Source organism: Paraburkholderia eburnea (assembly GCF_002917095.1).
Lineage (GTDB): Bacteria > Pseudomonadota > Gammaproteobacteria > Burkholderiales > Burkholderiaceae > Paraburkholderia > Paraburkholderia eburnea.
On sequence record NZ_PQGA01000009.1, the window covers coordinates 57,672 to 113,830 of the forward strand.

A 56,159-nucleotide genomic window follows, 5' to 3' on the forward strand; every position below is an offset into this window, starting at 1 on the left:
TCGGCGTCGCGCAGCGCTTTTTCGGCGGCGTACAGGCGCAGCAGCGCGCGCACGTTCGCCACCAGTTCGGCGGGATCGACCGGCTCGGTCAGATAGCTGTCCGCGCCGCCGTCGAGCGCGCGAATCTTGTCGCGCGCCTGCACGGCGGCGGCCGAGGTCTGCAGCACCAGCGTGGAGCTGGTCTGCGGATTCTGCTTGATGAGGCGGCACACCTCGATGCCGCTGATGTCGGGCAGCTTCACGTCGAGCAGCACGAGCGCCGGCGACTGCTCGCTCACGGCGTCGAGCGCGCCCTGGCCCGTGGCGGCTTCGATGACCGCGAAGCCCGCGTGGCGCAACACGCGCGACTTCACGTAGCGCGCGCCTTCGTTGTCGTCGACATTGAGAATGACGGTGGCGTAGGTCACGATGCGGCGCCTCGCGAACGGGCTTGTTCGCTTGCCTCATCGTCGGCGCGATCGGTGACATCGGCGTCCTCGTCGCTGGCAAGGCGCACGGGCAGATCGACGTAAAAGGTCGAGCCCACGCCCAGTTCGCTTTCGACGCCGACTTCCCCGCCCAGCAGCGCGGCCAGCTTGCGGCACAGCGGCAGGCCGAGGCCGGTGCCTTTCACGCGCTGCTGCAAACGGTTCTGCACCTGACCGAATTCCTCGAAAATAATGGGGTGATGTTCAGGAGCAATTCCGATGCCCGTATCCGCGACAAAAAACACCACGCGCTCGCCGGACGCTTCGAGCCGCGCGCCCACGCGAATCTGCCCGCGTTCCGTGTACTTGAGCGCGTTCGAGACGAAATTGCGCAGGATCTGCGTGAGTTTCGGCTCGTCGGTATAAAGGCGCGGCAGGCCCGCCGTCGCGGCAAATTCGAGCGAGACGCGCGGCGTGGCGAGCAGCGGCGTGAGCATCGTGCGCAGCGCGGCGAACAGATCGGCGGGATCGAACCACGCGGGCGACACCTCGGTCTTGCCGGCCTCGATCTTGGCGAGATCGAGCAGATCGTCCACGGTTTCACCGAGCGTTTGCGCCGACGCGAGAATCAGCTTCACCTGATGCTCCTGTTCCGTCGTCAGGTCGCCGTCCAGGCGATTGAGCAGCAGATTGGCGAGCGCGCTGATCGACGAAAGCGGCGTGCGCAATTCGTGGCTCATGTTGGAGAGGAAGCGCGTCTTCATCAGATCGGCGCGGCGCAGTTCTTCGGCGCGCTCGTCGAGTTCGGCATATAGCGCGACCACGCCGCGATTGGTCGCCTCCAGTTCCTGGGTCAGGCGCGCGAGTTCTTCCTGGCGCGCGCGCAGTTCGTCGAGCGTCGCCATCAGTTCGCGGTTCTGCTGCTGCACTTCGGCGAGCGAATCGGCCTGCGGCGCGAGCGCGGTCACGCTGTTGACGACGCGTTCCAGCGCGCGGCCGCGCGGCGCGGCGCGCTCGTTGGGCAGATGGCGCGCCATCGCGACGGTGGTGCCTTGTGGTGTCGATTCGATGTCGAAGCGGTCCATCAGGCGGCGGCTGCCCATGATCCCCAGGCCCATGCCGCCCGGCGAGCGGTACGTGCCGTCGAGCACCGCTTCGAGCTCGCGCAGACCCTGGCCGCGGTCGCGCACGATGATTTCGAAGGCTTGCGGCGTGCGCGTGGCGTCGAAGGCGAAGCTCACCTCGCCGCCGCCCGCGTATTCGAAGGCATTGCGCGCGATTTCCGACACGGCGCTGGCGATGCGCGTCTGGTCGAGCGCGGAAAAGCCCAGGCCCGCCGCGAGATCGCGCGAGCGGCGGCGCGCCACGACGACGTCCTGGGCGGTCTCAATGCGGATGCGCAGCAGCGGCGTTTTCATGGGTCAACTGTACTCCCGGCTGCGCCTTGACGACGACCACGGTGGCGTCGTCGTTGCGGCGCGCGAAGTCGCGGTAGAGGACGGCGGCGATCATCACGGCGCTCTGGCGGGCAAGCCCCGGCCACGCGTCCAGGTCCCAGCGCGTGCCCACGCCATCGGAATGCAGGATCAGGACGCTGTTCGCGCGCCAGGCGAACTCGTACTCCTGGGCGCCGCGCATCGTATGGCCGACGATGCCGTTGCGCGAGACGAGCTGGTAGCTCGCGCGCGCGTCGTCGGGCGCATCGGCCGGGGCGCTGGCGCCGGTCCTGGCGCGCTGGCCCGCGCCGCCAGGTCGCGGATCGCCGGGGCCCGGTTTGCCAGTCGCATAGGCAACCGCCGAGATGTTGCCGGTGCCGCAGAAACTCACGCTCGAGCGCGCGAGGTCGAAGCGCGCCAGCGCGAGCGCCGCGCCGCGCGTCGGCTGCAGCGCCGCGTGCGAAAGCTCCATCAACGCGCCGGGCATCAGGCCCGCGCGCCGGCGCAGCACTTCGAGCGCGGCGGTCGCGGCGATGTGCGCCTGGGCGCCGTGGCCGAGACCGTCGGCGACGGCCAGCGTGAAGCCGCTCTGATCGGCCTGGGCCTGCCAGCCGTCGCCGCTGACTTCCTCGCCGCGATACGGCACGCAAACGCCGCCGATTTCGGGAGCCGCCTGCGCCGGGCCCGGCGTGCCGGGCTGCTGAACCAGCACGCGCAGCGCCGTGCCGTGCCCCGGCTGGGACCACAGCGCAAGCTGATCGGAGAGCCGCCGGATCGCGCCGAGTCCCGTGCCGGGCGTGCCTGCCGTCGAGTGGCCGTCGGACAGCGCGGCGCGCACATCGGCCATGCCGGGGCCGCGGTCGAGCGCGATCAGTTCCACGCCGCGCCCGCACGCGCGCACCAGCAGTTCGCCATGGCCCGCGTGCTTGAGGATATTGGTGGCGGCTTCGGTGATCACGATCGCCAGCCGGCCGGCGTCGGTCTCATTGAGACCGGCCAGAAGGGCGGCCTGCGCGGCGCCGCGCCGCGCGAACGCCACGCTGCTCGCATCGCCGATCTCGAAGGCGCGATGGGTGCCGCCGGCCAGGCCGGAAGCGCCGTCTAGCGAACTTTCCATTTGATGATGGTGACCGTAGTGCCGTTGCCGGGCGTGGAGTCGATCGAAAAGGCGTCGCACAGGCGCCGCGAGCCGCCCAGCCCAAGCCCCAGGCCGTTGCCGCTGGTAAAGCCGTCCTGCAACGCGCGTTCGATGTCGGGAATGCCCGGTCCCTGATCGACGAAGGTGATCTTCAGCCCCACGCGCACGCCGTTGCTGAGCGCTTCGAGCCGCGCATCGCCGCCGCCGCCGTGCTGCAGCGTGTTGCGCGCGAGTTCGCTGGCCGCCGTGACGAACTTGGTCTGCTCGATCAGCGAAAAGCCCCGGGCAATCGTCTGGTCGCGCACGATCTGCCGCAGCCGGACGATTTCCTCGTCCGAGCGCAGGCTCACTTGCGCGATCAGCCGGTCGGGCGCGTCGTTGCTGTTCATCATGGCGAAAGCAATCGGCATGCTAGGCGTGCCGCTGTTTTAGCAGCGCCATACCTTTTTCGATGTCGAGCGCGGTGCGCACGCCGGTGAGCGTCAGGCCCAGCTCGACCAGCGTGATCGCCACCGAAGGCCGCATCCCGACCACGACGGTCTGCGCATCGAGCACCATTGCCATCGCCGCCGTGTTCGAGATCATGCGGCCGATGAACGAATCGACCACGTCGAGCGCCGAAATGTCGATCAGCACGCCCTTGGCCGACTCCTTGACGATGCGCGCCGTGAGGTCGTCCTGCAGCGCCATCGCGAGGCGGTCGTGCATGTCCACCTGGATCGAGACGATCAGGTAGTCGCCCAGACGCAAAATCGGTATGCGTTCCATCGCTCGGCTCCGGTGCTCAGGCCGTGGCCGTCGGCTTGATGATCTGCGAGCCGGTGCGCTGCAGGGCGATCACGAAGGCGTCGGCGAGCGTGGACTTGGTGGTGACATTGGTGAGATCGACGCCCAGATGCACGATGGTCTGGGCAATCTGCGGACGGATGCCGCTGATGATGCAGTCCGCGCCCATCAGGCGCGCGGCGGCCACGGTCTTGAGCAGATGCTGGGCGACGAGGGTGTCGACGGTCGGCACGCCGGTAATGTCGATGATCGCGAGGCCCGCGCCCGTATCGACGATCTTCTGCAGCAGGCTCTCCATCACGACCTGGGTGCGCGCCGAATCGAGCGTGCCGATCAGCGGCAGTGCGAGCACGCCTTCCCACAATTGCACGACGGGCGTGGACAGCTCCAGCAGTTCCTCCTGCTGGCGCGCGATGATCGCCTCGCGGCTGTTCTGGAAGACCTCGGTGGTGTAGAGGCCCAGCTCGTCGATCAGCAGATTGATCGCCCAGCTCACGTCCGCGAGTTCGGCGGGATTCGTGAAGCTTTCGCGCAGGCGCGTGTAGAGCGGCTGTTTGAGCGAGAACACGAAGGTGGCCGTTTCCGCCGGCGTGTAGCCCTGGCGTGCGCGGTGAGCCGACATATCGGCGAGAAAGGCGCGTAACGGTTCCCATTCGGGGCGGCTTGCGTCGAGCGTTTCCGACTTCGCGAGCGTGTCGAGGAACACCGTGAGGAACGTCGAGAACTGCTCGCGGACTTCGGCTTCCATGGCGAGGCCGCGGCGCAGCGCGATCGGCAGATGCAGGCGGATCCAGTCGGTGAGCAGCGCGTCGCGATGCGGGTTCAGGACATCCGCGAGACGGGTCCGTTCGGGTGAGTTCATGCGATCTCCTCTGCGGGCTGGCGTTCTGCTTTTGCGGTCTCGATTTTCGAGACGGAACCGCTGCACCTTACACCATTGTCGTGATTGAAGGTATTACGCGTGTACAAAAAGATCAGGAACGCACGAGACTTTTCGGGAAGCTCCGGCGACGCGTGGCGATCCGGGGAATCCCCTTGTCATGCGGGGATTCACGCTTTTGCAGGGTGGTCTTGTAATTTTTACAGTGTGAGTGCCTGGGGCGGCTGTGGCGGGGTTATCGGAATGGGTGCGCCAGCGCACGCTGACGGCGGAAATCGCTCGCGCGAAGGGATTTCTTGTGATCGGTATGACTGGTACGGAGTTTGCTCAATATAGCCCTGCCACACACAAAAACGAGGAAAGGGGTGCCACATGAAGTTCGATCCGGTTTCACGGGAATCGACGCCGGCAAGTTTCGCCACGGGAACGGCAGGGGTCACGTTCGCTACACCGCAAACGCTGGAGGACGAGGTCGCTGAAGACGAGAAAGGCCTGCGATTGCTGTCGAGGTTGTCGTACTGCGTGGCCTGGCTGTTCGGGCTGGAGGCGTTCTTTATGGAGCCTCAGGCTGCGGCCGGTGCGCAGGCGGTTCAAGGTTTTGAAGGGAGGAGGCGCGATTGATGCGCCGGGACGGCCGGCTGGCTGTTTGCTGTCGCCGGCTGGCCGTCACCTGAACGTTCTTTCCCTGCGTCGGTCCCCGTTTTGCCCGGTGTTATGTCGGGTGCCTGTAACAAACTCCCAGCATGTGTAACGTAACGTAACGGCCTTCCCGGGCCGTCGCGAGGCGTAACGCTTTTCGCTGTTCCCGTACTTGAGCGGATCGGAAAGATCGGCAAAGCGCTGAAATGCGCGCCGCGCCTGAATGCTTTATAAAAGGGGCAAACGTCTGTCGTCAGCCATGGAAACCGACCGAGCCTCCGCATGAAAAACATTCTGATTGTCGCCACGCTTTTTACGGCCCTGACGGGCTTTGTGTCCCCGAGCGCCAGTGCCGCGCCCCAGCCCGTCGACCAGACCGACCCGCAGGCCTTGATCAAGACCGCCACCCAGCAAGTGCTGGACGAGGTCCGCACCCAGTCGATCGCCCCTGATGACATCCCGCGCATTCGCGGCATCGTCGATCGCGACATCCTTCCTTACGTCGATTTCCGCCGTACGACGCAACTGTCGATGGGGCCGCACTGGCGCACGGCCACGCCTGCACAGCAGCAACAGGTCATGGAGCAGTTCCAGCTGCTGCTGATCCACCTCTACGCAGGCGCGCTCGCCCAGTTGCGGCCCGATCAGCAGATCGAATACGCGCCCATGCGCAACGCCCCGAGCGACACGGACGTGGTCGTGCGCACCCAGGCGCAGACGAGCGGCAAGCCTGTCGAGATCGACTATCGCCTCTACAAGACGCCGCAGGGCTGGCGGCTCTATGACCTGAACGTGCTCGGCGCGTGGCTGATCCAGACCTACCGCGCACAGTTCAACGAGAAAATCCAGGAAGGCGGCGTGGACGGCCTGATCCAGTTTCTGACGGCGCGCAATCAGGAACTGGAAACGGCCAAGCCCTGACATGCCCTGACGCGCGGGCAGCGCGCTTTCCCCGGCGGCGCGTCTGCCGTCTGCGTTATGCTGCGCCCCGGCATGCCGCTTGCCCTCCACGCTGGCGCCTCGCTTCACGAGACAGGCGGCAGCCGTCGAGCAAGGCCAGATGTCAGTACATCAATGGTCAGTACCCCAATGATTTCGCTCGCTGCCGCCCATCGCGCGCAGCGCGCACTACTCTGAATGCAGGTGCGCCCCGATGCGCGAGCCCTATCCTCCCCACGAATCCGATGACCGCCCGGGTCACGCTGGCCGCGACCGCTTCGCCATGAATGTCCCGCTTCCACCCGACCGGCCTCACACAGGTCATGCGCACGGCGCCGCAGGCAGCCGCCGCAACCGCGTGTTCCCGCCGAGCACGCCCACGGTCCATACGCTCGCCTCGGTCATCACGGGCGTGGTGGTCGTGTGCGGCCTCTACTTCGGGAGCGCGGTGCTGATTCCGATCACGCTCTCGGTGCTGCTGAGTTTTTTGCTCGCGCCGCTCGTCAACGCGCTGCGCCGTCTGCGCCTGCCGCAATTCCTGTCGATCCTGATCGCGGTGCTCGCCACGGTGCTCGCATTGGCCGGCGTGAGCGCGCTGATCTTCGCGCAGGTCGTGCAACTCGCCGCCGATCTGCCGCAGTACCAGGAGGAGATCGAGCAAAAGATCGAGACGGTGCAGCAAAAAACCGTGGGCCGCGCCGATTCCCTGATGACGCGCGCCGCCGCCGCCTTGCAGCGCGTGACGCCCACGCCGCCGCCGGCGCCACCGGCGCCGCGCGGACGCGCCGCGCGCAACCAGCCGCAGCAGCCGATGCCCGTCGAGGTCCACACGCCCTCACCCACGCCGATGCAACTCGCGCAGCGGGCTTTCTCGCCGGTGATCGCGCCGCTGGAGACCGGCTTCATCGTGCTCGTGGTGACGATCTTTATCCTGCTGCAGCGCGAGGACTTGCGCGACCGTCTGATCAGCGTGTTCGGCTCCGACGATCTGCACCGCACGACCACCGCCATCAACGATGCCTCCGAGCGTCTGTCCCGTTACTTCGTCGCGCAGCTTGGGGTGAACGTGTCGGTGGGGGCGGTGCTCGCGGTGGGGCTGGCGGGGATCGGCGTGCCGGGCGCGCTGCTGTTCGGCGCCGTGGCGGCGCTGCTGCGCTTCGTGCCGTACATCGGTATCTGGATCGCAGCCGTGATGGCGACGCTGCTGGCCGCCGCGATTCAGCCGCAATGGACCATGGCGGTGTGGACGCTGATCTTCTTCATCGTCGTCGATGTGGTGGCGGGCCAGTTCGCCGAGCCGATGCTCTATGGCCGCCGCTCGGGGCTGTCTCCGCTCGCGGTGGTGGTCGCGGCGATCTTCTGGAGCTGGCTCTGGGGGCCGATCGGCCTCGTGCTATCGACGCCGCTCACGCTTTGTATCGTCACGCTCGGCCGTTACGTGGATCGGTTGAATTTTTTGACCATCCTGCTCGGCGACCAGCCCGCGCTCACGCCCGCGCAAACCTGCTATCAACGCCTGCTCGCCGACGATCCGCATGAAGCGCTCTTGCAGGCCGACCGCCTGCTCGTCGAGATGCCGCTCATCGACTATTACGAGCAGGTGGTGTTCGAGGGCCTGCGCTTCGCGCGCAACGACGTGCTGCGCGGCGTGCTGCCCGCCGAGCAACTGGCGCGCATCAATCAGGCGCTGCTCGACATCGTCGAGGATCTCGAATCCGTGGACGATTCGCGCCACGCCGCGCTGGAGGACGCCAACGCGCGCCGCAACGGCGAAGCGGTCGAAGCGCCGCTGGAGGTGCCGCACGACGGCCGCCTCGTGCTGTGCGTACCGGGGCGCGGCGCGTTCGACGAGGTGGTGGTGGCGATCGTCTGCCAGTTGCTCCTGCGCGCGCGCATTCCCTGCACGGCGACCACTTACGCCGACGTGCGCAACACCAAGGCGGGCATGGCGGATGCGCTCGACATCCACGCGATTTGCGTGGTGTCGCTCGACGCCCCGGAGTCGCCGCCGTACCTTCGCAACCTGGTGCGGCGCGTGCGCGAGCGGGCGGCCGACATGCCGATCGTCGTCGGGGTGCGGGCTACGCGTCGCGACGAAGGCATGGGGATCGCCGCCAACGACACCGGCACGCACCTCGCCGCCACGCTGCGCGACCTCGTGGAGGAGTGCGGCACGGCGCTGGCGCGTCAGCCGGAGGCCGTCGCGCGACAGCAAATCTGATACGCCGAATGTGACATTGATTGTGACAGTCACGCCGACGTCACATTCAGGCCTGATGATATGCGCCCCTGTGCCCCTGGTTGCGGCATTGCTAGGAGACATGAATTGCTGAGTCCGCACGAGTTTGCCACCCTGATGTTGATCCGCCACGCGCCGGAGCAGATCGACATGAATCGCCACGAACTCGATACCCTGCTTGAACGCCAGCTCGTCGCGCTCGAAACGCGCACCGAAGGCCACCGCCTGCCGTCGCTCACGACGGCGGGTCATTCGCTGCTCCAGGCGCTCGGGCGCGTCGATCCCGTGCGCGTCGTGCACGATGATATGAGCTTCGATACGCATTGAGGGCGGTTCGTCCGTCCTGCGCCGCCCCGGCTGTCACTTCCCCCCGCCATGGGCGACAGCATTCTGTCGAGGGTCGTGCCTGAAAAACCGATGCGCGCGCACCCATTTCGCGCGCGCAAAAAAATCGCCGGCGGATGGCCGCCGGCGTTCAAGACTTCGACTCTGCATGGTCCCTGAATGAACGGGGACAGGGTATGGTGCGCGGTGCGCGAACCGGCAAGTCAGTCGGTCCGCTGCCGCGCTCCATAGCCCGATTAACGGTCATCGCGCCGAAAGGTTGAATGCGGAAAAACCCGCTTGCTCGTCAACCCTGGCCGGAGTCGAATCGGTAAAAAGACCTTCCAGCAAGGCGCGAAATGCCTCCGCGCCTCGTGCCGCCATCGCCACCATGTTTTAGCGCCGATCCACCCAGACCGTCTGGATGTTGCAGAACTCGTGCAGCCCGAAGCTGGACAGTTCGCGACCAAAGCCGCTCTTCTTCACGCCGCCCACGGTCACGCGCGGGTCGGTCGCCACGTCGCCGTTGATGAAGACCGCGCCGGTGTCGATCTGCGCGGCCAGTACGTTGGCGCGTTCGACATCGCGCGACCAGATCGTGCCGCCCAGACCGAATTCGCTATCGTTCGCGAGATCCACGGCGTGCTGCGCATCGCGCGCCACCACGATCGCCGCGACCGGCCCGAACAGTTCTTCCTTGAACGCGGTCATGCCCGGACGCACATCGGCGAGCACCGTCGGCGCGTAGTAATTGCCCGCGCCTTCGATCTTGCTGCCGCCCAGCACGAGGCGCGCGCCTTCGGCGATCGAGCGCTCGACCTGGTTGTGCAGTTCGTCGCGCAAATCGTAGCGCGCCATCGGGCCGATGAAGGTGCTGTCCTCGCGCGGCGCGCCGATGCGCAGCGCCTTCACGGCTTCGACGAAGCGTGCTTCGAAGTCGGCGGCGATGCTTTGCTCGACGATCAGGCGCTTGGCGGCAAGGCAGACCTGGCCGGTATTGCCATAGCGGCCCAGCACGGCGGAGCGCACGGCCTGGTCGAGATCGGCGTCGGCGAGCACGATGAACGCGTCCGAGCCGCCCAGTTCCAGCACGCACTTCTTGAGCGCCGCGCCCGCCTGCTGCGCGATGGCCGCGCCCGCCCGCACGCTGCCCGTGACCGCGATGGCGGCGATGCGCGCATCGGCGATCACCGGCGCGACGCGCTCGGGCGGCAGGTTGAGCACTTCGAAGGCGCCTGCGGGCAGATCGGTGGCCGCGAGCGCATCGCGCAGCAGGTACGCGCTGCCCATCACGTTGGGCGCGTGCTTGAGCACGTAGGTATTGCCCGCGAGCAGCATGCTCACCGCGCCGCGCAGCACCTGCCAGATCGGGAAGTTCCACGGCATGACCGCGAGAATCGGGCCGAGCGGGCGGAATTCCTGGCGCGCGGTGCCGTTCGGCACCGGCACATTCAGCGGCGCGAGCATGGCCGGGCCGTTTTCGGCATACCACTCGGCGAGCGCGGCGCACTTTTCGACTTCGCCGCGTGCCTGCGCGATCGGCTTGCCCATTTCGTCGGCGATCATCGTCGCGAACGCCTGCTTGCGCTCGCGCAGGACGTGCGCGAGTTGCACCAGCACGGCGGCGCGCTGGGCGACGGGCGTGTCGCGCCAGATGCGTGCGGCGCTGGCGGTGCGAACGAGCGCAGCTTCCACGGCGGTTTCGCCGTCGAACGCGTAGGTCGCGAGGATTTCGCCGTTGACGGGGTTGCGCGAGACGGCGCCGGCGGTGTCGGGTGTAGCGGTCATGTTGTGCTCCTCTCTGTCGGAACTGCAATGATTACGGCATCGAATGAGCGACAGCATACGATCTGGCAATACTCAGCAAAAGTGAATAATATTGAATAAATTGTTCTCTAGGAGTGAGGGTGTGGAGCTGGCTCAACTGCTGATCTTTCGCGAAATCGCCGATGCGGGCAGCGTGCAGGCCGCCGCGCAGCGGCTGCACCGCGTCCCGTCCAATCTCACGACGCGCCTGCGGCAACTGGAGGAGGAACTGGGCGCGGAGCTGTTTATTCGCGAAAAGATGCGTCTGCGCCTGTCCGCGACGGGCGCGGCGTTCCTCGACTACACGCGCCGCATTCTCGATCTCGTTGAGGAAGCGAAACTCTCCGTGGCCGGCGACGAGCCGCGCGGCGCGCTGCCGCTGGGTTCGCTGGAAAGCACGGCGGCCGTGCGCATTCCAGCGGTGCTGGCGGCGTTTCATCGGCGCTATCCGGACGTGGCGCTCGATCTTTCGACGGGGCCGTCGGGAGAACTGATCGATCGCGTGCTGGAAGGTGAGCTGGCTGCGGCGTTTGTCGATGGACCGGTCTCGCATCCCGCGCTCACGGGCGTGCCCGTGTTCGGCGAGGAACTGGTGCTGATCTCGGCGGCCAACCGCAAGCCGATCAAGCGCGCGAAGGACGTGAACGGCGCGAACATCTATGCGTTCCGCTCGAACTGCTCGTATCGGCGTACTTTCGAGCGCTGGTTCGAGGAGGATTGCGCGGCGCCGGGACGCGTGTTCGAGCTGGAGTCGTATCACGGCATGCTGGCGTGTGTGTCGGCGGGTGCGGGTCTCGCGCTGCTGCCGGCGAGCTTGCTGGAGAGCATGCCCAGTCGTGGCGAGGTGATGGCGCATAAGCTGCCGGCTTCGGTGCGCGCCGTGACGATTTTTCTCGTCTGGCGGCGCGATCTGCGCGCGCCGGCGGCGCTGCGGCGGCTGATTGAAATGCTGGAGGCAAAAACGGGCGCAGAGGACGGAGAAGATCGCTCAAGGACGCCCGGATGAAAAGCGCTCCGGCGTGCTATCTGCAATCCAGCGCGCCGGAGCGAACCCCAGTCCAGACCGGCTCAGCGAGCGAATCGGCGAGCGGCCCAGGCAGTCTCGGAGAAGACTGGCCGCATCGTAGCAAGCGTGTTGGCGCGCGTGAACGAAGCCTTTGGCATAACGTAATGAGGGCGCGGGTTCGATGGTGTTCACGCGCGCTCAATCATGCGCATGCAAGCGCCGGTGCAGCGGCCCGAGCGCCATCGACAACAGCACGCATACGCCCAGAATCGCCACCAGCGAGAACATCGATACCTTGAAGCCCGCCGCGTAATCGAGCGCGCCAGGATGCGCACCCAGACGCGCGAAGAACATCCCGCCGAGCGTCGCCGCGCCCACGGCAGCACCGATCTGCAGCATCGCCGTGACCATGCCTGACGCCACGCCCGCGCGTGCCGGCTCGACTTCGGCGAGCACGATGCGCACCACGGACGGCAGCACGAGACCCTGGCCGATGCCCATCGCCGCGAGTCCGACGTAGAAGCCCGCGCCCGGCGCCGTAGCCCCCGCGAGCGCCGCCGCCGTGGCGAGACCCAGCGCGATCAGCACATAACCGAGCGTGAGCACGCGATAGCCGCCGAAGCGCGCGACCAGACGCTGCATCAAGAGCGGACTCGTCAGAAAGCCGACGCCGAATGGCAGGATCGCGAAGCCCGAGGCCAGCGGCGACCAGTGCAGCCCGCCCTGCAGATAAATGCCGTAGCTCAGAAAGAACGCGCTCATCAGATAGAACAGGAACGCGAGCGTCAGGCCCAGCGCGACGACGGGATTGCGCAGCAGCCGCACGTCGAGCAGCGGATCCTTGCCCGCCGCGAGCGTGCGCGACTCCACGCGCAGCAGCAGGCCGAGCACGGGCACCGACGCCGCGAGGCAGAACAGCATCCACGCGGGCCAGCCTTCCTCGCGTCCGCGCGTGAGCGGATAGACCAGCATCAGCAGGAAGAGCGACAGCAGCAGCGTGCCGGGCACGTCGATGCGCGCGCCGCGCGGCGGACGGCTTTCCGGAATGAAGCGCCAGCTGCCGAGCAGCGCGAAGACGCCGATCGGCAGATTGACGAGAAAGATCGCGCGCCAGCCAAGGCCGAACGGATGCAGGCTGATGAGCGCGCCGCCGCCCAGCTGGCCGATCACCGCCGCGACGCCGAACACGAAACCATAGAGGCCCATCACGCGCACCTGCTCGTGCGGCGCGTAGACGCTGCGGATCGTCGCCAGCACCTGCGGCGCGAGCACAGCGGCGAAGAGGCCCTGCAGGATGCGTCCCAACACGAGCACCGTACCGTCCGAGGCCAGGCCGCAAAGCGTCGAGGCGAGCACGAAGCCCGCCATGCCGATCATGAACATGCGCTTGCGGCCGTACAGATCGCCCAGTCGCCCGCCCGTGATCTGCGCGACCGCATTGGCGCAGGCGTAGGCCGACACCACCAGTTGCAACTGCGAGGCGCTGGCCGCGAGTCCGTCATGGATCGCGGGCATCGCGAGATTGACGATGAAGTAATCGACCGGCGGCAGGATCGCGCCGATCAGCAGGACGAAGAGCGCCCAGCCGGAATGACCGCGTGCGGCGGCGGGCGGGGAAGACGCCGCGGCCACGGTCGGCGCGGCGGTGAGGGTGTCGTCAGTCATGGCGGAACTGTCCAAAAAGAGGGGCGCAGCCAGGTGCAGGGAGGGATTGCGCATTGCACCATTCGGTACGACATTGTGCTACAACACGCATCCAGCGGAAAAGCGGGAATAGGTGCTACTATCCATCGACTTACTCGATGGATGGCGAAAGCCGGGGAGCACCATGCGCGGTTTCGAATTCGACCAGTTACGCACCTTTACGGTAGTGGCGGACGCGGGCAGTCTTACGGCCGCCGCGCCTTCGCTGCATCTGTCGCAGTCCACGGTCAGCGAGCAGATGCGCAAGCTCGAGGCGCGCGCCGGCGTGCCGCTGTTCGTGCGCAGCAAGCGCGGCGTCGAGACCACGCCTGCCGGTGCCCGACTGCTCACCCACGCGCGGCGTATCGTGGCGCTCAACGAAGCCGCCTTCGACGACGTGCGCGGCCAGGCGATCAAGGGCGAACTGCGCGTCGCCATCACCGATTACTACCGCACTCACGAAGTGGCCGGTATGCTCGCGCGGCTGCGCGAGTGCTATCCGCAACTGAGCCTGCACGTGAGCACGATGAAAAGCGCGGAGATCGAGCAGGCGCACGCGCGCGGCCAGATCGATCTGGGCGTGGTGATGAACATGTCGGCGGGTGCGGTTCGGCCCGCGCAGGGCGACGCGCGCTGGGTGCTGCGCCGCGAGCCGCTGCATTGGGTGGCCTCGCCCGCGCTGGCGGAAGCGCTGCCCGATCCGCTGCCGCTTGTGCTGCTGCCGCACGATTGCATGCTGCATCAGATCGCGGTCCATTCGCTCGAGGAGCAGGGCCGCGCGTTTGTGATGGGGCATAGCGCATCGGGCGTCGCGGGTTTGCAGTCGATGCTGGCTGCCGGGCTGGGAGTGGGTTGCCTGTGTGCGTCGGCGGTGCCGGACGGCCTCGTGCGGTTAGGCCTGCGACATCGTCTGCCCGCGCTGCCCGAGGCGGTCTTCTCGCTCACGCCGCCGCTGCCCGGCGAGCGCGAAACGGTGACACAGGCGCGCGAGGTGTTGGCGCGGCAGTTGCTGGTTTGAGCCTGCGTCTGGGCGGATAACGCTCGCTTACCAGCCGATCCGATGTTTCTCGTCGGTTTCCCGATGGCGCACGTCGTCGTCGCTATGCAGATAAAGGCTCGTCGTGCTGAGCGACGCATGCCCGAGGTTATCGCGCACAAGTCGCAGATCGACGTCGCCATCGGCCATATGCGAGCCCGCGCTGTGGCGTAGCCAGTGCGCCGACGCCGCCTCTAGCCGCGCTGCGCGCGCCTCGGCTTGCGCGGAACCGGCGGCTCCGTCCATCTCGTGCAGCCTTTGCGCCGCCCCCGCGAAAATCGCCTTGACGATCGTATGCAGCGCCGTGCGCGTGAGCGGTTTGGTCGATTTGCCGATGGGCAGCACGAGCGGCGTCGTCTCGTGCGGCGAGGGCAGCGCGGCAAGACCGCGCGCGTTGCGATAGCGCGCCAGCTCCGCCATCATCTCGGCGGTCGCGGGCACGAGGCGGCGGCGCTCGCCTTTACCGAGCACATCGAGCCACCAGCGCTCCACGCCCGCTCCATCGCGCCGCGTGAAGAAGTCGCCCATCGTGTTGGCGCCGACCTCGGAAATGCGCAGTCCGCCCAGATAAAGCAGCGTGAGCAGCCAGCGCGTTCGGCTGTGATGCTCGCGCTCGCGTGCGGTTTCGCGCGGCAGGCCGTCGACATAGGCCTTCACCTCGTCCCACAGTTCGCGTTCGAGATAGCGCGTGATGCGCGGCGCTGCCCGGCGTGCGCGCTGACGCGACAGCGAAAGCGGATTGCCCGCCAGATAACCCGCGCTCACGAGCCATGCAAAGAGCGTGTTGAGAATCACCATCGCCTGACGCTGACTGGCGGCGGATAGCGACCCATAGAACGGACGCCAGCGCGCATCGTCGCGCGCATGTTTGCGCCCGCCGCCCGCGACCCAGCGCGCGGCGGGCTGCGGATCGGCGAGAAAGTGCTGATACGCGAGCAGATCCTCGTGGGTGAGCGACGACAGCGGCTTGCCCAGTTGCACGATCGCCCACAGCAGCAGACGCTCGCTTTCCTTGCGATAGGTCTCGAAGGTGGCCTTCGAATCGGCGACGCGCGCGAGCCACGCGCGAATCGCTTCGAGGTCGTTGGCCGCCGCGATCTGCATGCGGCCGTGCGCGCGATTCACGCCGTCGCGGCCGTCGAGATCGGCAGGCAGTTCGAGGGCGTCGAGCGGACGGGGAGCGAGCAGGGCGGTGTGCATGGGCAAAGCGAGGGCGCCGCAATCAAGCGGCAAGTCGAAACGTGGGTGAGACCACGCGGACTATAACGCGGATCGCCCGATGCCCGAAGCAGATGCCCGTTGAATGTGACGTCGAATGTGGCGTCGAACGTGAAGCCGGCCGCGCAGACGCTGGTGGCCTGCGCGGCTCGGCGCGGTGGTGGCTTAGCTCGCCGCGCCCGTGTCCTGCAGACGCGGGCCGTAATGCGCGCCCAGCGCCGGATCGACACCGTTCACGCCGTTCGCCACACCCGGCGCGCCAACCGCTCCCGCTGCATTTGCCACTGCCGCCGCGCTCGCCGCGCCCGGCACCATCGACGACAAGGACGTGCCGTTCAGGCCGATTTCCTTGAGCAGCGAATCGACGAGCGGCGCATGCGCGCGGTAGGCCAGCGCCGCCGACATCGCCTGCTCGGCCAGATTGCCGCCGTTGATGCCGGCCGCGCCCGCGCCGTCGGCCGCCGCGCCGCCCTGGCGGTTCAGGCCATCGACCTGGATGATCTTGATGCCGTCGATCGACTTCATCGGCTCGACGGTTTGCTGGATGATCGAAGGCAGCGCCTGCAGCAGGGCCAGCTTGAATTTCAGGCTGGTCTGGTCCGACGACAGGGTATTGATGGCGTCGTTCAAGGCGCGCTGCGCCTCGGCTTCGGCGATGCCCTTCTTGCGTGCGGCCTCGGCCAGTTCGACGATCGCCGTGGCCTGCATCTGCGCGGCTTCGCGCTCCGCGCGCGCCTTGGTCGTGACGTGCACCGCGCTGGTTTCGGCTTCCTGTGCGGCTTCGATCAGCGCGACCTGCTTGGCGCGATCGGCTTCGGCGGTGCGGCGCGTGGTTTCCACGAGCTGCTCGGCCTTCACCGCTTCGGCGAGCGACTCGTTCGCGCGTGCCTGCGCCTGCGATTGCGCCTCGGACTTCTGCGCGATGATGATCGCCCGTTCCTGCTCGGCGATCTGCGTGACCTTGGCCTGCTCGATTTCCTTCACGCGGATTTCGCGGTCGGCTTCCACCTTGCGCGAGCGCACGGCCTGTTCGCGCTCGATTTCCGATTCCTGCACCTGACGCTCCGCGCCGATGCGGCTCTGCTCGGCCTCCTGATGACGCTGCGCCTCGAACGCGGTGATGCGCGCGTTCTGCTCCGCCGTGCGCGTCTTCACCTGTTGCTCCTGTTCGAGCTTCATGAACGATTCCTGCTGATCGATTTCCAGCCGCTTCGAGAGCGCGTCACGGTTCTTTTCGCGCACGGCGACTTCGGTATCCTGCTCGACTTCGTTGCGCTCCTTGCGGCGGCGCTCCGTTTCCTGCGTGAGCTTCGTGAGACCTTCGGCGTCGAATGCGTTGTTCGGATCGAAGTATTCCTTCGAGGTCTGGTTGAAGTTGGTCAGCGACACGCTTTCCAGCTCCAGACCGTTCTTGGTCAGATCTTCCGCGACCGTGTTCTGCACGCCTTGCACGAATTTTTCGCGCGCGTCCTGCAGGTCCTGCATCGTCATTTGCGCCGCCGTCGAGCGCAGCGCGTCGACGAACTTGTCGTCCACGAGCGCGCGCAGATTCTCGGGCGCGAGCGTGCGTTGGCCGAGGGTTTGCGCGGCGGTCGATACGCCTTCCGCCGTGGGCGCGACGCGCACGAAGAAGGCCACCACGACATCCACGCGCATGCGATCCTTCGTGATCAGGCTGTCGCGCGATGCGCGGCTGACTTCCAGCTTCAGCGTGTTCATGTTGATCGGGATGACTTCATGGAACACCGGCAGCACGACCGCGCCGCCGCTCATGATGACGCGCTGGCCGCCGAGCCCTGTGCGCACGAACGCACGTTCCGCCGAAGCCCGCACATAAAGCCGCGCGAAGATCAGGCCGATCAGGCCCAAGCCCACGATGACCGCGAGAGCGACGGCTCCCCAGAATATGATCGTATCCATTGCGATGATTGACTCTCGATGTAGTTAGAAACAAATTCCCATCCCCTCTCCCCAACCCTCTCCCTCAGGGAGAGGGCCAAACAAACTCCCCTCTCCCGCGGGAGAGGGGCCGGGGGAGAGGGGGAGAGGAGGAGGGGGCTAAGGCTCGTGGCGCGGACTCTTGATCGCCCGATACAGCGAAGCCGAAACGCGCGCTGTGATCAACACCGTCTGCCCGCGCAAGAACACCACTCCGGCATCCTCCGGCTCGATGCGGACGTAATGCGCCTGGCCGAATTCGTCGACGAAACGGGCTTCGGCGGGATTGCCCTGGGTGGCCTCGCCAGTGACGATGCGCACGGCGCGGCCGATAAAATCGGTTTCCGATAGCGCGCTCGATTCTTCCTGCGGCACGAGGCGGCCAATCGGCTTACCCGTTTTGCGAACGAACAGCAGCGTAAGCGGCAGCGCGATGCACGCGGCCAGCGCGGGCGGCAACATGAAATGAAACAACGCATGCAGCACCCATTGCAGCAACAGCCCTGAAATGGCGAAACCGGTGAGAAACAGCGCGAGTAAAACAAGAAATGGCACGCGGCCCACATGCAGCCAGCCGAGCAATTGACCGATAAAACCGGTTTCCGCGCCGCTTGCCGCGTGATCGATATCGAATTGATGGGCAATCAGATTGCCCGCATGCGTGGTGACGCTAAAACCGAACAATAGCGTCACGCTTTCCAGTACGGCAATCACGATCATGATGCCGATCGCCACGATGAATGGCGCGTATCCCGGCTGCAGCAAGGAGGTCATTGAGTTTTTCTTTTCTCCGTTATCCCGCCGTAAGTCTATATCGGATTGAGGCAACGTACTCAATGCATCATGGATAAAGGCACGAATAAATCAATGCGGGTTGCATTAATCTAGTCCTTCGTGCATAAAAATACCGTAAAAATCATTCTCCCCATGACGGGAGAATGACTGTGGCGGAAGTTTAAATAAAATTGCGATTAAACCGTCGCAATCAAAAACGATTCGCCTTTTGCGGGTTTCAACGCGTCGCTGCGCCCGCTGAAATAGCGCGCGACGATATCGCCGGTGCCGATGTGTTCCGCTTGAGAGAAACCCACTTCGCGAGCGAGATCGAGCATCTCGTCGGGGCGGAAGAAGCTCACGAACGGTGTGCCCGCCGCCCGCGCGTGCTCGTAGACGGCTGCGTGCCGCGAGCGTTCCGGCTCGTCGATCATGTCGAGCGGCAACGTGAAGGTCATCGCGAGCGTGGAGCCGGGCGCGAGTTGCGCGACCTCGCGCAGCGTGGCGAGATTGGCTTCGCGCGTGAGATACATCGAGACGCCCGTGGACGCCACCACGGCGCGCTGCGTGGCATCGAAGCCCGATTTCGCGAGCCGCGCGCGCCACGATTCGCCCGCCTCGAAATCGACGGCCACGAAGCGCAGCCCGTCCTGCCCGCGAAAGCCCAGATCCGCGAGGCGCTGGCGCTTCCACGTCTGCGTGTCAGGGTGATCGATTTCATAGACATGGATGCGCGAGGCAATCTCGGGGCGCCGCTGCGCGAACGTGTCCAGGCCCGCGCCCAGCAACACGTATTGCGCAACGCCCTGCGCCACCTGCGCGGCGACCAGGTCTTCGATCAGACGCGCACGGCCCACGATGGACGCGCGATAGCCGCGCGTGCCTTCGGGGTCCATGTCGGGGCGCTCGCGCCAGTGCGCGTCGGGCGCGGCGAGCTGCATGCCCAGCTCGTCTTCGAGCACATGCGGCTCGGCATCGACCTGCACATGCAGCGCGCGCCAGAGCGCGGTGCGGATGGCGGTGGAATCGGGGATGGCGGCGGGCATCTGGGTCTCCTCTGGACGCGGATCTTGCCGATATCGAACGCGTCAGCCTGAAGAATACGTCGGCGTATCGTGCGGCGTCGTCCCATAGACCTCGGCGCTGACCGCGCGCAGCGCCTCGATCATCACTTCCGCGGCGGGCGACAGCAGCCGGTCGGCGCGCGTGATGATGCCGAAGTCGTCCATCTGGCAGTCCATCGGCAGCGGCAGGATCGCGACCATGCCGTGCGCCGCGTAGTAGCGCGCCACGTCGCCGGTGAGCACGGCGATCATGTCGCTTTGCTCCAGCACGCGGGTGATGAAGAGCAGCGCGGACGTTTCCACTATGTTCGAAGGGGACGCGAGGCTCGCGCGCTGGAACATCAGCTCGAAACGATGGCGCAGCACGCTCGCCACGGGCGGCACGATCCAGGTGGCGCGCGCCACGTCGGCGAGCCTGAGGGGTGTGTCGGGCGCGTCCGCGAGCAGCGGATGCCCAGGCCGCACCACGGCGCACACCGGCTCGCCCGTGAGCGGCTCGTAACGCAGCGCGAGCTTGTCGTGTTCGTCGGACAGCCGACCGAGCACGACATCCAGCTTGTCCTGCGCAAGATGTTCGAGCAGCACATTGCTCGCGTCGATCTCCACCGACACGCGCATGTTCGCGTGCGTGCGCTTGACCGCCGCCACGGCGGACGGCAGCACGCGCACGCCCGGCGACGTGATGGCGCCCACCGCGACGTGGCCCAGGCGGCCGGCCTTGAGCGCGATCAGCTCCTCCTGCGCCTGATCGAGACTGCCAAGCACGGTGCGCGCGTGGCGGATCAGCGCGTCGCCGTAGAGCGTGGGCTTCATGCCGCGCGGCATGCGCTCGAACAACAGCGCGTCGAGCATCTCCTCCAGCTCGCGCAGAAGCTTGGACGCGGCGGGCTGCGTCATGTGGAGCGCCGCCGCCGCGCGGTGAATATTGCCTTCTTCCGCGAGCGCAACCACGAGCAGCAACTGCCGCGTCTTGAGCCGCGTGCGCACGTACCAGGGGCTTGTCTCCAGCATCACGGTCTGATTTCCTGGATAGTTCTAAGCGTTTATACGAATGCTGATTTCGATATCGGAACCGTCTTTTATTTCATTAGAAGGTTATCAGAGTTCTCCTTAGACTTAGCGGAACCTTCAGCCCCACTCATTCAGGCGATGTCGGCGATGAAACCCAAACTGCGCTCCCAACAGTGGTTCGGCACCACGGACAAGAACGGCTTCATGTACCGAAGCTGGATGAAGAATCAAGGCATCCCCGATCACGAGTTCGATGGCCGCCCGGTCATCGGCATCTGCAATACGTGGTCGGAACTCACGCCCTGCAACGCCCATTTCCGCAAGCTCGCGGAGCACGTGAAGCGCGGCGTCTACGAGGCGGGCGGCTTTCCGGTCGAGTTTCCGGTGTTCTCGAACGGCGAATCGAATCTGCGCCCTTCGGCGATGCTCACGCGCAATCTCGCGTCGATGGACGTGGAAGAGGCGATTCGCGGCAATCCCATCGACGCCGTCGTGCTGCTGTGCGGATGCGACAAGACTACGCCCGCGCTGCTGATGGGCGCGGCGAGCGTCGACGTGCCCGCCATCGTCGTGACGGGCGGCCCGATGCTCAACGGCAAGCTCGAAGGCAAGGATATTGGCTCGGGCACGGCGGTGTGGCGTCTGCACGAATCGCTCAAGGCCGGCGAGATCGACCTCCATCATTTCCTCGCGGCCGAAGCGGGTATGTCGCGCTCGGCGGGCACCTGCAACACCATGGGCACGGCATCGACGATGGCCTGCATGGCCGAATCGCTCGGCGTCTCGCTGCCGCACAACGCGGCGATTCCCGCCGTGGACGCGCGCCGCTACGTGCTTGCGCACCTGTCGGGTATGCGCATCGTGCAGATGGCGCTCGAAGACCTGAAGCTCTCGAAGATTCTCACGCGCGAAGCGTTCGAGAACGCGATCCGCACCAATGCGGCCATTGGCGGCTCGACCAATGCCGTGATCCACCTGAAGGCGATCGCGGGGCGCGTCGGCGTGCCGCTCGAACTGGAAGACTGGCAGCGCATCGGCCGCGGCACGCCCACCATCGTCGATCTGCAGCCGTCGGGCCGCTTCCTGATGGAAGAGTTCTACTACGCGGGCGGCCTGCCCGCCGTGCTGCGCCGTCTGGGCGAAGCGCACCTGCTGCCGCATCCGGACGCGCTCACGGTCAACGGCAAGTCGATCTGGGACAACGTGCGTGAAGCGCCGAACTACAACGACGAGGTGATCCGCCCGATCGACAACCCGCTCATTGCGGACGGCGGCATCTGCATCCTGCGCGGCAATCTCGCGCCGCGCGGCGCGGTGCTCAAGCCCTCGGCGGCCACGCCCGAACTGCTCAAGCATCGCGGCCGCGCCGTGGTGTTCGAGAACTTCGATCACTACAAGGCGACTATCGACGACGAGTCGCTCGAGGTGGACAAGGACTCGATCCTCGTGATGAAGCATTGCGGCCCGCGCGGTTATCCGGGCATGGCCGAAGTCGGCAACATGGGGCTGCCGCCCAAGCTGCTGCGCCGGGGCGTGAAGGACATGGTGCGGATTTCGGACGCGCGCATGAGTGGCACCGCCTACGGCACCGTGGTGCTGCACGTCGCACCGGAAGCGGCGGCGGGCGGGCCGCTGGCCGCCGTGCGCAACGGCGACTGGATCGAGCTGGATTGCGCGTCGGGCCGCCTGCATCTGGACATCGGCGACGAGGAACTGCAACGCCGTCTGAGCGCTGTTGATCCCGCCGCCGCGCCGGGCGTGGCGGAGCAGATGGGCAAGGGCGGCTACGCGCGCCTCTACGTCGATCACGTTTTGCAGGCCGATGAAGGCTGCGATCTGGACTTCCTGGTCGGCACGCGTGGGGCCGCTGTGCCGCGCCATTCGCATTGACGCGCGGGGGGCACCATGACGATTGCACTGACTGGAATGGCCGATCGGCGCGCATCGAACCCGCCTTGTCCGCGATTGCGTGCAGGCTCGATCCACTCGTGCTGCGCTGGGGAAAATGAAGTCATTCGGTATCCAGAATAAAATTATCGCTTTGGAAAAAGGATCGGAGATCGCCATGAATGCGTCGTACACCCTGGCTATCGTCGGCGTGGGCAAGATCGCGCGCGACCAGCACCTGCCCGCTATCGCGGGCAATCCCGGCTTCGAACTGGTGGCCGCCGCAAGCCGCAACGCCCAGGTCGACAACGTGCGCAACTACAGCGATATCGGCGAACTGCTGGGCGCCGAGCGCGAACTCGATGCCGTGTCGTTGTGCGCGCCGCCGCAGGTACGTTACGCGCAGGCGCGCGCCGCGCTCGAGGCGGGCAGGCACGTGATGCTCGAAAAGCCGCCGGGCGCGAGCGTGAGCGAAGTCGAAGCGCTGCGCGAACTCGCGAAGCAACACCAGCGCACGCTATTCGCCACCTGGCATTCGCGCTGTGCGAGCGCGGTCGAACCGGCGCGCGCGTGGCTCGCCACCCGTACGCTGTGTGCCGTGCATGTGCGCTGGAAAGAGGATGTGCGCCGCTGGCATCCAGGCCAGCAATGGATCTGGGAGCCGGGCGGTCTGGGCGTCTTCGATCCGGGCATCAATGCGCTGTCGATCGTCACGCATATCCTGCCGCGCGAAGTGCTGCTGCGCGGCGCGACGCTGCACGTGCCCAGCGACTGCGCCACGCCGATTGCCGCCGAACTCGATTGCATCGACACGGACGGCGTGCCCGTGCGCGCCGAATTCGACTGGCGCCACGGCCCGGTCGAGCAGTGGGAAATCGACGTGGAAACCACCGATGGTCTGCTGTCGATTTCGGAGGGCGGCAAGCGTCTTTCGATCAACGGCGACGCGGTCGAACTCGATGCCGAACGCGAATACGCGGCGCTTTACGAGCGTTTCCACTGGCTCATCGCGCACGGCACCGATGACGTGGACGTGCGCCCGCTGCGCCTTGTCGCGGACGCGTTCCTGCTCGGCAGGCATGTCGAAGTCGAGGCCTTCGGACACTGAGCGCCCGCACGCGTTTTCTCCTGATTCACGTCTCCAGCGCCGCGCCGCCCAGAATCGACCTGGCATCGGCGTGTGCATTGTCGAGCTGCACGACGCTTGCCTGGCGTGCCGCGAGCGCATCGCCATGTTCGATCGCCGTGAGGATCGCCTTGTGACGCGGCAGCGACAGCGCGTGCGTGTTCGGATGGCGGCTCGTGAGCTTGATCGACTCGCCGAGCGCGAGCGACAGCATATTGCCGATATAGCCGAGCATGTCGTTATGCGTGGCGGCCATGATCGCGCGATGGAACTCCAGATCGGGTTCGAGCAGATCGTCGGCGGTTTGGGCCTTTTCCATGCGTGCGTAGGCGGCGGCGATGCGCGCGCGGTCCTCGTCGGTGGCGCAAATCGCCGCGAGTGCGGCAGCCGCCGGCTCGATGATCTGCCGCACGGTCAGGAGCGAGCGGAAGAATTCGCCTTCGGGCAGGCTGTTGACGGTCCAGAACAGCACGTCGGGGTCGAGCATGTGCCATTCTTCGCGTGGGCGCACCACGCTGCCCACGCGCGGCTTCGACACCACGAGACCCTTGGCCACCAGCACGCGCGTCGCCTCGCGCAACACCGGGCGGCTTACGCCATAGGTTTCGCACAACGTGGGTTCGGCAGGCAGACGCTGACCGGGCGGGAGCGTGCCGCCGACGATCTGCATGCCGAGCTCCTGCACGATGCGCGCGTGCATGCTCTTGCGTTTCTCCAGATTGCGGTAATCCATAGATGATCCGACCGGGCGTGCCGGTCGGACATGCCCCCTGTATGCGGCTACTGCGCGCTGGTGGCGCGCATCGCCCGGTATTCCCGCCGCACGATGTCCATGAGCTCCGCCACCGAAGTGAGCGCGCTCTTTTGTTCATATGTCACGCGGCCCCGCTGCATCAACATGATGCGATCCGCGATGTCGAGCGTCTGCGCATAGTTGTGCATGATCATGATAATGGATAGCCCGCCCTTTTCCTTGAGACGCGTGACGAGGTCGATAATCAAGCCCGCCTCGCGTGCGCCCATGGCGGCGAGCGGCTCGTCGAGCAGCAGGATCTTCGCGTTCGAATACACGGCGCGCGCCACCGCGATTGCCTGGCGCTGACCGCCCGAAAGCCGCTCCACCGGCAGATCCACGGACGGCACATGTACGCCGATATCATCCAGACATTGCGCCGCGCGCTCGCGCATCTGCTTGTGATCGAGCAGCTTGAACGGCCCGCGCCGCACGATCTCGCGGTTCAGGAACATGTTGTGATAGATCGACAGCGAGTTCGCGAGCGCGAGATCCTGATAAACGCATTCGATACCTAGCGAGCGGGCGTGATCGACGGAACGCAGCAGCGTTTGCTGACCGTCGATATAAAGCGTGCCGTCGGTCTGCTGATGAAAGCCCGTGAGGATTTTCACGAGCGTCGATTTGCCCGCGCCGTTGTCGCCCAGAATGCCGAGGATTTCCCCCTTGCCGAGCGTGAGCGACACGCCGTCGAGCGCCGTGACCGCGCCGAAGCGTTTGACGAGCTGGTCGCCGCGCAGCGCGAGCGGCGCGGCGGGATTCGTGCTCCCCGGAGCGGAGAAAGCCTGTGATTCGTCCATCAGCGGCCTCGCTTGCGGCGGATGCGGCCGACGTGAATATTGAAGATCATCGCGGCGAGAATCGCGGCGCCCAGGATGATGTTGAACGTGAAGGCGTTGATGCCGATGAGTGTGAAGCCGTCGTTGAGGATGCCCAGCACCGCCGCGCCGATCAGCCCGCCCACGATCGTGCCCGAGCCGCCCGTAAGCGGCGTGCCGCCGATCACGGCGGCAGCCACGGCGAGAAACATGATCTGGTTGCCGCCGGCCTGCGGATCGATCGAGGTGATACGAAAGCCTTCCAGAATACCGGTCAGGCCCGCGAGCACGGCGGCCAGAACGAAGTTGCCCAGGCGCAGCCGGTTCACCTGAATGCCCGCTTCGCTCGCGCCCAGCGGGTTCGCGCCCGCGGCCTGCGTATGCAGACCCCAGCGCGTATGGCGCAACAGCGTGTGCATGACCACGGCGAGGGCCACGGTCCAGATAATCTCGCTATAGCCCCACGCGCCCATGAAGCCCGCGAACGTTGGCGACCCGGGCGTGGGCGCGGGCGTGCCGCGCGAGACGGTCAGCGTGATGCCGTTGATCAGAAACAGCGTGCCGAGCGTGGTGACGAAGGAGGGCAGCCGCAGCCATACGGTCACGGCGCCGTTCACGAAACCGATGATCGCCGCCGCCACCAGCCCCGCGACCACGGCGAGCCACATCGGCGCGCCCGCGTCGTTGGCGAACACCATCATGAACGGCGCGAACGCGAACACCATGCCCGCCGAAAGATCGATATCGCCGCCGATCATCAGCATGATTTCGCCGAACGCGATGATCGCGACCGGCGCGATGAACTGCGAGAGATTGACGAGGCTGGCGTCGGTGAGCAGAAAATCGTGATTCGCGAATTCGAAGTACGCGGCCAGCAGCACGGCTACCAGCAGGATGCGCAGTTCGGCCGCCCAGTGGGCGGTCCACGACACACCCGCGCGCCGGGGCGCGCGGGCTTCGACCTTGCCGGGTTCGTTCACTGTGTCCATCACGACTTGATTGCACCGCTCATCGGCACGATTTGCGGCTTGGTGGTCTTGCCTTCATAACGCGTCGAGGTGTTCAGATACGGCTCGACCGTCGACTTCGTCACGAACTTCAGACCCGTGTTGATGTTGGCCGGCCCCACCAGGCCGCCCGAGGCGAGGAACACGAACGCCTCCATCACCGTATAGAAGCCCTGCACATAGGGCTGCTGGTCGATGGTGAAATCGAGGAAGCCTTCGTGAATGAGCTGGATCGTGGTGGGCAGCAGATCGAAACCGCCGCCGTGCACGCCCTTCGACGGCAGGTTCGATTCCTTCATCACCTGCGCCACGCCCTGCGTGCTGCCCGCATCGACGGCGAACATGCCCTTGAGATCCTGGTGGCCCAGATAGAACGACTTGATCTTCGAGAGTTCCTCGTTGACGGTCGCGCCCGTGGCCACGGTCTGAATGTCGATCTTCTTGCCCGACTTCTTGATGGCGTCGCTCGCGCCGTCTAGGCGCGGCTGGATGTTCAACTGGCCAGGCGTGGCGATGAACAGCGCCACCATGCCGCTATCGATGAGGCTCGCGATGCGCTCGCCCATCTGATAGCCCGAGAGATACAGATCCTGGCCGATATAGGCGAGACGCGGATTGCTCTTGCCGCGCGGCGCGTCGGCGTTATACGCGAACACGGGAATGCCCGCGTCGAGGGCGGCCTGAATGGGCTTGTCGAAGGCGCTCGGGTCGACGATCGGCACGGCGATGGCGTCGGCCTTGGCGGCGATGGCGGAGTTGACCGCCCGCACCATTTCGCCAGCGTCCGAGGTGGCCGAGCCGGTCCACTGATAGTCCATGCCGAGCATCGAGCAGGCATCCTGAATACCATACTGCGTCGGCACGAAGAACGGGTTCGTGGTCACGTGATTGACGAACACGATCCTCCATTTCTTGTGCGACGGGAAGGCCGTTTCGGCGGCCTGCGCCGAGGAAACCAAACCTCCTGCACCACCACCAAGCGCCCCCATGAGCGAGAGCGCTGCGCCCAAACCCGCGCCTTGCATGAGGCCGCGCCGCGCGGCGTTCAGACCGGTGTTGCCCGCTTCCTTTGTGTCCTTGTCGTCATCCCGTTGCTGCGCCATGTCTTCCTCCGATTCTCGTTGTCGTGGGTCGATGTGCTCGACGTTGCGTCGCTTTCGTCGATTGCATGCAGATGCTGGGCGGCACCGGGAGTGCGTGGTTCGGAAACGCGGCAGCGTGGGAGACACGTGCCGTTCGGTACCGCAAAAAGCTTAGTGCAGCGCATTGCGGCTCCTAATCCATGTATACCCCTAACTAGTCGGACTATTCTCTACGCTGCTTCGTCACGCCTCGCGCGTGGCGCGCTGCAGCAGACAAAACGCGCAGAACGGGGCGTCGATCACGGGGCGCGCGACCGGCAGACCCATCCGCAGCGCGGATGATCGCAAACGTCATGCCGATCGCAACGATCAGCAGGAACGCGTTATCGAAGAGGAATCCCAACAATGCTTGCAGCGAGAAAGAGACGTGGCGCGCGCAGCAGCAGCCTCTTTCGGTGGACGGTAGAGGCTATCGCAGCTCTAGCCGAAGAATGCGAGCGGCCCATGCCGCTGCCGATTGGCGCGACGTTGACAGCCGCGCCGATTCGTTGCCCGCGCAACGAGCGTGGCCCGTTGCGCGAAAACACGACTAAAGCGTGATTACTTCTCGATGATGCCCGGAATCGCGACGTTCGGATTGACGTCGGCGGTGTAGTCCACGCCTTCGATGCCGAAGCCGAACAGGCGCAGGAACTCCGTCTTGTAGCCGGCGAAATCGGTCATTGCGTAGATGTTGTCGTCCGCGACTTCGTCCCACCAGGCCTTGACCTGCGCCTGGATGGCGGGATCGAGTTCCTTGTAGTCGGCGCGCAGGCGGCCTTCGTCGTCGAGGATCGGCGTGGCGCTGTAGAGCGAGTCCTTGTAGAGACCGTAGACCTGCTCGATGCAGCCTTCGTGCGTGCCGTTGGCCTTCATCGCGCGGAACAGCAGCGAGAGGTACAGCGGCATGATCGGGATCGCCGAGCTGGCCTGCGTCACCACCGCCTTGAGCACCGCGACGCGCGCGTCGCCGCCCGTGGCTGCGAGCTTCGCGCGAATGTCCAGCACCTTCTGGTCCAGATCCTTCTTGGCCTGGCCAATCGAGCCGTTCCAGTAGATGTCGTGCGTGACTTCCGCGCCGAGGTAGGTGAAGGCCGTGGTCTTCGCGCCATCGGCCAGCGCGCCGGCGGCTGCCAGCGCGTCGATCCACATCTGCCAGTCTTCACCGCCCATCACGGCCACCGTACCGTCGATTTCGGCCTGGCTGGCCGCTTCGAGCACGGTTTCCTTGACGACTTCCTTGTCGGTGTCGATGCCGCGCATGCGCAGCGTCTTGCCAACCGGCTTGAGCGTCGAGTTGTGCACTTCGCCCGTGACCGGGTGCGTGCGGCGCGGGGCGGCGAGGCTGTAGACCACGAGGTCGACCTGGCCGAGATCGCGCTTGATCGTCTCGATGGTTTCCTGCTTGATGGCGTTCGAGAACGCGTCGCCGTTGATGGTTTTCGCGTAGAGACCCTTCTGGGTCGCGAACTTCTCGAAGGCCGCCGTGTTGTACCAGCCAGCCGTGGCCGGGCGCGTGTCGGTGCCGGCGCGCTCGAAGCAGACGCCGAGCGTGGCCGCATCCGAGCCGAAGGCCGCCGAGATGCGGGCGGCCAGGCCGTAGCCCGTCGAGGAACCGAGCACGAGCACGCGCTTCGGGCCGTTGGCCACGGGGCCGTTTTGGGTAACGTATTCGATTTGCTGAGCGACGTTGGCTTCGCATCCCGCCGGATGGGCCGTCACGCAAATGAAGCCGCGGACGCGCGGTTCGATAATCATCAGACTTCTCCGTAAGTCGCATGGTGCATGCAGGAACGGGGCGCATTTTAGCGCGAGCCTGCGTTGCGGGCCATCGATGGCGGTTTTTGCGAGGCTTTTGGGGGCCGGGTCGAGGCGTTCCAGGCCGCGTTTGAGCCGGTTTTGACCGCTGCTTCGGAGTCGTCCAGGGGCGGGATCAGTGCACGGCGGCCACCTGGTTTTGGGCTGCCGGCAGGCAGCCCAGGCCCAGCAGCGTGGCTTCCACGGCGGCGTCGAGCGGCGTATGCGGTTCGCGGCCGAGTGTCGCGACGAGGCGTGTGTTGTCCAGTTCGAGCGTCTCGCGCCAGAGATAACGCATCTCCAGCATTTCTCGCGGCGTGGTCGCAAAGAGCGCCGCGATGTAGATCAGCGGCCAAGGGAATGCGCCGCACCTGACCGTGAGGCCGTGCCGCGCGGCCACGCGGCAGAGCGCGGCGGGCATCTGCGTGCCGTCGGCGTCCCAGTGACCGGCCATGTGAAAGCGCGCGAAGGGCGCGAGTGCGGCGCGCTGCTCGATCAGTTCGAGCATGGTGCGCGCGACATCGGGCACATAGCCCCAACTGTGGCCCGCGCCGGGCGTGCCCGGCTCGCGCACCGTGCGCAGCGGTCGGCCCGGCGTCAGGAAGCCCTGCGCAAGCCAGCTATTGCCCACGCGCGGCCCGAAGAAGTCGCCCGTGCGGACCACGATGGCGCGCACGTCGCGCGCGGTGGCGGCCTCGATGCGCCGCTCCAGCTCCACACGGATCGCGCCCTTGCGGGTGCGCGGCTGTTGCGGCGCGTCCTCCGCGACGAGGGGCAGCGCGTCCGGGCCGTAGTTGTAGACCGTGCCGGGCAGAACCACGGTGGCGCGCGCGGCCTGCGCGGCGGCGAGCGTGTTGTCGATCATCGGCAGCACGAGATCGGCCCAGCGCCGATAGCCCGGCGGATTCACCGCATGCACGATGACCTCGCAGCCCTGCGCGGCGCGCATGACGGCTGCGCGGTCCATTACGTCGCCTTGCACGGTTTCGATTCCGCCGGCGTTGGCGTTGCTTCCCACGTTGCGCTGCAGCGCCCGCACGCGCCAGCCTGCGCCGGTCAACTGCCGCGCGACCTCGCCGCCGATGCCGCCGCTCACGCCCAGCACGAGCGCCGTGCGGGCCGTTCCGTTGAGGTCTGCCGCCATGTTCGTTCTCGCTTGAAAGAAGTGTCGATGGCTGTATTCTGCGCGCCTCGTCGCTCATAAAAAATTGCCTGGAATTGCGTAGCCGCTATACATTTATGCATGGATTCGAATCTCAATCGGGAACTATCCGTACCCATTAGTTGAGAGGCCAGGGGCACGCGAGCATGGCCGTCTAATATCGGACATACCGATCTGGTCGATTCGCGGGTGCGCCGACCGCCTATAAGAGAAGTTCAACCCGATCTACTTGTGTATAAAAAGTGCAAGCCATGGCTGAAAGCGAACCAAACTGGGACTGGTACCGGAGCTTCCTGCAGGTCCTCGAGACAGGCTCACTATCAGCGGCGGGACGCAGGCTAGGCCTGGCGCAGCCGACAGTCGGCCGACATATCGACGGTCTTGAGGCTGCGTTGGGACTCAAGCTCTTTACTCGCTCGTCCGATGGTTTTTCGCCAACGGATGCCGCTTGTGAACTGCGGTCGTTCGCGGCTCATCTTGCGGCGACCGAAGCTGCGCTGCGGCGAGTCGCTAGCGGTCACGGATCAGGTGTCCGTGGGACGGTGCGCGTAACGGCGAGCGAGGTAGTCGGTGTCGAGGTTTTGCCTCCGATACTCGCTGCTCTGCACGAGAAGCATCCGGAACTGACCATCGAACTGGTGCTATCGAACGAAGCAGACGATCTTCTGCGTCGCGAATCGGACATTGCGGTACGCATGTTCCGTCCAGTTCAGGAGGTACTCGTCGCCAAACGCATTGGAGGGATTGAAGTCGGTCTGCATGCCCACGAACGCTATCTAGCGCGATATGGTGTGCCGACTTCGATGGATGAGTTGTCTCGCCACTCGATTATTGGATTTGATCAGGAAAACGCATTTGTTCGCTCGATACAGGAAAAATGCCGCGCCCTCACAAGAAATTATTTTGCATTTCGGGCCGATAGCCACCTGGCGCAACTGAGTGCGATACGCGCTGGATTGGGTATTGGCTTTTGCCAGACACAGTTGGCGGCGAGAGATCAAAGTCTGGTCCGGGTTCTTCAGCACGAGTTTTCGTTGACGATGGACACGTGGATAGTCATGCACGAAGACCTGCGGAGCAGCGCTCGCTATGCCGTGACATTTGAAGCGCTTGCTGCGGGCCTGAAGGCATATATACAAGGCGAAAGCAGTTTTCCTTTGCAGGACTGAACGTTTAGCCGACTCAGCGCCTTCGGCGTGTGTATCCGTCGCGCAATCATCGTGTTCAGTATTCGCGCACGTGGGCCTCGTCAATCTGTGTGAACTCAATCGATGCAGTGCCGGGGCGCGCAGCGTCTCGCACAGCGGCAGGTAATAGCCGTAATCGTGCGATTACGCAGTGCGCCCCGTGATCGTTACTGCCCTTGCGCCTTGATAGTGAGGCTGTTCTGTACGGCGCTTACGCCTTGCACGCTCTGCGCTGCCGAAACAACAAGGCCGATCTGATCAGCTTCGGGCACGGAACCGCCAAGCAGGATATGGCCACTCTTCGCGACCACGATGACGTTGCTTGAGTCGAGCCCCTTGACCTTGACCAGCGCACGACGCACCGCCTTGGCGAGTTGCCGGTTGGCCTTGCGCATCTCCTTCGGCGTGAGCGGTGCGGCAGCCGACACCGAAGCCGGTACCGACGCAGCCTCGCTGCCCTGGGCGTGAGCGCTACCCATGCCGAACGCGATCAGGGCGCACGCGGTCAATGGGATCCAGCGGATATTTTTCATGATCTACTTTCCTCAACGGATGACACTGGAACGATGAAGGTTGACGGGCTGCAAGCCACGGACTTCATCAGAAGATATGACGAATGCCCAGGTCCGCGCCGACCGTGGTACCCGCTACGCCGTTGAATGCACCGTTCACCGAGAGGCCCGTATTCATCGCGCCGTGGTTGTTCACAATACCGATCTGCGCGTACAGGGTCGTGGCGCGCGAGAGGTAATAGTCTGTGCCGAGGCCGCCCAAAATGGAGTGATTACGGGTATTGTCGCGGTCGCTGGTGTACCACACGCCACCGTTGATATCCAGTTGGGGCAGCACGAGATAGTCGAGGCCGCCACCATAGACATTGTTGTTGAACGAACCCGCCACCTTGTAGTTGGTGAAAGAGGCCTTGGCAGTCAGCTTGCCGAACTTGTACGAAGCGCCGATCATGCGCCCCTCGAATCCGACGGTGGTGGGTAATGGCGTGGCGACCGTGCCGCCGCTGTTACCGTCGAAAAACGCGGCGTTGACCATGAGGCTGCCGTTGTCGTACTTGAGATTCGCCGAGTACTGGCGGCCCGCCTGGAAGTTGCCCGCTTCGCCGCCCAACGCGAGCATCACGCTGCCCTGAAGGCCCGCAATCGTCGGGCTCGTGTACGAAAGCGCATTCGCGGTGAAGATGCCGGTGCCCACGACATTGTTCAGATAGCTGATGAGGCTACTGGCGAACTGGGAAGCGCCGCGTGGATCGAGTTCGTAAAGCGACAGGAAGAACGGGGAAAACTGCAGACCGGCCTTCACTTCACCGTAGTTGCTGTTCAAGCCCACCCAAGCCTGACGGCCGAAGAAGTTTCCGTTCGAATCGCCGAATCCGCCATTCGACACGCTGATGCCGCTTTCGAGCTTGAACTCCGCCTTCAGGCCGCCGCCCAGATCTTCGTTGCCCATCAAGCCGAACTGCGAGGGCGAGGTGCCGCTGTCGATCATCGAGAACTGTTTGCCCGCATTCTGCCCTGTCGTCGTGTTGAGGGTCTTGCTCGTGTAGAGCAGGCCGCCATCGACAAGGCCATACAACGTGACACTACTCTGCGCGTACGCCGCGCTTCCAGCCAACATGCCCGCTACTGCGGCGATGAGCTTCAAGGCAACGGTTCTTTGCTTATACATCGATTGTCTCCTGCTAGACGGCTCTGTTGCCGTCGATTGGTCATGCCGTCTTCCAAACCTTCCAGATTTATTGGTTATTCCATACAATCAGGCTTCGAAATTATTCGTAAATGTGAACTCCTCCGGTAACAACGCGACACTCGCCAATGCATGCCCGCATCGCGTAACGATTAACGAAATCAGTGGACGAACGGCCTGGGTGAATAGGGGCGTACCCGTGCGCGTAAGCGAACCTTGAAAAGCGAGCCGCTCATGGGCGCATGCAGTTTTTTGCGCGGGTAATGAAATGAAGCGTGTCTCCTTTCCTCTTTGGTTTTATTCAGGCCCGGTTGAGTCTAAGCGGCAGTTTTTAGTACTCGCAAGTTAATTCAAGAAATGTGCAAAGAATGCACGTCATTGAAACGTAACGACTTTTTTAGACAAAAACTCCCATTTTGCGTGTCAAGACAGGGCAAGTCCTGGAAGTGTTTCCTTCTGTTTGAACGCGATCGATGAGGGTCGTCACCAGGCATCGAATGACGCCTTGGAGCAGTAATTGCGCTTCAGTTGCGCGCACAACTAACTGTCCGCAGCGTGATATGGGGTTTAAACCGGTGGGTTTGCGGTCACGGTAGCCGTCACGTGCAGCGGCTCGGGCGTGGGCGCGATACGCTGCCGCATATTGCCGACTCACCCGGGGTCCAGGCGAAGCCCCCGGAGCCTTTTAGGCGGAGGTGTCGAACGCCCTCCCCAAAAAAACAGGCCCGTTCTCTCGTATGAGATACGGGCCTGTTTTGTCGGACGAGCCGGCTTAGTACTTACTTGCCAGCCTGCGAGGTGCCGTTGGTGGCGCCGCCGTAAGTGGCGGCATTACTGTTCTGCTGCGCGACGATCACTTCAGCGCGTTGCAGACTGGTCGGGTAGTTCATCCAGTCATTCGGGTTGTAACCGGCCTTTTCAAGCTGGGCGAGTTGTGCGCGAACCTCGGCACGGGTAACCGGCTCGTTCGATTGCGCGAACGACAGCGCTGGAGCAGCGAGTGCCGCGACGACAATAGCGAATTTGATAAACGTCTTCATGGCAAACTACCTCCGATATTTTTTCAGTTGTGCTGCGAATCTTTTGTTTCCGCAGTTGATGGAGGGAGTATGCGGGGCGGGTGTATTGGGGTAAATGCCGGTATTTTAGATACATCGTTGCGCAACTCGATATAGTCGACGCAGCCAGGATCTCAACGCGTAATCGCAGTGCTACGCACGAGTTCAAGCAGATTCTCCAGAGAAGCAGAACGATTGTCGGCGCGATACACCATCAGCAGATCGATAGATGGTGGCTCGCAATCCAGCGGCCGGCAACAGATCGCCTCACCCGCCAATGAGGACACATAGGCGGGCAGCAACGCATACCCGAGTCCCATTCCCACCAGATTCAGATTGAGCAGAATATTCGTTGCGACCTGCACCACGCTGCGGCGCAGTCCGTGCGTCGCAAAGTAGTCCTCCACCACGTTATAGAGCTTCCCCGAAAATTGCGGATCGCTACTGATGAACGCTTCGCCGTCGAGCTTTTCCAGCGGGATGCGCTCCAGTTTCGCCAACGGATGAGCGGCTGGCAGAAGCACCACCAGTTCCTCCGTTAGTACAACCTCGCTGTCAAGCTCGGCGGAATGGACCGGTTCGCGCATGAACGCCACATCAATATCGTCCCTGAGCAATGCGTCTTCCTGCTCCAGTGTCGGCAGGCTGCGCAGTTCGACATTCAATTGAGGAAAGCGCATACGCAACTTGGGAAGGATGGAGGGGAAAACCCTCGCTTCGGCGGCCGGCACAAAGCCGATCGTCACCGTCCTGTCCCCTTGCTGGACAACATGGCGCGCGCGTGCGACGGCCCTGTCCGCTTGCGCCAGCGTCAGACGCGCCTCGGACAGAAACACTTTTCCCGCCTCGGTGAGCTCGACCTTCCGGTTCGAACGCTCGAGTAACTGCACACCGACTTCGCTCTCCAGATCACGAATCTGCTGACTAAGCGAAGGCTGCGCCGTATGAAGTAGTGTCGCCGCACGAGTGAAGTTCAACTCGTCGGCAACCGTGACGAAGTAACGCAGATGTCGAAGTTCCATGCGCGCCTGGTATTGTTGAAACGTCTCACATGAGACGAACTAGATATTTTACAGGCTGAGCGGCTGGCCCGATCATTCGTCCACCGCATCCCGGATAGCGTGGATGCTCTGGAGGAGATGAGACAAATGACCGCCAAAGTGGACATCGATACATTGGTCGACGCGCAAAACGGCCGCGTCACCCCGCTGATTTATACCGACCCCGCCATCTACGAGCTTGAGCTCGAACGGATCTTCGGCCGCTGCTGGCTGTTCCTCGCGCACGTGAGCCAGATTCCGAAGGCCGGCGACTTCTTCAACACCTATATGGGCGAAGACCCGATCGTCGTGGTGCGTCAGAAGGACGGCTCGGTGAAGGCTTTTCTCAATCAGTGCCGCCATCGCTCGATGCGCGTGAGCTTCGCCGATTCGGGCAATACCCGCGCTTTCACCTGCCCGTACCACGGCTGGTCCTATGGCGTCGACGGCACGCTGGTCGAGGTGCCGCTCGAACAGCGTGCCTATCCGCATGGCCTGTGCAAGGAGAAGCTGAGTCTGCAGGAAGTGTCTCGCGTGGCTATCTACAAGGGCTTGATCTTCGGTAACTGGGATGCCGCCGCTCCAAGCCTGGAAGAGTACATGGGCGATATCGCCTGGTACCTGGATGGCGTGCTCGATCGCCGTGAGGGCGGCACCGAGATCGTCGGCGGCGTGCACAAGTGGGTGATCGACTGCAACTGGAAGTTCCCCGCCGAACAGTTCACGAGTGACCAGTATCACGCGCTGTTCACCCACGCCTCCGCAGTCCAGGTGCTCGGTGCGCAGCCAGACAGCGCCGACAAGGCCCTGGGCGCTGGACAGACGGCGCGGCCCGTCTGGGAAACCGCGAAGGATGCCATCCAGTACGGTCAGGATGGCCACGGCAGCGGCTTTTTCTTTACCGAACAGCCCGATGCCAACGTCTGGGTCGACGGTGAAGTGTCGCAATACTTTCGCGATACCTACCCGGAAGTCGAGCAACGCCTGGGCAAGGTCCGCGCGCTGCGCCTGGCGGGACACAACAACATGTTCCCGACACTGTCCTGGCTGAACGGTACCGCGACCCTGCGCGTATGGCACCCGCGCGGTCCGAACCAGGTGGAGGTCTGGGCGTTCTGCATTGCCGACAAGGATGCGTCGGACGAGGTCAAGGCGGCGTTCGAACGCAGCGCAACCCGCGCGTTCGGTCCGGCGGGTTTCCTCGAACAGGATGATTCGGAGAACTGGGTAGAGATCCAGAAGGTCCTGCGCGGTCAGCGCGCCAGGAAGACTGCGCTATGCGTGGAAATGGGGCTGAACAACGAACGCGTGCGCGACGACGGCATTCCTGGCATTACCAACTACATCTTTTCCGAAACCGCGGCGCGCGGCATGTATCGGCGCTGGGCCGACCTGTTGATTTCGGATACGTGGGATGAAGTCCATCAGCGTACGCAACAGTTTCAGCAGGAGCTGATGAAATGAACCTCGAAGTCGATACTCCTCGCGCCTGCGTGCCGCTCGCACTGCATCACGAAATCTCCCAGTTTCTGTACCGGGAAGCCGCGCTGCTTGACGACTGGAACTTCCGGAACTGGTTGGATCTGATGTCGCAAGACATCAGCTACACCATGCGCACGGTTGTGAACGCCCAGACGCGGGACCGCCGCCGAAGCGTTCAACCGCCAACGACGTGGATCTTCAACGACACCTGGTATCAACTCGAACGCCGCGTCGCCCGTCTCGAAACCGGCATGGCGTGGGCCGAAGAACCGCCCTCGCGCACCCGCCACCTGGTGACCAATATTCAGGTAATGCCCGGCGAGCTTGATGGCGAGTTCGACGTGCGCCTGAACTACATCCTGTACCGCGCCCAAAAGGAGCGTGACGAGACCTTCTACGCCGGCGTGCGCCATGATCGTGTGCGCAGGACCGACAGCGCAGACGGCTGGCAGGTGTGCCGCCGCGAGATCGTGCTCGACCAGGTGGTGTTGACTTCCCATAATCTCAGTGTGCTTTTCTAATCATGGCCCGTATTTTTGTTTGTCAGAACGACTCGCTGGGCGAAGGCGAAGCTATCAAGCTGGAGCGCTTGTCGCTCGCCATTGCCGTGGTGAATTCCGGCGGTAGCTTCTATGCCATCAGCGATCGTTGCAGCCATGGCAATGCGTCGATGTCGGAAGGCTATATCGAAGACGACGGCACGGTTGAATGTCCGCTGCATTCAGCGCGCTTTTGCCTGAAGACCGGCAAGGCCCTATGCCAGCCGGCAACCGAACCGCTCTCGACCTTTCCCGTCGTGGTGGTTGACGATGCCATCTATGTCGACCTTCCGGAGGCACCGCAATGAACTGGCTCAAGGATGAAGCGGTACTGGTGACGGGCGGGGGCTCCGGCCTTGGTTTGGCGCTGGTCGAGCGCTTTCTGCAAGAAGGCGCGCACATTGGCGTGCTTGAGCGATCCGCGGAAAAGGTCGATGCATTGCGCTCGCGCTTTGGCGATGCGATTGTCGTTGTCCAGGGCGATGTTTGCCGTTATGAAGACAATGCGCGGGCCGTCGCCGATGTGGTTGGCAAGTTTGGCAAGCTCGACTGTTTCATCGGCAACGCCGCGGTCTGGGACCATGGCGCGAGTCTGATGAACCTGACGCCCGAGCAACTGGACCAGGGCTTCGACGAGCTGTTCTCGATCAACGTCAAGGGCTATCTGCTGGGCGCGAAAGCCGCCGCCGAAGCGCTGATCGCGTCGCAGGGGAGCATTATTTTCACGCTCTCCAATTCGTCCTTCTATCCGGGCGGCGGCGGACCGCTCTATACGGCCAGCAAGCATGCCGCGACCGGCCTGATCCGTGAACTGGCTTACGAACTGGCGCCCAGGGTACGCGTCAACGGGGTTGGGCCGTGCGGCATGGCCAGCGATCTGCGCGGGCCGGCATCGCTCGGCCAGGAGGGGATGCGCATTATGGATTCGCGCACACCGGAAGCCATCGCCAGCATCCTGCCACTGCAGTTCTTCCCGCAGACAACCGACTTCACCGGACCCTTCGTGCTGCTCGCCTCGCGGGCGAACAACCGCACGCTAAGCGGCGTCATGATCAACGCCGATGCAGGTCTCGGCATCCGTGGCATCCGGCACACCGCTGGCGGCCTGCACCTGTAATTTTCATTGGTCTTCCGGAAAAGGGCTGGCCGCGCGCCGTACGGTGCGCGGCAGCGTTCGGGATAGGCATTGATCAACGAATGGATCGCGGGGACGGGTTTGACACCCAGTCGCCTGGCAATCCTAAATGGAATTCCACAATGAAAAAGCCGATATTCGTGATTGTGGGTGCCGGCCAGGCTGGTGCGACGGCTGCCGCTGAACTGCGCCAGAACGGCTTTGAAGGCCGGATCGTGCTGATTGGTGACGAGCCGCACGCCCCCTACGAACGGCCGCCGCTTTCAAAGGATGTCTTGTTGCAGCCGGAGAGTACCCGCTGCCAGCTCTTTGCCGACGGGTTTTACGATGAGCAGGACATCGAGATCAAACTGGGCACGCCGGTCAGCGCTATTGATCCCGATGCGCGCACGGTCGTGTTGTCCAGCGGAGAAACCCTCTCATTCGACAAGCTGTTGCTGGCGACCGGCGCGCAGGTTCGGCGCCTGCCGCTGCTGGATCAACTGGGCGGCGACGTCTATACCTTGCGTACATTGGACGACGCCCGCAAGCTGCAGTCGGTCCTTCAGCCCGAGCGGCGCATCGTGCTGGTCGGCGGTGGCGTCATCGGCCTGGAGCTGGCTTCCAGCGCCGTCGATCTCGGCGCCCACGTTACGGTGATCGAACAAGCCCCGATGGCGATGGGACGCTGTTCGCCCCGCATCCTGACCGAGTTTCTGTGCGATGTGCATCGCAAGCGTGGCGTCGTCTTGCACCTGGGGACGCCGTTGGCCCAGGCCGTGCGCGAAAACGGCGAAATTGTCGTGACGCTACAGGACGGCACCCGGGTGGTGGGCGATGCGGTCATTTACGGTATCGGCGTCGACCCTGACACCCGTTTGGCCAGCGCAGCCGGCCTGAACGTGGATGGCGGGATCCTGATCGATGAAGACTGCGCTACCTCACATCCTGGCATCTATGCGGCGGGCGACGCAGCGCGCCAATGGGACGCGGCCAATCGTCAGTATCATCGTCGCGAAACCTGGGAGAATGCAAAAAACCAGGCGATTACCGCGGCGAGAGCCATGATGGAAGTCGAACCTACCAAAACCGATGTCCCCTGGTTCTGGACTGATCAGTGCGGAGCAAATATCCAGTTCGCCGGCGACATGCTCGCCGAAGAGTGGATCGTGCGCGGCCAGATGGATGAATCGCGTTTCATGCTGTTCGGTTTGAATGCTGGCGAACTGGTGGGCGCGATTACCGTGAATCAGGGGCGCGACATGCGCAGCGCACGGATGCTTATCGCGAAGCGGGCACGTTTCGCGCCGGATGTCTGGCAGGACCCGCAGAATAGCCTGCGATCGCTGGTGAACGTTGCTTGAATCCGGAGCCCCGGCACAATAGTGCTGGCTCAGGTTCTCGTGTGAGGTTCTGTAGCGGTAAGCCGGTTCGATTGGCTAAGAACTGGAAACCGAGGCTGTAGTGGTCAACTGGCCATCAAGTAGTCGCTGATGTCGCGATGTGCCTCTGCAGCCGCCATATATCTGGTGCTCGGCACCCATTCCGTTTTCAGGCTGTGGAACAGACGTTCCATCGAGCTGTTGTCCCCGCAATTTTCCCTTCGGCCCATGTTGTGTTGATTCGATAACAACTGTTGTCGCTCATCGAACCACTTCTGCCCGTGCGGTCACCACTCAATCGCTAGTATGCGGGCCGTAAGCCGGCACCGGTCGATGCCGTTCCATCCGTCCGGGGTGAGCGGAGACGCCCGCTGCAAAAGCCGAATCCTGTCAGCATCCGTTTGCGTGCGGCTTCACTGTCGATGTTAGCGTCTGCTTACCGCGCACCACGGGCAGGCCGACGCGACAGCGGCATTCGAGGCGACTTCAATTTGCTGTCGTTTGTTTTTCAATTTTCTATCGTTGTGCTAACGCCGCCCTCGAAACACTCGGTACACGCTCGAACGGGTGTTGTGGAAATGCAATAGGTGCCAAAAAGCATTGCCGATTTCCCCAGCTTATTCGCAATAATGGGTGGTGGTAAGAAGTATGGCGATATCGTTCAGTCACAATCGCGCGAGGGTGACATGGCTCTGCAAATGCGACCGTTGAGGTGAAAACTAGTCCGAAAATTTGCAATGCCTTTGCATATTTACTGCGCGATCTGTTCGTAGTTCATTTGCATGAGCGCCGCCATCGTCGTCCACTAATTTCACCGTTCCATCAGACGAAAGCGACTTCACCCCCGCCGCATATCAGAAGGGTAATGCACCCCAATCGCTAAATCTGCTGACCAGGCCGATCGCAATGCGGCAACTCAGTCGTGCGCTCAACTTCGACATTCCACTCCTGGGCTATTCGTCAGGATTCGAAACTGAAGCAGACAATCGCCACAGGCCGACAATGACACGACGTATCGGGCCGCTGGAGCAGCGGCCACCCGGTACCTGTCAAACAGCATGCCAAACAATCAAAAGAAAGGGGAAATTGGAATGGATCTGTCGGCAGAGCGTTACGAAAAGATCATTCATCTGCTATACGAAGCGGTTGCAGAACCGTCTGAATGGCCGGCTTTCTTCACGTCTCTTGGTCAGGCTATTGAAGCAAACGTCATTCACATGCTCGCCATCGACAAAAAGCACGGGTCGCTTTCTTACAGCGACGGATTCAATCTCCCCGTCGAAGGCGAACTTGCCTACATCCAGAAATACGGCAGCATCGATCCTCGATTCGCTTTACTACGGCAAAAGGATCCGGGGGATTGGCTTCATTGCCACGAAGTGTTTAATGAGGATTTCGTCGCTCGTGATCCGTTCTACCAGGATTTCTTGATTCCGATCGGAAAACGTTATGTTTCGGGATGCAAACTGGTAGACGACGCGAACGTCTGCGTCGTATTTTCGGCACTTCGTAACGTTGGCGAGAATCCGTTTGGATCGGCGGAAATACGCTTTCTTGACAAGCTCGTCCCGCATCTGATGCGCGCTGTCCGGATGCAACGCCAGAACTACACGTTCTCGACCAAGGCGCTGGTAGGACATGCACTCGTCAACAAGCTAAGGCAGCCTGTGATGCTTCTGACAACTGACGGTGGCGTTGTCCTTGTCAACGAAGCAGCGACGCGGTTGCTCTCTTCGACTTCACTTGTCAGTGTCATCGATGGATCGGTCCACCTACCGACCCGATACCAGGCTCAGTTTCGGGGAGAGTGCGCGCGACTGGAAGGACTCGCACGGGCTGAAAACACGGTCTCCGACGAAATTTCGACCTATCACTCAATGACCGTCACTTCCCGGGACATAGGCAGTCAGACGGACGAGACGCTCTACACGTTCTTCACGCTGTTGGCGCCGCCTAAAGTGAGTGGAGCATTCGGTCTACGTCCCCTTGTTTTATTGCTGTTCTACCATCCCGAGTCGGCCCCTGCCGTCGATTCAGATCTGCTTGGTGCAGCATTTAATCTGACGCCGATAGAGGGGCGAGTCTCTCGTCTGCTTGCGGAGGGACTGTCACCCAAAGAGGTCGCTTCGCGACTCGGTATCCAATATGACACCGTGCGCAAACACCTTCAGTCCATCTACCGGAAAACCTCGATCAATCGTCAATCCGAGCTAATGAAGCTCCTGCTTCATCTGCCGTTGAACGCTTTTGACTGACGAATGGAATCCAGCAGAACCTTAAAGCCATTTCCTGATCTGCCCCGCCCGGATATGCCTGAATGACCCCGATCCTCCCCAAATGGGGAATGGTTCGTCGCGGCTGCCAAGGTTAGATTCGCACAAAGGAAACATCTAAAGATAATCTAACAGTGCGTAAGGGGGGGTATATGAAGTCTGTTATTAGAACGTCCAATCAGTGGCGTCTCACGGTGTTGGCGTCGGCAGCGCTGATGCTAACGGCCTGTGGCGGCGGAGGGGACTCGTCGACCGCTGCGTCCTCAACACCGTCCAGCATTGGCGGCACCGTCGCCGTCGGCAATGCGCTCGTGGGCGCGAACGTTACGCTGATCGACGCGACCGGCAAGTCCACCACGGCGACCAGTGATTCAAATGGCAATTACTCGATTGCGCTCGCTGGTCTGACCGCACCGTTCCTGCTCGTCGCCACCGATCCGAGCGGTAACAACGCACCGTTGTACTCCGTCACCGCCAGCGTACCGACGAATTCGAGCGCACCCGTCGTGGCCAACGTGACGCCACTAACCACCGCCGTCACAGCCGAACTGACCAGCGACGGCAACCCGCTCGACCTGACCAGCTCGGCAACGCTGACGAAACTGGTCACGCCAGCTGCCGTCAACACAGCCGTATCCACGCTGAACACAATATTGACGCCGATTCTGTCGGCCGACATTGGGTCGACTGCTGCTTCATCGTTCAACCCAATCAACCAGTCCTTCACGCCGAATCAGACCGGTGCCGACGCCGTGATCGACTCCGTGATCCTGACGCCTGCCCCATCGGGTGGCCTGCAACTCGCGAGCATTGCCGCACCTGGCACCGCGATTGCGCTGAATTCCAGTACATCGACAAGCACTCAGCTTGCAGCACCAGCACAACCGGCCAACTATCTGGCGACGCTGCTGTCGCAACTAGGCCAATGTATTGGCGGGATGTCATCGGCCTGCTCGTCGGCCATCGATGCGAGCTACCTGGAGAATGGCTACAACAGTTCGAATGGTGGATTCCAGACATTCCATTCGGGCATCAGCGCGTCGGGCTCAACGATTACCGGTGTGAAGACCGTGGCGTCCTGGGCGGCTGGCCTGAGTCCGTTTGGCATCAGCAATCCGACCGCGCTAGTGCGTATCTTCTATACGAACGCGGCGGGACAGCAGAGCTTCGCGCTGACGGTCGTGCAGCAGACGCAAGCGGCGACTACAACGACACCCGCAGTCTGGGACATTATCGGTAACCGGCAGGCGTACGACGTGACGATCAACTCGTTCGTCACGCAACGCCAGTTCCTCGATTCTGCCGACGACACGGGCAGCCGCGACGAAAGTGGGCTGAATATCAGCATTCCCGTAAACAGCGCCTCGTCGGTGAATCCCTCGAATGTCGGCTCCGTGAAAGTCACCGGGCCGGGCCTGCCAACTGGGGGCGTGTGGTTGGAGCCGCGCAGCGCGACGGGTAACAACACACTCGCGCTGACCAGCAGGGCCGTTACCACTGCGCCGACTACGGCAACGACGAGCAGTTCCAACACGTCGCTCTACCGCTGGTCGTGGCAAGCGCTGTCGTCCGATGCCAGCACGTTTGCGTTCACGGTGACCACGGGCGATGCGGGGTATTACGCACCGACTGCGCTGACGGCGCAGACGTTACCGGCAGCACTCGCGTCGTACTCGGTGACGTTTTACGATACGACGGGCGCGGCGATCAATAGTTCGCCAGTCACGGTCGTCAACTCGAGCACGCCACTCCTGGCGAATGCGAGTTCCGGGGTGGCATGGCAGACGCTGGGCAGTGACGTCATCAGCAACTTCCTGAATCCATCGGGCTCGCTCGCGGCGGCGCAGACATCGGTAGCCGTCGATTGGTCTGGTCTCGTTAATGGAGCGAACATTGCGCCACCGCTGACGGGCATTCAAATTCAGGCCGCCAGCACACAAGCGGAGGTCGATGGCTGGTGGGAAGGTTCGCCTACCGCCGGACAGAACGGCCAGTTCACGGAAACGGTCACGGCTGGAGTCGCACAGAACGGTGCGCAGACATGCACGACGGCATGCCAGTTCCCCGCACTCGGAACGGGGGGATCGCGTCTCGTCCAGTTGGCCTGGAGCGCAGAGGGCGTAAATTACTACAACATCTGGAAATACAATGACTGATCTGTGAGGAGATCCGTCACTGACCGCAGGCAGCGCGCCGCTTGCTCCCTCTCGGGGGCGGCGGCGCTAGCTTTTTCTCAGCAAGAGCTAACGGAGGGAGGCCAATCAATATGCGAAGTACTGCTTATGTAGTCAGATGCCCGCAGGGTGGGGCGGATCGCGCAACGGTAGTCTCCCCGTGAATTAACGGGTGTCTCACTGCGGCGCATATCGGATCGGCACGGCGTATCGCGGTGGCGGTGGTCACGGACCGGGCGGCATAAATGCCCGTTCTATTGCATTCACATCCAATACGTTTTTCTTTACGACATTTTTGCTTGTAACCCCCGGCGCGCAAATCCAGACTTGGCTGCATGTAAACGACAGGAGAGGCCATGTCGACGCAGCGCGCACCGCAACGCCAGCACGATCGGATCATCTGCAATCAGCCAGGCGTGGGCCGCCTGGTGCTACGACGCTTCGATCCGCAGCGCGACTCGTGGGAGTTCCTCACGCAACTGCTGCACCGCGCGTTCGCGCGTCTCGCGTCGCTCGGATTGCATTGCGCCTGTGTGGATCAGGCGGCCGCCGCCACGCGTCAGCGCGCGCTGGCGGGCGACTGTTTCGTGGCGGTTTGCAACGGCCGCATCGTCGGCACGATGACGCTCGAAGGCCGCGATGGCGACTCGCCTTGCGAGCACTATCGCCAGCGCGGCGTGGCGTCGCTGCATCAGTTCGGCGTCGATCCGGCGTGGCAGGGTCGTGGCATCGGCCGCGCGCTGCTTGGTTTTGCGAGCCAGTGGGCTGCCGCGCGCGGCTTCACGCAAGTCGCGCTCGACACGCCGCTTCCTGCTGCGCAACTGGTGGCGTTTTACCGGGCGCAGGGTTTCTGTCTGGTCGACGTGGTGCGATTCGCGGGACGCGGCTACGACAGCGCGATCCTGAGCAAGACCTCAAGCATCGGCCATGCTTTCGCACAGCTACCGCCCGCGCACGCGTCTGCGCGCGTGACAGACCGCAGACGCTAGAGATCGATTTTTACGCTGTTTTTACGGTGTTTTCCTCGATCCAGCGGACGAACTCCGTCGCCGGCATGGCCTTCGCGTAGAGCCAGCCCTGCGCGAACTCAACGCCGTGCTCGCGCAGATACACGGCCTGCGCCTCGCTTTCCACGCCTTCCGCGACCATCGCCAGCTTCAGTTCATGCGCGATGCCGATGATGTGCGGCACGATCGCATTGACCTCCGAACCCGATGTCAGCGCATTGACGAAGGACTGGTCGATCTTGATGCCGTCCACCGGCAACGCATGCAGATAGGCGAGGCTCGAATAACCCGTGCCGAAATCGTCGATGAAAACCTTGTGGCCCGCGTCGCGATAGCTCTGCAAAACCGGCCCTAAAAGCTGTGCGTCGATAAACGCGCGCTCGATGCACTCGAACCAGATCTGATCCGCCCGCACGTCGAACCTGGCGGAGCACGCCTTGAGCGTGTGCAGGAAGCGCGAGGAAACCAGGTCGTCGCGCGTGACGTTGATCGAGATGTGCAGATCGCGGCGGCGCGCGAGCAACGGGCCTGCGCCCGAGAACACGGACTGGATCACGAGATCGGTAATCGGCTGGATCAGGCCCAGGGACTCCGCCATCGAAATGAACGTGTCGGGCGCGACGACGGTGCCGTCGGCGAGCGTCCAGCGCACCAGCGCTTCCGCGCCGACGCAGCGGCCTGTGCGCAAATCGACGAGCGGCTGGAACCACGCCGCGAACTGGCGTTGACGTATGCCTTCCAGCAGCGCGTGGCGCGGCGTGCGCAGCTTGCGGCGCCAGCGCCGCACGAGCCAGGCGGCGAGTGCACTCGCCAGCAGCGCGGGCACGAGCAGGAGCTTGATCTGTGCGGCAAGATCGGGGCGCACGCGGTCCGCGGGTTCGTAGGCGACCACGGCGAGCGGATAGCGCTGCGAGCGATCGACCACGTAGTAGCGCTGATCGAAAAAGCTCGTGGCCGGCGCGCGAAACAGCGCGGCCCGCATGAGCGCCGCGTCCGCGTGCGACCAACGTGTGACGATCGCGCCATCGAGCGATTCCAGCAGCGCCAGCTCGATGGTGTCGTTGAGCGGCACGATGTCGAGATAAAAGCGCGGATCGACCACGACGATATGGTTGCCGTAGCGGATATTGAGCATGCGCATTTCGTTGCCGCGCTTGCCGACCTCCGTGGACCACGCGCTGAAGCCGTCGTTATAGGTCCATTGCGCAGCCGGCAGCGCACTCCCGGCGAGATCGCGCGACGACGAGCATTGGATCCTTTCGCCGTCGGCCCACGCGACGTTGCGGATATAGCGGTATTGCTCTTCGACGCGCCGCATCGCCAGCAGATGCCCGGGCGTGCAGGGCGTGCTTGCGTCAGACGCGAGCGTGCGCAGGGCCGCTTCGGCTTCGGCGGTCACGAGTTCGGCGCGCACGAGCGCGCGGCGCGAGTATTCGTCCACCTGCGCGCGCTGATGCTGCTCGACCACGGTGTCGGCGACCCAGACGATCGCCGTGAGCGTCACGCACGCGCCGAGCGCGATGAGGCCGAACGTGGCCAGCGCGGACAAGCTGCTTTTCATGCCGGATGAGCGCGTGCGCAGGTGAAGGGCACACCGATGTTAACGTCTTTCGCGGTGCGTCGAGTCGGGGGTGCGCAGTCTGCATCGTTGCGTCATCTGTTACGCATGAAACCAGCCGGCAGGAGTGCCCAGAGGCTTCAATGTGTTTGCAGATCGGCATCCACGACGCGATTGCGCCCGCCTTCCTTCGCAAGGTAAAGCCGCCGGTCGGCGACCTGCATGAGCGTTTCGTAATGGGCGGCGCCGTACTCGGGGCTGGCGGCCACGCCGATCGACACCGTGAACGCAATCTCATCGGCATCGGTCACGGGGCTGTTGAACACGCGCCGCGCGGCAGCGAACGTGAGCGCCGTGTTGTCGGTGGGCGCCATCAGCATCCAGCGATCGACCGATGTTTGTGCGATCCGCAGCAGGTCGGGCCTGAAGCCTGCGGGACGCTGCTCGGTGAGCGCGTCATTGCGGAAATAGACGACGTTACCATTACTGTTTAGCAAACCGAAATAGATGGCGTTTTCATCGTCGTCGGTATTGCCTGAGGAAAGCTGCAGCGACAGCAGACGCGATTGCGTCAGATCCATCACCACCGCGCCGCGAAATTGATTGCCCGCATAGACGGGCGCGCTAAGCGTCGATGTTCGGCAGGCGAGGGCTGCTCCAGGGCGCCTGGTTGGTGCTTGGCGAAATTACGCAGAAACATCAGACGGCGGCGCTCGGCCTCGATCAGCGCATCCACGCCCACGGCGCGCACTTCCAGATCGCGCTGACGGATGAGCAGATCGTTGCGCGTCATGTTGTACAACTGGCGCAGGCCGACGATGCTCAGCAGCAGCATTGCGCCGATAAAGCATAGCGTCACCACGAGTCGCGGCCGCTGCACGGTGTCGCCGACCCCTTGAAGTTGTGCCGCGGCGCGGCGTCCGGGTATCGGCGAAGAATAGCATCACGCCATGATGCGAGCGCGTTGTCGGCCCTGCTTTGAGTCCTGATCCAGGCGCGCGCTCACGCACGCCCGGAACGTTCAGCCAGATCGACAATCCAGTCCCTCAACCGCGCCACGGCGAATGGCGAATCACGCTGCAAAAATTGCCAGCGTGAAAATGCGGATCCTTATCGGCGAGCACATCGGCCTTCACATTGCCGAACGTCGTCGCGGGCTTATGGTGGATGCCATCGTAAAACGCCTGGAGGATGTCCTCCTTGAAATGCTCCGTGCGCGGATGCGCGTGCACGACGGCCTCGCGTTGCGCGTCGCTGTATTCGTGATACGTGAGGCCCAGAACGTCCATCTCCACGCCGGCCGTCACGAGGGCGATGACGGGATGCATATGCTGAGGAATCCCTGGCGTGGTGTGAAGCGCGATTGCGGTCCAGACCAGATCGAGATCGTGTTGCGCGATGCCGCGTGCGCGCAGGAAATCGCGCGCCGCGTTGGCACCGTCCACTTCGAAGCGCTCGTGCTCGCTGCTGTGCGAATGCATGAGACCCACGTCATGGAACATCGCGCCCGCGTAGAGCAGTTCGGGATCGAACTTCAGGCCGCGATGCTGGCCGGCCATCGCGCCGAAGTAATAGACGCGGCTCGAATGATGGAAAAGCAGCGGTGATTCGGTGTCGCGCACGAATTCGGTGATTTCGCGCGCGAGCTGGCTGTCGGGGATACGGGGAAGGCCGGTACCGGAAAGATCGAGGTTCATGGAATGACTCCGTGGGGGAACGGGATCTATTCTGGCCTGTGCTAGCATTGTCCAATATCGACTGAAAACGTCTATTTCTGCCATTTCGCGCGTGATCCGGACGCCTGCTCCCGAGCGTGTCTGGACCGATAGCCGGAGCCTGACCCCATGCCGAAAATCGTCGCCATCCTCGCGCTGCCGGGCGTCCAGTTGCTCGATGTGAGCGGCCCGCTCGACGTGTTCGCGCAGGCCAATATCGAAGCCGGGCGCAGCGTCTACGATCTGCGCGTGATCGCCTGCCGCGCGGGGCCGATCCGCAGTTCGTCCGGCGTGCGCCTGCTGCCGGACGCAGTGGCGGGCAAAGAGCCTGCCGGGCGCGTCCAGGAACGGATCGATACGCTGCTGGTGGCCGGCGCCCCCGACGCCGCCACGACCCAACTCGCCCCGCGCGTGCTCGACTGGCTGCGCACCACGGCGGCGCGTGCGCAGCGCTTCGGCTCGGTGTGCACGGGCGCGTTCGCGCTGGCTGCGAGTGGCCTGCTGGAGCGGCGCAGGCTGACGACGCACTGGGCGTCGGTGGAGACGCTTGCGCGGGTCTGTCCCACGGTCTCGATCGAAGCCGATTCGCTCTATGTACGCGACGGCAAGCTGCGCACGGCGGCGGGTGTGACGGCGGGGCTCGACCTGGCGCTGGCGCTCGTGGAGGAAGACCTGGGCCGCGAGATCGCCATGCAGGTCGCCAGTCAGCTCGTGATGTTCTTCAAGCGCCCCGGCGGCCAGATGCAATTTAGCCGCAAGGGCGAGACGCGTCCGGCGGGGCGCTCGGCGCTGCAGGAGGTGCAGCGCTGGGTGGCCGCGAATCCGGCGCTTGCGCATCGTGTCCCCGATCTGGCTCAGCGCGTGGGCCTGAGTCCGCGCCATTTCGCGCGTCTGTTCCAGGCCGAGGTCGGTCTCACGCCCGCCGCGTGGGTGGAAGCCGTGCGCGTGGACGCGGCGCGTGCGATCCTGGAGGCCGAAGCCGAGGCGCCCAAACGCGTGGCTGCGCGTTGCGGCTTCGCGAATGCCGATACCTTGCGGCGCGCATTCATCAAGCACGTGGGTGTCTCGCCAGCCGAGTATCGGCGGCGCTTTGGCGGCGCGGCTCAAACGCCGGCCTAGCCCGATATGCGGATTGCGTCAAGTTGCCAATTCGCTGCGCATGAAAGCGCGGATAGAGGGCATTTTTTCGAGCGGGTGGCGTCGATCCCGGCGATAATCGCGGCTCATGGATTAGCCGTCCGTGCAAGCGATGCAGACGGAATGCGCAGTCCATCGGCTAGCCGCAGCAAAAAAAACACGAAACGAAGCAAAGGCCGCATGGGGACGCCCTGATTTGGGGCATGCGGGATGACTTTGCAGCTTGCGCCGCGCCCCGGCCCGCGCGTGATCCGACGGTCGCTCCGGCCGCACGGGCGCCGCGGACCAGCGGGGTGTGCCGACGCGCCGCGCCGTGAAAACAAGAATCCACGCGACAAACTATGTATTCGATCTTGCCCGCGTTCGTATCCGCCTTATTTCTGGGATTTGGCGTGTACGTGCTCCTGACGGAAGGCGTGTCGCGCCTTTCGGTGCCGTTTGCATTGATGTGCGCGACCACCTTCGTCTGGCAGGGCACCTGGGCGTTCCTGTTCCAGACCGCCGACACCGAACTGGCCGATATCCTCGTCAAGTTCGGCTATCTGTTCATCCTGTTCCTGCCCACGACCTACTACCACTTCAATATCGAAGTCTCCGCGCGGCGCGGCGAACGGCCCTTTCTGCTGGCCTCCTATGGTTTGAGCGTGGTGCTCGCCATGTTGCTGATCGTGAGCGACGAGGTGGTGGCCGGTTACGGCACGTTCTTCTTCGGCAAATATCCGCATGCGGGCCTGCTGCATCCCGTGCACGTCGCGCAGACCGTGCTGCTCGCCCTGCGCAGCGGCTGGCTGCTGTTCGTCGCGCGCGGCCAGACCCAGGCGCACGACCGCCGCCGGCTGCTCGATCTGTGCCTGCTGAGTCTCGCGATTTACGGCGTGGCCGCGAGCGACTACGCGGTGAACTATGGCGTCGCGTTCTATCCCGTGGGCGCCGTGTTCATCGCCGTGAGTCTGGGGATTCTCGCCGTCACCATCGTGCGTTATGGCCTGATGCGCCCGTATCTGATCGCGGCGACCGTCGCGCACGAAGTCGCCACGCCGCTCGCCGCCATCGGCATGCACGCCGAGGAAATCGGCAATGTGCTGCCCGAACTCATGCGCGGCTATCAGCTTGCGGTCCAGCATCAGCTTTGCGTGGACGGTCTGTATCCGGGCCAGTCGGAGCGCCTGTCGTCGCTGGCCACGTCGATCCGCCGTCAGGTCGACAGCACCAGTACCGTGGTCGAGATGTCGCTCGCGTCGTTTACGCTCGACCGGCTCGACCGGCGCAGCTTCGAGGCTTATCCGATCCGCTCCTGCGTGAACGCGGCGCTGGAGCGCTTTCCGTTTCGCGCCGGCGAACGCGAACTCGTGCGCGTGCAGCCGATCGACCCGCAACGGTGTTTTTCGGGTTCGGATTCGCTGGTGGTCTTCGTGCTCTTCAACCTGCTCAAGAACGCGCTGTATGCGATCCACGCGGGCGGCGGGGGGCGGGTGGAAATCGATACGGCGAGCGAGGGCGGCTATTGCGTGCTGCGTTTCACCGACACGGGGCCGGGCATCTCCGCCGAGGTGCTGCCGCGTATCTTCGAGCCGTTCTATTCGACCAAATCGCACGGCAAGGGCTCGGGCATGGGGCTGGCGTTCTGCCGCCGCGTGGCCGATGCGCTCGGTGGCGCGATTGACTGCGAGTCGGTCCCGGACGTGGCCACGACTTTCACGCTTTATTTGCCGGAACCGGGTTCCGCGGCGGATCGCGCGTTGCATGATGGGCCGGGCAAGCCCCGCCGGTGGACGGCGGGGCAGGATTACGCGGGTTGAAGCGGTATGGTGTTGGGCGCGACGAGCCGGGCGGGCGGTGCGGTTGACCGGTGCGGCGGAATCGGGAAACCGCAGCGCGCCCACCCGGGCTTCGGCCCTCGGTTAATCGCTATTGGCAACCCGAATCACGAGCCGCAGTTACGCACCGTCGGCGTTGAACAGGCGCCGGGGTTCGTCCCCAAGGTTCGCGTTTCGATCGACGTCCACGCCTGGTCGCTTTAGACCGCGGCGGAAGTGGGCAGCACGATTTCGTATTCCTTGACGCGCTCGATGATTCCCGGCGGGAAACGGCGAATCCGCTTATCGGTTCCGGCAAAGAGAATCTGCTGGTAGCCGAGCGAAACGGGCCGCCCGTCCACGCAAAAACGGAACACGAGATAAGCGGAGCACTGCCGCACCTGGAAGGTGTTCATGTAGCAATCGACGCGCTGGAACGGAAACGTCTCTTGCACATACTCCTGGTGCGCGCGCTTCGTGACGAAGACGCCGCCCGCCGCGAGCAGATTGTTGTGGATGCATTCGTGGAACCAGCGCTCGCGGCAAATGCCCTGCCACTCGAAATAGCGGGCGAAGTAGGTGTTCATGAAGGCATTCGAGTCCTTGAGGTAAATGTCGATGACATGGTGGAAGGTTTTGGCGGGCGTGGCTGCCATGATTTCGTCGGAAAAGCCGTTGGCGCCACGGGAGAGCACTGCGGGGATGGATTCACGTGCGTTCATTGAATGAACTCCAGATGAAAATGGCCGCCTGCGGGGCCGCGCATGTCTTCGTGGGTGAAGACATGCCCCTAATTCTGGGCGCGTTACCGGGCCGCCAATACCGTGCTTTCTCACACAGCAGCCCGCCGCGTGTCCGCAAACGGTTTCGTATGTGCGGAGCATAAAATCCGCGCGGATCCCGCACAGATTTCGGCCGAAACCCGTCCGGATTTCACCCGTTTGCGCGCCGTACGCCGGAGCTGTCGCCGCATACAACAGCCATGGCGCAACGGTTGCCGAGCCTGGCACGAGGCCGCATAATCTCGCAGCGATGGCGTTGCGATGCGGTTTGTGTGAACCCTTGCTGGAACCCGCCAATCAGGTCATTCGGGCCATTCGGGTCAATCGTTTTGCAGGCAGTCGCCAGCACCGAGGCATATACATGAGTTCGATCGTCAGGCAGCCGGTTTTCTACCCCGTATCCGTGGTCTTTCTCGACGACAGTGCGGATTTTCTCCACGCACTGCGCGGCCTTTTCCCGCGTGCGCCCACGCATCACTTCTTCACTTCGCAGGACGAGGCGCGCGCGTTTGTCGAAGCCGCGAGCGAGCGAGGCCCGCGCCATAGCCCCATGTCGGGCGCGGCGTGGTCGGAGTTCGAAAAGAAGGGCGGCAATGCGCTCGGCCAAGACGCGCTGGCCAACGCCGCGCGCTTCGAGGACGTGGCGGCCATCGTGGTGGACTACGACATGCCCGGCCAGGACGGGCTGGAGTTCCTGGCCTCCGTGAAGGATGCCAACTGCACGCGCATCCTGCTCACCGGCACCGCCGACGAATCCCACGCAGTGGACGCGTTCAACGCGGGGCTGATCCACTTCTATGTCAAGAAGTCGGACCCGGCGATGACGCGCAAGCTGGCGCAGGCGCTGGCCAACGCGCAGCAGAAGTTCTGCGCGCAGCATGGCCATATCGGCGTGCATGGGGTGGGCGCGGTCTATGCGGACCGGCGCGTCAACGAGGTGCTGCAGACGCTGGCGCAGCGCGAGCGCATCGTCGAATATTATTGGCGACCCGAACAGAATGCGGTGCTGACCTTCGACGCGCTCGGTCACGCGGGCGTGTTCCTCGCGTGGGATGCGCACGACTGGGATGCGCAATGCGACGTGGTGACCGACGAGGGCGGTCCCGCTGCCTTGCGCGATGAAATGGAAGGGCGCCGCATCATGCCGGTGTTCTGGCCCAACGAGGCGTACCGGCCGGGCATGGAGCGCGTGGAGTTCGCCGTGCCGCAGGAGGTGCCGGGCTCGCAGGATATCTACACGAGCTGGACACGCATCGAAGGCGTCCAGCTGGAGCCGGATTGCGTGACCTACGCGCAGTGGTTGCGCTCGCAACGAACTGCGTGACGTTGCTGCGAGTTTCCGCGAAGACAAGAAAAAGGGCACTTGGCGTGCCCTTTTTTCATTGGAACATTAGAACGTTTCCCAGTCCTGATCGCTGCCAGCTGCCGCGAGTGCTGGCGAAGGCGCCTGCACAGGTGCCTTCGGCGCAGGCGTGAGAGCGGGCTGGGATGCGAGCTTGCGTGCCGGCGTAGCGCGCTTCTCCGGCCTGAGAGCCGCCGGCCTCGCTGCTTTTGTCGTCCTCACCGCTTGAGTGGGGCGCGCCGCAGCTTGCACGGGCGCGAGCGCGGCCGGCTGCGAGCCGATCCGGAATACCGACGCCGCATCGCGCAGGCTGCCCGACTGGGTGGCCATCGACTGCGCCGCCGCCGACGCCTCTTCCACCAGCGCCGCATTCTGCTGCGTCACTTCATCCATTTGCGCGACGGCACGATTGACCTGTTCGATGCCGGTGTGCTGCTCCTCGGACGCCGCCGCGATCTCGCCCATCAGATCGGCCACGCGCCGCGCGGATTGCACGACTTCATCGATGGTCGCGCCCGCTTCGTCGACGAGCTTCGAGCCTTGCGCCACCTGCTCCACCGACTGCCCGATCAGATCCTTGATCTCCTTGGCGGCGCTCGCGCTGCGCTGCGCGAGCGTGCGCACTTCGCCCGCCACCACCGCGAAGCCGCGACCCTGCTCGCCCGCGCGCGCCGCTTCGACAGCGGCATTGAGCGCGAGAATATTGGTCTGAAAAGCGATCCCGTCGATCACCCCGATGATCTGCTCCACGCGCTCCGAAGTCTGGGCGATCCCATGCATGGTCGTCACCACACGGCGCACCACTTCGCCGCCGCGCGCGGCCACATCGGACGCATTGACGGCGAGCGTATTGCCCTGGCGCGCGTTGTCGGTGTTGTGCTTCACGGCGGCCGTGAACTGCTCCATGCTGGCGGCCGTTTCTTCTAGCGAGGCGGCTTGTTCTTCCGTGCGCGAGGACAGATCGCGATTGCCCGCCGCAATCTGATGCGCGCCCGTCGTGATCGATTCCGCCGAAGTCTGGATGCTCTGGACCGTGTCGACAAGCTGGAGCTGCATCCGGCTCATGGCGTGCAACAGGCTGCGGTCGTCGCCGGGCGCGACGCGCACCTGCGCCGTGAGGTCGCCGGAAGCGATGCGCTCGCAGATATCGGCGGCATAGTCGGGCTCGCCGCCCAGGCTCGTGCGGATGCTGCGGATCAGCCAGAACATCCCGAGCGTGAGCGCCACGCCAACCAGCGCGACCAGCGCCAGATTGCGGATCAACGCGCTGTAGAAGGCATCGTCGATATCGTCCACGTAGACGCCGGTGAAGATATGCCAGTCCCAGTCGGGCACGACATCGGCGTAGCTGATCTTCCCGACCGGGCTGTTATGACCCGGCTTCGGCCACACATAGGTGCTGACGTGATTGCCGCCGGGCGACGAGCTTTTCACGATCTCCAGCGCGATATGCGTGCCGTTCGAGTCGACCATGTCCGCCTGGCTCTTGCCTTCGAGTTCGGGCTTGGGCGGCACCAGCAGTGCGGTGGCGGAACTGTCGTAAATACCGAAATAGCCGCTCTGGTCCGCGCCGTAGCGCAGGCCGCGCAGCGTGGCAATGGCTTGACGCTTCGCGTCGTCGGTCGCGAGGTGACCTTGCGAGGCCTCCTTCTGATAAAACCCGATCACGCCGAGCGCGGTTTGCGTTTCCTGCGCGAGGGCGCTTTTGCGATCCTCAAGCATGCTTGTGCGCGTCATGACCGCATTGGCCACGACCAGCACCACGAGGGCGATCCACAGCAGCGCGACGATGCTCCACGCCTTTTGATTCAACGACAGTCGCTTCACGTTCTTCGTTTCCTTCGAGCCTGGCTGCCGCGCGCGGCAAGCCACGTTTGATGGCGCAAGGCGGTACAGCGCCGCCCTTCCAGCCCTGTTTACGGCGCGCGACGCGCAGAACTGAAGGTGTGGCGGCGTGATTGGCAGGGTTTTGTTGCTGCGGGCACGAACTATTCGTCAGATGATTATCCGTCGCTCGTGTCGTGACAGTTGCGTGCGCAACGGATTGCCATACTCGCCGCCGTCATGGAACGGGCGATGGTACGGAGGTTTTGATGGCGCTCGCGCGCGTCGGGCTTAACGATGAATTTCCAGAAGCGGTCGCCTTCGATGCAGGTAGCTGGCTCGGGTAGTAGGGGAATCGGTGCTGTCTCGACGGCCGTTTTGCTGCTGCCTGGCGGCTCGCCAGGCACGACGATCTGGCCGCTCTGACATCGCCGACCGTTCTGACCCGGTCGGCCCCTGGGTGAGCCGCGTGCCGGTCGAAGCGCAGACTTCACGATGTAACGGTCGGTGTGATAGTTTGTCTGACGCAAGTGCGGTGCGCATGGCGCAGCGATGCCTGATCGACGCCTGTGCCGCCGCCAGGAGACACACGCATGCAGACCACCAGACTCACCGACTGGAACCAGTTCATGGACCTGACGACTCAGCTCGATGGCTGGGCGTTTCGAGGGCAGCAGAATGCCCAATGGCGGCTGGAAAGCTCGCTCTCGCGCTACATGCGCGACTACGTCGACGATCACAGCCAATGGCGCGCGCGCGAGGAGCGGGCGATCCGCGTGTTCCGCCGCAAGGCGCACAACTTTCTTGCCCATCCCGACATTCTCGCCGACGACCTGCGCTGCCTCGCGCTGATGCAGCACCACGGCGCACCCACGCGTCTGCTCGATTTCACCAAAAGTCCCTTTGTGGCGGCGTTTTTCGCGCTCGAACGCGCGACGGGCGACGCCGCGGTCTATGCGCTCAACACACCCGCGCTATGGAACAATCGCGCGCGCCCCAAAGCTGATCCCACGCTT

General features: G+C 63.9%; 50 protein-coding genes and 1 pseudogene (2 of these 51 cut by a window edge). 21 read left to right on the forward strand and 30 right to left on the reverse strand.

Going from position 1 to position 56,159, the window contains the following annotated elements; genetic code table 11:
* The 6 genes in view from B0G62_RS17520 to B0G62_RS17545 are tightly spaced (at most 16 nt apart) and all read right to left on the reverse strand, a layout consistent with a single transcriptional unit that may run on beyond the window.
* A protein-coding gene (locus tag B0G62_RS17520; protein WP_103705488.1) for an ATP-binding response regulator crosses the window boundary here: on the reverse strand, positions 1-410 show its 5' end (the start). The gene continues 1,114 nt to the left of window position 1, outside the view; 410 of the gene's 1,524 nt are visible here — the first part of the coding sequence; its start codon is at positions 408-410; the stop codon falls past the left edge of the window.
* Positions 404-1,825: an ATP-binding protein gene (locus B0G62_RS17525; RefSeq protein WP_103705489.1), complete on the reverse strand. Its 1,422-nt coding sequence runs from the start codon at positions 1,823-1,825 to the stop codon at positions 404-406. Before B0G62_RS17525 ends, B0G62_RS17520 begins: the two co-directional genes overlap by 7 nt.
* Positions 1,794-2,960 carry an ATP-binding protein gene (locus B0G62_RS17530; protein WP_103705490.1) on the reverse strand — a complete coding sequence of 389 codons (1,167 nt, stop codon included), beginning with the start codon at positions 2,958-2,960 and terminating at the stop codon, positions 1,794-1,796. Before B0G62_RS17530 ends, B0G62_RS17525 begins: the two co-directional genes overlap by 32 nt.
* On the reverse strand, positions 2,945-3,391 hold the full coding sequence (locus B0G62_RS17535; RefSeq protein WP_407671207.1) for an anti-sigma regulatory factor: 447 nt from the start codon (positions 3,389-3,391) through the stop codon (positions 2,945-2,947). The genes B0G62_RS17530 and B0G62_RS17535 overlap by 16 nt, the downstream gene beginning before the upstream one ends.
* A gap of 1 nt (position 3,392) precedes the next feature.
* Positions 3,393-3,749 carry an STAS domain-containing protein gene (locus B0G62_RS17540; RefSeq protein ID WP_103705491.1) on the reverse strand — a complete coding sequence of 119 codons (357 nt, stop codon included), beginning with the start codon at positions 3,747-3,749 and terminating at the stop codon, positions 3,393-3,395.
* A gap of 16 nt (positions 3,750-3,765) precedes the next feature.
* Positions 3,766-4,629, reverse strand: coding sequence for an STAS domain-containing protein (locus tag B0G62_RS17545; RefSeq protein ID WP_103705492.1), 864 nt, complete (start codon positions 4,627-4,629; stop codon positions 3,766-3,768).
* Positions 4,630-5,019: 390 nt separating this feature from the next.
* Here B0G62_RS17545 and B0G62_RS17550 point away from each other — a divergent pair, with 390 nt between their 5' ends.
* The 4 genes from B0G62_RS17550 (at position 5,020) to B0G62_RS17565 (ending at position 8,791) form a co-directional block, all read left to right on the forward strand.
* On the forward strand, positions 5,020-5,268 hold the full coding sequence (locus B0G62_RS17550; protein ID WP_103705493.1) for a hypothetical protein: 249 nt from the start codon (positions 5,020-5,022) through the stop codon (positions 5,266-5,268).
* A gap of 300 nt (positions 5,269-5,568) precedes the next feature.
* Positions 5,569-6,207 carry an MlaC/ttg2D family ABC transporter substrate-binding protein gene (locus B0G62_RS17555; protein WP_103705494.1) on the forward strand — a complete coding sequence of 213 codons (639 nt, stop codon included), beginning with the start codon at positions 5,569-5,571 and terminating at the stop codon, positions 6,205-6,207.
* Between the two features lie 301 nt (positions 6,208-6,508).
* A complete protein-coding gene (locus B0G62_RS17560) occupies positions 6,509-8,446 on the forward strand; it encodes an AI-2E family transporter (protein ID WP_103705631.1) in 1,938 nt (645 codons plus the stop codon).
* Between the two features lie 105 nt (positions 8,447-8,551).
* The gene (locus B0G62_RS17565) at positions 8,552-8,791 is read left to right on the forward strand and encodes a hypothetical protein (protein ID WP_103705495.1); all 240 of its coding nucleotides are present in this window, start codon (positions 8,552-8,554) and stop codon (positions 8,789-8,791) included.
* 393 nt (positions 8,792-9,184) lie between these two features.
* Here B0G62_RS17565 and B0G62_RS17570 read toward each other — a convergent pair whose 3' ends face one another.
* Complete coding sequence (locus B0G62_RS17570) at positions 9,185-10,576, reverse strand: aldehyde dehydrogenase family protein (RefSeq protein WP_103705496.1); 1,392 nt, start codon at positions 10,574-10,576, stop codon at positions 9,185-9,187.
* Positions 10,577-10,697: 121 nt separating this feature from the next.
* Between B0G62_RS17570 and ptrR the strand changes: the two genes are divergently transcribed.
* Positions 10,698-11,600, forward strand: a complete 903-nt coding sequence (ptrR, locus tag B0G62_RS17575; protein WP_103705497.1) for a putrescine utilization regulator PtrR — start codon at positions 10,698-10,700, stop codon at positions 11,598-11,600.
* Positions 11,601-11,798: 198 nt separating this feature from the next.
* Here the strand turns inward: ptrR and B0G62_RS17580 are convergent, their stop codons facing one another.
* Positions 11,799-13,265, reverse strand: a complete 1,467-nt coding sequence (locus tag B0G62_RS17580) for an MFS transporter (protein ID WP_103705632.1) — start codon at positions 13,263-13,265, stop codon at positions 11,799-11,801.
* Positions 13,266-13,428: 163 nt separating this feature from the next.
* On the opposite strand from B0G62_RS17580, the gene B0G62_RS17585 reads away from it, so the two are divergent.
* Positions 13,429-14,301, forward strand: coding sequence for a LysR family transcriptional regulator (locus tag B0G62_RS17585; RefSeq protein ID WP_103705498.1), 873 nt, complete (start codon positions 13,429-13,431; stop codon positions 14,299-14,301).
* A 27-nt stretch (positions 14,302-14,328) separates the two neighbouring features.
* On the opposite strand, the gene B0G62_RS17590 is transcribed toward B0G62_RS17585, so the two are convergent.
* The 5 genes from B0G62_RS17590 to B0G62_RS17610 all read right to left on the reverse strand — a co-directional run bounded on the left by B0G62_RS17590 (position 14,329) and on the right by B0G62_RS17610 (position 20,324).
* Positions 14,329-15,519, reverse strand: a complete 1,191-nt coding sequence (locus tag B0G62_RS17590; protein WP_103705499.1) for a tyrosine-type recombinase/integrase — start codon at positions 15,517-15,519, stop codon at positions 14,329-14,331.
* A gap of 183 nt (positions 15,520-15,702) precedes the next feature.
* Positions 15,703-17,457, reverse strand: coding sequence for a flotillin family protein (locus B0G62_RS17595; protein ID WP_103705500.1), 1,755 nt, complete (start codon positions 17,455-17,457; stop codon positions 15,703-15,705).
* A gap of 138 nt (positions 17,458-17,595) precedes the next feature.
* Entirely contained in the window at positions 17,596-18,249 is a 654-nt protein-coding gene (locus B0G62_RS17600; RefSeq protein WP_103705501.1) for a YqiJ family protein, read from the reverse strand.
* A gap of 197 nt (positions 18,250-18,446) precedes the next feature.
* Entirely contained in the window at positions 18,447-19,295 is an 849-nt protein-coding gene (locus B0G62_RS17605) for a class I SAM-dependent methyltransferase (RefSeq protein ID WP_103705502.1), read from the reverse strand.
* A 42-nt stretch (positions 19,296-19,337) separates the two neighbouring features.
* Positions 19,338-20,324 carry a LysR family transcriptional regulator gene (locus tag B0G62_RS17610; RefSeq protein ID WP_103705503.1) on the reverse strand — a complete coding sequence of 329 codons (987 nt, stop codon included), beginning with the start codon at positions 20,322-20,324 and terminating at the stop codon, positions 19,338-19,340.
* A 138-nt stretch (positions 20,325-20,462) separates the two neighbouring features.
* On the opposite strand from B0G62_RS17610, the gene B0G62_RS17615 reads away from it, so the two are divergent.
* Together B0G62_RS17615 and B0G62_RS17620 are read left to right on the forward strand one after the other, a co-directional pair.
* Complete coding sequence (locus B0G62_RS17615) at positions 20,463-22,214, forward strand: IlvD/Edd family dehydratase (protein WP_103705504.1); 1,752 nt, start codon at positions 20,463-20,465, stop codon at positions 22,212-22,214.
* Positions 22,215-22,389: 175 nt separating this feature from the next.
* On the forward strand, positions 22,390-23,319 hold the full coding sequence (locus tag B0G62_RS17620; protein WP_103705633.1) for a Gfo/Idh/MocA family protein: 930 nt from the start codon (positions 22,390-22,392) through the stop codon (positions 23,317-23,319).
* Positions 23,320-23,344: 25 nt separating this feature from the next.
* Here the strand turns inward: B0G62_RS17620 and B0G62_RS17625 are convergent, their stop codons facing one another.
* From B0G62_RS17625 to B0G62_RS17655, 6 genes are all read right to left on the reverse strand, one after another.
* Positions 23,345-24,070: a FadR/GntR family transcriptional regulator gene (locus tag B0G62_RS17625; RefSeq protein WP_103705505.1), complete on the reverse strand. Its 726-nt coding sequence runs from the start codon at positions 24,068-24,070 to the stop codon at positions 23,345-23,347.
* 47 nt (positions 24,071-24,117) lie between these two features.
* Entirely contained in the window at positions 24,118-24,930 is an 813-nt protein-coding gene (locus tag B0G62_RS17630; protein ID WP_103705506.1) for an ATP-binding cassette domain-containing protein, read from the reverse strand.
* Entirely contained in the window at positions 24,930-25,937 is a 1,008-nt protein-coding gene (locus B0G62_RS17635) for an ABC transporter permease (protein WP_103705507.1), read from the reverse strand. The genes B0G62_RS17630 and B0G62_RS17635 overlap by 1 nt, the downstream gene beginning before the upstream one ends.
* Entirely contained in the window at positions 25,937-27,058 is a 1,122-nt protein-coding gene (locus B0G62_RS17640) for a sugar ABC transporter substrate-binding protein (RefSeq protein ID WP_103705508.1), read from the reverse strand. Before B0G62_RS17640 ends, B0G62_RS17635 begins: the two co-directional genes overlap by 1 nt.
* 579 nt (positions 27,059-27,637) lie before the next feature.
* A complete protein-coding gene (fabV, locus tag B0G62_RS17650) occupies positions 27,638-28,834 on the reverse strand; it encodes an enoyl-ACP reductase FabV (protein ID WP_103705510.1) in 1,197 nt (398 codons plus the stop codon).
* Positions 28,835-29,009: 175 nt separating this feature from the next.
* Positions 29,010-30,017, reverse strand: a complete 1,008-nt coding sequence (locus tag B0G62_RS17655; RefSeq protein ID WP_103705511.1) for an NAD-dependent epimerase/dehydratase family protein — start codon at positions 30,015-30,017, stop codon at positions 29,010-29,012.
* 269 nt (positions 30,018-30,286) lie between these two features.
* Here B0G62_RS17655 and B0G62_RS17660 point away from each other — a divergent pair, with 269 nt between their 5' ends.
* A complete protein-coding gene (locus tag B0G62_RS17660; protein ID WP_103705512.1) occupies positions 30,287-31,204 on the forward strand; it encodes a LysR family transcriptional regulator in 918 nt (305 codons plus the stop codon).
* A 185-nt stretch (positions 31,205-31,389) separates the two neighbouring features.
* Here B0G62_RS17660 and B0G62_RS17665 read toward each other — a convergent pair whose 3' ends face one another.
* The 4 genes from B0G62_RS17665 to hcaR form a co-directional block, all read right to left on the reverse strand.
* Positions 31,390-31,755: a BON domain-containing protein gene (locus tag B0G62_RS17665; protein ID WP_244193292.1), complete on the reverse strand. Its 366-nt coding sequence runs from the start codon at positions 31,753-31,755 to the stop codon at positions 31,390-31,392.
* A gap of 67 nt (positions 31,756-31,822) precedes the next feature.
* A complete protein-coding gene (locus B0G62_RS17670; RefSeq protein WP_103705513.1) occupies positions 31,823-32,902 on the reverse strand; it encodes a porin in 1,080 nt (359 codons plus the stop codon).
* A gap of 797 nt (positions 32,903-33,699) precedes the next feature.
* A complete protein-coding gene (locus B0G62_RS17675) occupies positions 33,700-33,960 on the reverse strand; it encodes a DUF4148 domain-containing protein (protein WP_103705514.1) in 261 nt (86 codons plus the stop codon).
* A 152-nt stretch (positions 33,961-34,112) separates the two neighbouring features.
* Entirely contained in the window at positions 34,113-35,000 is an 888-nt protein-coding gene (hcaR, locus tag B0G62_RS17680) for a DNA-binding transcriptional regulator HcaR (RefSeq protein ID WP_103705515.1), read from the reverse strand.
* Positions 35,001-35,126: 126 nt separating this feature from the next.
* Between hcaR and hcaE the strand changes: the two genes are divergently transcribed.
* The 5 genes from hcaE (at position 35,127) to hcaD (ending at position 39,517) form a co-directional block, all read left to right on the forward strand.
* A complete protein-coding gene (gene hcaE, locus B0G62_RS17685) occupies positions 35,127-36,482 on the forward strand; it encodes a 3-phenylpropionate/cinnamic acid dioxygenase subunit alpha (RefSeq protein ID WP_103705516.1) in 1,356 nt (451 codons plus the stop codon).
* Positions 36,479-37,021 carry a 3-phenylpropionate/cinnamic acid dioxygenase subunit beta gene (gene hcaF, locus B0G62_RS17690; protein ID WP_103705517.1) on the forward strand — a complete coding sequence of 181 codons (543 nt, stop codon included), beginning with the start codon at positions 36,479-36,481 and terminating at the stop codon, positions 37,019-37,021. Before hcaE ends, hcaF begins: the two co-directional genes overlap by 4 nt.
* 2 nt (positions 37,022-37,023) lie before the next feature.
* A complete protein-coding gene (gene hcaC, locus B0G62_RS17695; protein WP_103705518.1) occupies positions 37,024-37,347 on the forward strand; it encodes a 3-phenylpropionate/cinnamic acid dioxygenase ferredoxin subunit in 324 nt (107 codons plus the stop codon).
* The gene (gene hcaB, locus B0G62_RS17700; RefSeq protein WP_103705519.1) at positions 37,344-38,156 is read left to right on the forward strand and encodes a 3-phenylpropionate-dihydrodiol/cinnamic acid-dihydrodiol dehydrogenase; all 813 of its coding nucleotides are present in this window, start codon (positions 37,344-37,346) and stop codon (positions 38,154-38,156) included. Before hcaC ends, hcaB begins: the two co-directional genes overlap by 4 nt.
* 140 nt (positions 38,157-38,296) lie before the next feature.
* Positions 38,297-39,517, forward strand: a complete 1,221-nt coding sequence (gene hcaD, locus B0G62_RS17705; protein ID WP_103705520.1) for a 3-phenylpropionate/cinnamic acid dioxygenase ferredoxin--NAD(+) reductase subunit — start codon at positions 38,297-38,299, stop codon at positions 39,515-39,517.
* Between the two features lie 113 nt (positions 39,518-39,630).
* Here the strand turns inward: hcaD and B0G62_RS17710 are convergent.
* Positions 39,631-39,768, reverse strand: a pseudogene (locus B0G62_RS17710) (IS3 family transposase); the annotation flags it as partial.
* Positions 39,769-40,626: 858 nt separating this feature from the next.
* Between B0G62_RS17710 and B0G62_RS17715 the strand changes: the two are divergent.
* The 3 genes from B0G62_RS17715 to B0G62_RS17725 all read left to right on the forward strand — a co-directional run bounded on the left by B0G62_RS17715 (position 40,627) and on the right by B0G62_RS17725 (position 44,971).
* A complete protein-coding gene (locus tag B0G62_RS17715) occupies positions 40,627-41,790 on the forward strand; it encodes a helix-turn-helix transcriptional regulator (RefSeq protein ID WP_167401300.1) in 1,164 nt (387 codons plus the stop codon).
* Between the two features lie 170 nt (positions 41,791-41,960).
* Complete coding sequence (locus tag B0G62_RS17720; protein WP_146055319.1) at positions 41,961-43,964, forward strand: hypothetical protein; 2,004 nt, start codon at positions 41,961-41,963, stop codon at positions 43,962-43,964.
* Between the two features lie 374 nt (positions 43,965-44,338).
* Complete coding sequence (locus B0G62_RS17725) at positions 44,339-44,971, forward strand: GNAT family N-acetyltransferase (RefSeq protein WP_103705523.1); 633 nt, start codon at positions 44,339-44,341, stop codon at positions 44,969-44,971.
* Positions 44,972-44,981: 10 nt separating this feature from the next.
* Here B0G62_RS17725 and B0G62_RS17730 read toward each other — a convergent pair whose 3' ends face one another.
* The 4 genes from B0G62_RS17730 to B0G62_RS17745 form a co-directional block, all read right to left on the reverse strand.
* On the reverse strand, positions 44,982-46,550 hold the full coding sequence (locus B0G62_RS17730; RefSeq protein WP_103705524.1) for an EAL domain-containing protein: 1,569 nt from the start codon (positions 46,548-46,550) through the stop codon (positions 44,982-44,984).
* 137 nt (positions 46,551-46,687) lie between these two features.
* Positions 46,688-47,128, reverse strand: coding sequence for a diguanylate cyclase domain-containing protein (locus B0G62_RS17735; protein ID WP_103705525.1), 441 nt, complete (start codon positions 47,126-47,128; stop codon positions 46,688-46,690).
* Positions 47,128-47,382 carry a hypothetical protein gene (locus B0G62_RS17740; protein ID WP_103705526.1) on the reverse strand — a complete coding sequence of 85 codons (255 nt, stop codon included), beginning with the start codon at positions 47,380-47,382 and terminating at the stop codon, positions 47,128-47,130. Before B0G62_RS17740 ends, B0G62_RS17735 begins: the two co-directional genes overlap by 1 nt.
* A 211-nt stretch (positions 47,383-47,593) precedes the next feature.
* The gene (locus B0G62_RS17745; RefSeq protein ID WP_103705527.1) at positions 47,594-48,244 is read right to left on the reverse strand and encodes an HD domain-containing protein; all 651 of its coding nucleotides are present in this window, start codon (positions 48,242-48,244) and stop codon (positions 47,594-47,596) included.
* Positions 48,245-48,391: 147 nt separating this feature from the next.
* On the opposite strand from B0G62_RS17745, the gene B0G62_RS17750 reads away from it, so the two are divergent.
* Positions 48,392-49,381, forward strand: a complete 990-nt coding sequence (locus tag B0G62_RS17750; RefSeq protein WP_103705528.1) for a GlxA family transcriptional regulator — start codon at positions 48,392-48,394, stop codon at positions 49,379-49,381.
* A 359-nt stretch (positions 49,382-49,740) separates the two neighbouring features.
* Positions 49,741-51,198, forward strand: a complete 1,458-nt coding sequence (locus tag B0G62_RS17755) for a sensor histidine kinase (protein ID WP_103705529.1) — start codon at positions 49,741-49,743, stop codon at positions 51,196-51,198.
* A gap of 218 nt (positions 51,199-51,416) precedes the next feature.
* On the opposite strand, the gene B0G62_RS17765 is transcribed toward B0G62_RS17755, so the two are convergent.
* On the reverse strand, positions 51,417-51,917 hold the full coding sequence (locus B0G62_RS17765; protein ID WP_103705531.1) for an acyl-CoA thioesterase: 501 nt from the start codon (positions 51,915-51,917) through the stop codon (positions 51,417-51,419).
* 421 nt (positions 51,918-52,338) lie between these two features.
* On the opposite strand from B0G62_RS17765, the gene B0G62_RS17770 reads away from it, so the two are divergent.
* The gene (locus B0G62_RS17770) at positions 52,339-53,301 is read left to right on the forward strand and encodes a response regulator (RefSeq protein WP_103705532.1); all 963 of its coding nucleotides are present in this window, start codon (positions 52,339-52,341) and stop codon (positions 53,299-53,301) included.
* Between the two features lie 66 nt (positions 53,302-53,367).
* Here B0G62_RS17770 and B0G62_RS17775 read toward each other — a convergent pair whose 3' ends face one another.
* Positions 53,368-55,146, reverse strand: a complete 1,779-nt coding sequence (locus tag B0G62_RS17775; protein ID WP_244193293.1) for a methyl-accepting chemotaxis protein — start codon at positions 55,144-55,146, stop codon at positions 53,368-53,370.
* Between the two features lie 590 nt (positions 55,147-55,736).
* On the opposite strand from B0G62_RS17775, the gene B0G62_RS17780 reads away from it, so the two are divergent.
* On the forward strand, positions 55,737-56,159 hold the 5' portion of the coding sequence (locus tag B0G62_RS17780; protein ID WP_103705533.1) for an FRG domain-containing protein. 366 nt of this gene lie beyond the right edge of the window; only the first 423 of its 789 coding nucleotides appear in the window; the start codon lies at positions 55,737-55,739; its stop codon lies off the right edge, out of view.

What these genes read in the sequence shown, in the direction of transcription:
- B0G62_RS17625 (WP_103705505.1), bottom strand. Translation starts at nt 24,070, where the DNA reads ATGGATTACCGCAATCTGGAGAAACGCAAGAGCATGCACGCGCGCATC.
- B0G62_RS17670 (WP_103705513.1), bottom strand. Translation starts at nt 32,902, where the DNA reads ATGTATAAGCAAAGAACCGTTGCCTTGAAGCTCATCGCCGCAGTAGCG.
- fabV (WP_103705510.1), bottom strand. Translation starts at nt 28,834, where the DNA reads ATGATTATCGAACCGCGCGTCCGCGGCTTCATTTGCGTGACGGCCCAT.
- hcaC (WP_103705518.1), top strand. Translation starts at nt 37,024, where the DNA reads ATGGCCCGTATTTTTGTTTGTCAGAACGACTCGCTGGGCGAAGGCGAA.
- B0G62_RS17755 (WP_103705529.1), top strand. Translation starts at nt 49,741, where the DNA reads ATGTATTCGATCTTGCCCGCGTTCGTATCCGCCTTATTTCTGGGATTT.
- B0G62_RS17590 (WP_103705499.1), bottom strand. Translation starts at nt 15,519, where the DNA reads ATGCACACCGCCCTGCTCGCTCCCCGTCCGCTCGACGCCCTCGAACTG.
- hcaR (WP_103705515.1), bottom strand. Translation starts at nt 35,000, where the DNA reads ATGGAACTTCGACATCTGCGTTACTTCGTCACGGTTGCCGACGAGTTG.
- B0G62_RS17640 (WP_103705508.1), bottom strand. Translation starts at nt 27,058, where the DNA reads ATGGCGCAGCAACGGGATGACGACAAGGACACAAAGGAAGCGGGCAAC.
- hcaD (WP_103705520.1), top strand. Translation starts at nt 38,297, where the DNA reads ATGAAAAAGCCGATATTCGTGATTGTGGGTGCCGGCCAGGCTGGTGCG.
- B0G62_RS17540 (WP_103705491.1), bottom strand. Translation starts at nt 3,749, where the DNA reads ATGGAACGCATACCGATTTTGCGTCTGGGCGACTACCTGATCGTCTCG.
- B0G62_RS17740 (WP_103705526.1), bottom strand. Translation starts at nt 47,382, where the DNA reads ATGCTGCTGCTGAGCATCGTCGGCCTGCGCCAGTTGTACAACATGACG.
- B0G62_RS17750 (WP_103705528.1), top strand. Translation starts at nt 48,392, where the DNA reads ATGCCGAAAATCGTCGCCATCCTCGCGCTGCCGGGCGTCCAGTTGCTC.
- hcaE (WP_103705516.1), top strand. Translation starts at nt 35,127, where the DNA reads ATGACCGCCAAAGTGGACATCGATACATTGGTCGACGCGCAAAACGGC.
- B0G62_RS17620 (WP_103705633.1), top strand. Translation starts at nt 22,390, where the DNA reads ATGAATGCGTCGTACACCCTGGCTATCGTCGGCGTGGGCAAGATCGCG.
- B0G62_RS17675 (WP_103705514.1), bottom strand. Translation starts at nt 33,960, where the DNA reads ATGAAGACGTTTATCAAATTCGCTATTGTCGTCGCGGCACTCGCTGCT.
- B0G62_RS17525 (WP_103705489.1), bottom strand. Translation starts at nt 1,825, where the DNA reads ATGAAAACGCCGCTGCTGCGCATCCGCATTGAGACCGCCCAGGACGTC.
- B0G62_RS17535 (WP_407671207.1), bottom strand. Translation starts at nt 3,391, where the DNA reads ATGCCGATTGCTTTCGCCATGATGAACAGCAACGACGCGCCCGACCGG.
- B0G62_RS17635 (WP_103705507.1), bottom strand. Translation starts at nt 25,937, where the DNA reads ATGGACACAGTGAACGAACCCGGCAAGGTCGAAGCCCGCGCGCCCCGG.
- B0G62_RS17530 (WP_103705490.1), bottom strand. Translation starts at nt 2,960, where the DNA reads ATGGAAAGTTCGCTAGACGGCGCTTCCGGCCTGGCCGGCGGCACCCAT.
- B0G62_RS17550 (WP_103705493.1), top strand. Translation starts at nt 5,020, where the DNA reads ATGAAGTTCGATCCGGTTTCACGGGAATCGACGCCGGCAAGTTTCGCC.
- B0G62_RS17665 (WP_244193292.1), bottom strand. Translation starts at nt 31,755, where the DNA reads ATGAAAAATATCCGCTGGATCCCATTGACCGCGTGCGCCCTGATCGCG.
- B0G62_RS17615 (WP_103705504.1), top strand. Translation starts at nt 20,463, where the DNA reads ATGTCGGCGATGAAACCCAAACTGCGCTCCCAACAGTGGTTCGGCACC.
- B0G62_RS17660 (WP_103705512.1), top strand. Translation starts at nt 30,287, where the DNA reads ATGGCTGAAAGCGAACCAAACTGGGACTGGTACCGGAGCTTCCTGCAG.
- B0G62_RS17720 (WP_146055319.1), top strand. Translation starts at nt 41,961, where the DNA reads ATGAAGTCTGTTATTAGAACGTCCAATCAGTGGCGTCTCACGGTGTTG.
- B0G62_RS17730 (WP_103705524.1), bottom strand. Translation starts at nt 46,550, where the DNA reads ATGAAAAGCAGCTTGTCCGCGCTGGCCACGTTCGGCCTCATCGCGCTC.
- B0G62_RS17610 (WP_103705503.1), bottom strand. Translation starts at nt 20,324, where the DNA reads ATGCTGGAGACAAGCCCCTGGTACGTGCGCACGCGGCTCAAGACGCGG.
- B0G62_RS17745 (WP_103705527.1), bottom strand. Translation starts at nt 48,244, where the DNA reads ATGAACCTCGATCTTTCCGGTACCGGCCTTCCCCGTATCCCCGACAGC.
- B0G62_RS17555 (WP_103705494.1), top strand. Translation starts at nt 5,569, where the DNA reads ATGAAAAACATTCTGATTGTCGCCACGCTTTTTACGGCCCTGACGGGC.
- B0G62_RS17585 (WP_103705498.1), top strand. Translation starts at nt 13,429, where the DNA reads ATGCGCGGTTTCGAATTCGACCAGTTACGCACCTTTACGGTAGTGGCG.
- B0G62_RS17735 (WP_103705525.1), bottom strand. Translation starts at nt 47,128, where the DNA reads ATGGATCTGACGCAATCGCGTCTGCTGTCGCTGCAGCTTTCCTCAGGC.
- B0G62_RS17630 (WP_103705506.1), bottom strand. Translation starts at nt 24,930, where the DNA reads ATGGACGAATCACAGGCTTTCTCCGCTCCGGGGAGCACGAATCCCGCC.
- B0G62_RS17605 (WP_103705502.1), bottom strand. Translation starts at nt 19,295, where the DNA reads ATGCCCGCCGCCATCCCCGATTCCACCGCCATCCGCACCGCGCTCTGG.
- B0G62_RS17595 (WP_103705500.1), bottom strand. Translation starts at nt 17,457, where the DNA reads ATGGATACGATCATATTCTGGGGAGCCGTCGCTCTCGCGGTCATCGTG.
- B0G62_RS17545 (WP_103705492.1), bottom strand. Translation starts at nt 4,629, where the DNA reads ATGAACTCACCCGAACGGACCCGTCTCGCGGATGTCCTGAACCCGCAT.
- hcaB (WP_103705519.1), top strand. Translation starts at nt 37,344, where the DNA reads ATGAACTGGCTCAAGGATGAAGCGGTACTGGTGACGGGCGGGGGCTCC.
- B0G62_RS17570 (WP_103705496.1), bottom strand. Translation starts at nt 10,576, where the DNA reads ATGACCGCTACACCCGACACCGCCGGCGCCGTCTCGCGCAACCCCGTC.
- B0G62_RS17655 (WP_103705511.1), bottom strand. Translation starts at nt 30,017, where the DNA reads ATGGCGGCAGACCTCAACGGAACGGCCCGCACGGCGCTCGTGCTGGGC.
- B0G62_RS17770 (WP_103705532.1), top strand. Translation starts at nt 52,339, where the DNA reads ATGAGTTCGATCGTCAGGCAGCCGGTTTTCTACCCCGTATCCGTGGTC.
- B0G62_RS17600 (WP_103705501.1), bottom strand. Translation starts at nt 18,249, where the DNA reads ATGACCTCCTTGCTGCAGCCGGGATACGCGCCATTCATCGTGGCGATC.
- B0G62_RS17725 (WP_103705523.1), top strand. Translation starts at nt 44,339, where the DNA reads ATGTCGACGCAGCGCGCACCGCAACGCCAGCACGATCGGATCATCTGC.
- B0G62_RS17765 (WP_103705531.1), bottom strand. Translation starts at nt 51,917, where the DNA reads ATGAACGCACGTGAATCCATCCCCGCAGTGCTCTCCCGTGGCGCCAAC.
- B0G62_RS17715 (WP_167401300.1), top strand. Translation starts at nt 40,627, where the DNA reads ATGGATCTGTCGGCAGAGCGTTACGAAAAGATCATTCATCTGCTATAC.
- hcaF (WP_103705517.1), top strand. Translation starts at nt 36,479, where the DNA reads ATGAACCTCGAAGTCGATACTCCTCGCGCCTGCGTGCCGCTCGCACTG.
- B0G62_RS17580 (WP_103705632.1), bottom strand. Translation starts at nt 13,265, where the DNA reads ATGACTGACGACACCCTCACCGCCGCGCCGACCGTGGCCGCGGCGTCT.
- B0G62_RS17560 (WP_103705631.1), top strand. Translation starts at nt 6,509, where the DNA reads ATGAATGTCCCGCTTCCACCCGACCGGCCTCACACAGGTCATGCGCAC.